This is a genomic window from Geodermatophilus obscurus (assembly GCF_900115395.1).
GTDB lineage: Bacteria > Actinomycetota > Actinomycetes > Mycobacteriales > Geodermatophilaceae > Geodermatophilus > Geodermatophilus obscurus_B.
Map to the genome: position 1 here is coordinate 1 of NZ_FOWE01000001.1, position 56,763 is coordinate 56,763.

Consider the following 56,763-nt stretch of genomic DNA (forward strand, 5'->3'; position numbering starts at 1 on the left):
TCCACGCTCACCGTCCAGTCCAGCTCACCGGCGGCATCCGCGCGGGCCTGCAGCGCGGTGAGGATCCGGTCCCAGGTGCCATCGAGGCTGAACCGGTGGTGTCGTTTCCACACCGTCTGCCACGGCCCGAACTCCACCGGCAGGTCCCGCCACGCGCAGCCGGTCCGGTAGCGGAACACGATGCCCTCGAGCACCTGCCGGTGATCTCGAAACGGCCGCCCGCGCATCCCGGCCGAGCTGGGCAGCAACGGCTCCAGCCGAGCCCAATCCTCGTCAGACAGCACCGCCGAGCGAGCCATCTCCAAACGATCCACCCGCATCAGGCGGCCGTTTGGGAGACACGCCCTAGGTCCGGGATCTCCGCGTCGTTCCCGCGTGAGGATCACCACGTCGCTCACCACACGTGGTGATCCGGGCTCACCACGTCCGCTCCTACGTTCCCTGGCATCAGCCGAAGGGGGCGCGAGCGACATGTCGAGCGGCCACGACCACGAGCCCGGGTTCTACGAGATCCGCGTCAGAGGACACCTGGAGTCCCGCTGGGCCGCCTGGTTCGACGGGATGACCCTGACCCGGGGCAGCGACGGCACCACGGACATCCGGGGTCCGGTGGTCGACCAGGCCGCGTTGCACGGACTGCTGCACACGGTGCGGGACACGGGACTGCCGCTGGTGTCGGTCAGCCGGGTCGAGCGCCCCCGAGCCGAACCCCCACCGAGCGATCCGCGATCCGCACGAGGAGAAGTCAGATGACGACGACCGACCACAGCCCGGTGACCGGAGGAGTGGCGACCGACCCGATGCGCAGGACGGCGGTGCTCGCGGGCGGGCTGTACCTGCTCACGTTCGCCTCCTCGATCCCCGCCCGGTTCTACTTCCTGGACCCCGTCCTGAGCGACCCCCGCTACGTCGTCGGCCCGGGCGCCGACACCCGCGTCCTCGTCGGCGGCCTGCTCGACGTGGTCAACGCCCTCGCCTGCATCGCCACCGCGGTCGTGCTGTTCCGGGTGGTGAAGCGGCAGAGCGAGACCCTCGCGCTCGGCTTCGTCACCTCCCGGCTGCTGGAGGCCGCCGTCATCTCCATCGGCGTCGTGAGCCTCTTCGCGGTCGTGACCCTGCGACAGGGCGCGGCCGGAGCCGCGGGCGCGGACGAGGCCTCGCTGATCGCCGTCGGGTCGTCGCTCGTCGCCGTCTACGAGTGGACGTTCGTCCTCGGCCCCAACGTCATGGCGGCCGTGAACGCACTCCTGCTGGGCACCCTGCTGTACCGGTCCGGCCTGGTGCCACGCGCCATCCCGCTCGTCGGGCTGGTCGCCGGCCCCCTGCTGCTGGCATCCGTGACCGGGGTGGTGTTCGGGACGCACGGCCTCAGCGACGGTGTGCACGTGGTCGCCGCGCTCCCGATCGCGGCGTGGGAGTTGTCGCTCGGCGTGTACCTGGTGGTCAGGGGCTTCACGCCCGCAGCCGTCGCCGCGCTGACCAGGACCGACCGGGACACCGCCCCGGCGCCGTCGCCGGCCTGAGAGCGCACGGCACCGGACCCGGCCGCCACCCCTCGGGGGGCGGCCGGGTCGCGCTGCGCCACCACCCCGCACGAGCGGCCCGCCGTGGCGGCCGGGGGACCCTGGTGCCGGCCGCGGGTGGCGTGGGCGGCGGGGCGGTGCTCAGCCGATGACCAGGGACTGCCAGGGGCCCAGCCACGGCCGGCGGCTGTACGCCAGGTCCAGCCGGCCCGGCCGGGCGTCGACGAGCTCGCCGAAGACCGTCGCGAAGACCGTGCCGTCCTGTTCGTGACGGACCACCAGGGCGCCCGGGTCGTCGCGCGGGGGCTCGCCGTGCACCAGTCGGCGCCAGCCGTCGGGGTAGCCGGCCGCGGCGAACCGCGGCAGGAACGTGTCGGCCTTGCGGTCCTCGGGACCTCCGGAGGTGACCATCCAGGTGCCCTCGGGGTGCCCGGTCCGCACCATCCGCTCGCCGTCGAAGTCCCAGGTGGTCAGCCCGTCCGGCGCGGCCAGGACGAGGAGGAAGCTCGCCATGCCGTCGGGGTCGACGGCGGAGGTCCAGTCCGGGCCGTGCTCGGCGGCCAGCAGAGGCAGCACCCCGCGGCTGGGTGCACCCGGCTCCGCCGTCCGCTTCTGCGGCCGGTTGAGCACCAGCGCGGTGACGCCGGTGCCGACGTGGGTGGCGCACCAGGTCCCGCCCGCGACGCGGTCCCGGCCGCCGACGAGGGCCGGGTGCTCGGGCCACCACCGGCCGGGGTCGTCGAACTCCCGGCCGGTGACCTCGTCCCGCAGGGCGAGGACCTGCGTGGGCGCACCCCGGGCCCACCGCACCACCACCGTGCACATGCGCCCGATCGTCCCAGCGCCGCGACCGGGACGGGCAGGTCCGGCCGGATCGTGCCACCTCGGGCCGCGCTCACCCCGCCCGTGCGGCGAGCCGCTCGGTGAACAGGACCAGGTCGTCGCCGTCGGTCCACCGGTCCGGGACCCGGGCGACCCGGTCGTAGCCGCACCGGTCGTAGAACGCACGGGTGCCGGCGTACCGGTCGGTCCCCGAGGTGCGGACGGCCAGCAGGCGTGCGCCCCGGCCGGACAGGTCGGCCTCCACGTGGCGCACCAGCGCCTGCCCGGTGCCGCGGCCCTGCAGCATGGGGTGCACCGCGATCATGGTGAGGTCCCACGCCCGGTCGGCGGCCTCCTCGGGCGCGTAGTAGACGACCGCCGTCAGCTCGGCCGGGTCGGCGGGCGCGGCTGGTGCACCGCCGTCGTCGACGAGGCAGGTCCGGCCGTCGACGTCGCCCGGCCCGGACGCCCGCGTGAGCGGCCCGAGGACGTCGTCGAGGAAGGGTGCCTCCTCGGCCGTGAACATGCCGGCCGCCACGACGAGGTCGCGCACCGCGGGGAGGTCGCCGTCGCGCAGGGGCCTGAGCACGGCGGCCAGCGTCGACCACCGCGGCCCGGTGCCGCAACGCAGTTGTCCGGCGGCCGCGCACGCGACGCCGGTGCTGCACCTGCCACTCCGGAGCGTGCGCGTGGTGTCGGCGGGTGCGTCCAGGTCCAGCAGGAGACCCCGGACGACGGCGACCGCCGGTGCGCTCCCCGCGGCGGTCGGGTCAGGTGGTTGTGACCCAGTTCACGGCCACGTTACGGTCGTCCGTGCCCGGGTCCCGGGACGCCGGTGAGAGCCGGCGGACCGTCCCGGGCCGCGCGCGGTCGGGGTCCGGCGGGAGGCGGCTCGGCCGCAGCAGCCCCGACCCGGTCGGGCAGGGGCCCCGACGTCCGGCACCGCCGACCCAGAGGAACACACGTGAGCAACGCGGAACGGCTCGGCCCGGAGTACCGCACCGCCACCCTGCGCAGGCTCGAGCAGGAGGAGCTCGACGTCCTGGTCATCGGCGGCGGGGTCGTCGGCGCGGGCAGCGCCCTGGACGCGGCCACCCGGGGGCTCCGGGTCGGGCTCGTCGAGGCGCGTGACTACGCCGCCGGGACCTCCAGCCGCTCGAGCAAGCTCTTCCACGGCGGACTGCGCTACCTCGAGCAGTTCGACTTCGGCCTGGTCTTCGAGGCGTTGCGGGAACGCCGCCTGGTGCTCGAGACGCTCTGCCCGCACCTGGCCCGGCCGGTGCCCTTCATCTACCCGCTGCAGCGACGCATCGACCGGCCCTACGTGGGGCTGGGCATCGGTGTCTACGACGTCATGGGCGCCGGTCGTGGCGTGCCGGGCCACCACCGCCACCTCGGGCGCCGGAGCACGGCGGCGTCCTTCCCCTCCGGGAAGCGGTCGGCCATCCGGGGCGCCGTCCGGTTCTACGAGGGACAGGTCGACGACGCACGCCACACGATGATGCTGGCCCGGACCGCGGCGACCCACGGCGCGCTGTGCGTCACCAGCACCCGGGTCACCGAGTTCGTCCGGGAGTCCGACCGGATCGCCGGGGTCCGGGTCCGCGACCTGGAGAGCGGGCGGGAGTCCACCATCCGGGCGCAGCACGTGGTCAACGCCGCCGGGGTCTGGACCGACGAGATCCAGGAGATGATCGGCGGGCGCGGCCAGTTCCAGGTCCGCGCGTCGAAGGGGGTCCACCTCGTCGTCCCGCGGAACCGGATCAACAGCGCCACCGGTGTCATCACCCGCACCGAGAAGAGCCTGCTCTTCGTCATCCCGTGGGGGAGTCACTGGATCATCGGCACGACCGACACCGACTGGGACCTCGACCTCGCGCACCCCGCCGCCAGCCGGGCCGACATCGACTACCTGCTCGACCACGCCAACTCCCTCCTGCAGGACCCCCTCACCCGGGAGGACGTGGTCGGCGTCTACGCGGGACTGCGGCCGCTGCTGTCCGGGGAGTCGGAGTCGACGAGCAAGCTGTCCCGCGAGCACGCCGTCGCCAGCCCCGTCCGCGGGCTCACCGTCATCGCCGGCGGGAAGTACACGACCTACCGGGTGATGGCCGAGGACGCCGTCGACTCCGCCGTCCACGACCTGGAGCGGACGGTCCCGCCGTCGGTCACCGACCGCACCCCCCTCGTCGGGGCGGACGGGTACCTCGCCGCGCACAACGGCCGCCGGCTCACCGCCGAGCGCACGGGCCTGCCGTTGTCGACGGTGGAGCACCTGCTGGGGCGGTACGGGACGCTGTGCCACGAGCTGTTCGACCTGATCGCCGCACGGCCGGAGCTCGCCGAGCCGCTGCAGGGCGCGCCGGAGTACCTGCGGGTCGAGGCCCTCTACGCGGTCAGCCACGAGGGCGCCCTGCACCTGGACGACGTCCTGACCCGGCGCACCCGGATCTCCATCGAGGTCCCCGACCGCGGTGAGGCGGCCGCCCAGGAGGTCGCCGACATCGTGGCGCCGGTGCTCGGCTGGGACACCGAGCACGTCGACCGGGAGGTCGAGCACTACCGGCTGCGGGTCCGGGCCGAACGCGAGTCGCAGGAGAAGATCGACGACCGCACCGCGGATGCCGCGCGCCTGGGTGCGCCCGACGTCCGGATGGGCGCGGCGAGCATGGCCTGAGGCGAGCACGGCCTGACGCGGCAGGGCCTGACGCGGCAGGGCCACGCCGCCCCGGGGGTCGTGCTCGGGTGCCGGCCCCCGGGGTGACCGTGCTCGCGCGGCGACCGGCTCAGGAAGCGACCGGCTCAGGAAGCGACCGGCTCCGACAGCTCCAGGACGACGACGCCGCTGTCGAAGGTGCGGGTGGCGACCCTGCCGTAGCGGCCGGTGACGCCGGGGGCGAACACCGTGGAGGTGCCGGCGCCGCGCAGCACCGGGTGCACCCACAGGTGCAGTTCGTCGAGCAGTCCGTGTCCCACGAGCTGCTGGGCCACCGGGCCGTAGCCGTACATCAGGACGTCCCCGCCGTCCTGCTCCTTCAGGGCGCGGACCGCCTCGGCGAGGTCACCCCGGAGCACGTGGGTGTTGTTCCACGCCGGCTCGGTCAGCGTCGTGGACGCCACGTGCTTGGCCATCGCGTTCATCCGGTCGCTGAACTCGTCACCGCTGCGCTCGGGCCACGCCGAGGCGAACCCCTCGTAGGTCAGGCGGCCCATCAGCAGCGCGTCGCTGGCCCGCAGCTTGTCGAGGGCGTACTCGGCCGCGGTGGCGTCGAAGTAGTCCAGCGACCACTCCTGCGGGTCGGAGGTGACGCCGTCGAGGGTGACGTAGGTGGAGTTGACGATGCGGCGCATGACCGTGTCCTTCCGGGGAGGGATCCCCGGCGGTCCCGGGGACTGACCCGACCCTGGGGCGCGGCTCCATCGCCTGGCTATCGGTCCGCTATCGGTCCCGCTGCCGGCCCGGCCACCGCGGCCAGGCGACGCCGCGCACGCGCCAGGAGGTGCGAGTCGCCGGTGACCTCCGCGGTCGCGATGGCGGCGCGGAACCGGTCACCGGCGGCCGCGTGCCGGCCGCGGGCCGCCTCGTGGCGCCCCAGCCCGTACAGGGCGTACCCGACGCCGATCCGGTCGCCGAGGGAGGTGGCGATCTCCAGGACGCGGGTCATGTCGCGCACCGCCCGCTCCCCGTCCCCGCCGAGCGCGGCCACGTCGGCGGCCCGGTACAGGACCTGCGCCTCCGTGCGCGGCATGGCGCCGGCCCGCGCCAGCCGGAGCGCCTCGGCGAGCGTGTCACGCGCGGTCGCCACGTCGCCGTCCAGGACGTCGAGGCGCGCCAGCTCGGCGCGGGCGTGCGCCTCGCCGCTGCGGTCCCCGGCGGCGTGCAGCAGCGCGACGGCCCGGGTCGCGGCTGCGCGGGCGTCGGACGGGCGTCCACACACGCGGTGGACGACGGCGAGGTGGCGCAGGCAGGCACCCGCGCCGTGCCCGTGGCCGATGCCGTCGAAGAGGTCGAGCGCCGCGTCGAGCAGGGTCCCGGCCTCGTCGAGCTCGCCCTGGTGCACCAGCAGCGCGCCGGAGGAGAGCCGGGTCAGCGCCCGTCCGGTCGGGTCGCCGTCGGCGTCGGCGGCGTCCCGGGCCGGGCCCACGGTGGCCCGCCAGTCGTCGACGTGCCCCCGCACCTCGAAGAGCCCGGCGGCGGCGAGGCCCAGGCGCCAGGCCAGCCGTGGGCTGCCGGCCGCGAGCGCGGTGGAGACGGCGGCGACGAGGGAGGCCCGCTCGTCGTCGACCCAGGGCAGCGGGTCGCGCGCCACCTCCTCGAGCACCCGCCGCGACGGCCCCCACCGCCCGGGCAGGGGATCGGGCAGCAGCCGGTCGCCGAAGACGGGGAGGTAGGCGGCCTCGGCGAGCGCCAGCCAGCCGTGCAGGAGCCGTTCCACCGACTCGCGGGAGTCGGCGGGTGCGTGCTGCTCCGCGGCGAAGACCCGGACCAGGTCGTGCAGCACCATCCGGGGGCCGGCGGCTCCGGCGCGGGTCGTCACCAGGTGGGTCTCCAGCAGCCCGGCCAGCGCGTCGTCGCCCCGGCGCTCGTCACCGAGCAGGGCACCGGCCGCCCACAGCGGCAGCCGCGGGAAGGCGGGCTGGGCCAGGAGCCGGAACAGCCGGCGCGCGTCGGGGGTCAGGCCGTGGTGGGTGAGCTCCAGGGTGCTGCGCAGGCGGAGCCCGCCGATGCTCAGCTCGTCCAGCCGGCTGCCCTCGTCCTGCAGCCGCTCGACCAGGTCGGCCAGGCGCCAGTGGGGCCGGGACGCCAGCCGGGCACCGGCGATCGTCAGCGCGAGCGGGAGCGCGTCGCAGGCGGTGACGAGGCGACGGGCGGCCTCGGGCTCCTGCGAGACCCGGTCCTCACCGACGTGGGCCGCCAGCAGGTCGAGGCCGTTGTCGTCGGGCAGCACGCCCAGGCCGACCCGTGCCGTCCCCGGCGCGCCCGCCAGCCGCGTCCGCGACGTCACCAGGACGGCGGAGCCGGGGGAGCCGGGCAGCAGGGCGGTGACGTCCGCGGGGTCGGTCACCCCGTCGAGCACGACCAGGACGCGCCTGCTCGCCAGGCGGCTGCGGTAGGCGGCGGCACGTTCGGCGCCGTCGTCGGGCACCAGCGCGTCGGCCATGCCCAGGGCGCGCAGGAAGCGACCCAGCACGCGCGCAGCCCGGCTGCCGGCTCCCTCGTCGGGTTCCTGGTGCAGGTCGGCGTACAGCTGGCCGTCGGGGTAGTCCGCCGCGAGCTCGTGGGCGGCGCGGAGGACCAGGGTCGACTTGCCCACGCCACCGGCGCCGTGGACCAGGACGACCCGGACGGAGAAGGACGCGCGGGGGTCGGGCGGACCCGAGAGGAGGTCCACGATGCGCGACAGCTCGGCCGCGCGACCGACGAAGGTGGACGGTGCGGCCGGGAGCTGACGGGGCAGGACCTGGGGCAGCGGCGCCGGCACGGAGCGGGCCCCCGCCGCCGTCCCTGCCACTGCCGCCGTCCCCTCCACCGCGGCCGTCCCCTCCAGCGCCCGGGCGTGCAGCTCCTGCAGTGCCGCTCCCGGCTCCAGGCCCAGCTCGTCGGCCAGGACCCGGTGTCCCGTGCGGTACACCTCCAGCGCCTCGCTCCGACGCCGGCCCGCGACCAGCGCCTGCATGAGCAGGCCGCGCAGCACCTCGTCCAGCGGGCGCTCGGCGACCAGCGGGGTCAGCTCGGCCGCGACCTCCTGGTGCCGGTCGAGGCGCAGGCGCACGGAGGCCCGGGCCGCGAGGGCCTCGGTCCGCTGCCGGTCGAGCGCCAGCGCGGCGCGTCCGACCAGCGGGCTCGGGACGCCGTCGAGCGCCGGGCCCCGCCACTGGCCGAGCGCGGCCGACCAGCTCGCCTCCGCCCCGTCGAGGTCCCCCTCCCGCTCGAGAGCGCGGGCGCGCGTCGCCGCCGTGGTGAACCGGCGCAGGTCGAGGGAGTCGTCGGGGAGGTCGAGCTGGTAGCCCTCCCGCGCGGTGGCGATGGCGGCGGGCAGCGCCAGTGCCGCGAGGCGGCGCCGCAGGCCGGAGACGCAGATCTGCAGCTGCGTGCGGGCGGTCGCCGGCGGGTCCTCGTCCCAGACCGCCTCGACCAGCCGTGCCGCCGGCACCGGGGACCCCGCCGACAGCGCCAGCACCGAGAGCACGACCGTCTCGCGGGGACTGCCCACCGGCACCGGGGCGCCGCCCGACGCCAGCCGGGGAGGGCCCAGGAGGAGCACCCCGTCCTCGACGGGGCCGGTGGCGGGGACGAGCACGTCGGTCAGTGTCCCAGCGGCCCCGCACGACGGGCTCCTGCCCTCGGCGCCGGTCGCGCGGTCACGCTCGCCCGCCGGGGACGGCAGGCGTCTCTTGTCACCCCAGGTGGGCACGGGCACGCTGTCGGCCGTCCCGACCGCAGCGGCGTCGGCCCGGGCGCCGTCCGGAACCCAGGAGTCCTGATGCTGTTCCACGTCAGCTTCCGCGTCGAACACACCCGCCTCGACCGCGACGAGTTCTGGGACGAGTGGGAGCGGGAAGCGCAGGCGGCGCTCGCCGCGATCGACGCCGGGGTGATCAAGAGCCTGTACAAGGTCGCCGGGCAGCGCCGGGTCATCGGCATCGTGGAGGTCGAGTCGCACGACCAGCTCGACCAGATCGTGATGGGGGCCCTGCCGATGAGCCACCACCTGACCCTCGAGGAGGTCCTCCCGGTCCGGGAGTACAGCGCCTTCGCCGAGGACGTGGGGCGGCGCTGGCAGTCCTAGCGCCGGCAGTCCTGGCGCCGGACCTCCCGGCTTCGGGCGTGCGCCCCGTGCGCCTCCGCGTCGGGCCGCACCGGCGGAGCGGCGACGGACGCCGCCACGGCTCCCCGCGAGGTGGCGATCGACCGGACCCGACCCCGGCCCGCGGGGTCCCGGGCGGCGTCCCGGCACACTGACGGCGCCGCGCCGACCGGTGCCGGCGACGACGACCCGAGGAGACCCCGTGCCGGCTGAGCGGATCCTGGACGCGGCCGCGCAGGTCGCCGACCTGCTGCTCGACGTCCAGACCCGGGTGAACGCACGGATCGACGCCGCGCTGGCCGAGCTGCTGCCCGCCGTCACCGAGCGGCTGGGCGTGCCCCCGGACGGCGCCGCCGACGTCACCGGGCTGGTCAACACCCGCATCACCGGGCTCAGCGTCGTCGTGACCCCCGCCGCGGTCGCCACGGCGGTACCGCTGCCGGCCACCTCGGTCGCCACGACCGCCGCCGCCCGCCGCGCCGTGGCCGGCATCGTCACCGGCGACGACGACCGGCTGGCCGTCATCGCCGGCCCCTGCTCGATCCACGACCCCGAGGCGGCGCTGGAGTACGCGGCCTTCCTCGCCCGCATGCGCGAGCGGCACGGCGCGGACCTCGAGATCCTCATGCGGACCTACACCGAGAAGCCACGGACCGAGGTCGACTGGAAGGGCTTCGCCTACGACCCGTTCCTGGACGGGTCGAGCCGGATCAGCGTCGGGCTGGTCGCCACCCGCGTGCTGATGGCCCGTATCACGGCCGCCGGCGTGCCGGTCGCCGCCGAGCCGCTCAACGCGCTGACCCCGCAGTACGTCAACGGCCTGGTCACCTACAACGGTGTCGGCGCGCGCAACGTCACCGACCAGACCGCCCGCGAGCGGGTGTCGGGCTTCTCCTCCGTCGTCGGCTTCAAGAACTCCCCGGAGGGCAGCGTCGACTCCGCGATCTCGGCGGTGCTCACCGCGCGGGCACCGCACGAGTTCCTCGGCGTCGACGCCCACGGGGTGTCGGCCCAGCTGTCGACGACCGGCAACGACACGGCGCACGTCATCCTCCGCGGCACCGCCGACGGCCCCAACTTCTCCGCCGCGCACGTCGCCGACGTCCGCCGGCGGCTGGCCGCGCGGGGGCTGCCCGAGGTCGTGGTCGTCGACGCCTCGCACGGCAACAGCGGCAAGGACCACCGGCGCCAGCCCGGCGTCGTCCGGGACCTGGCCGGGCAGGTCGCGGCCGGTGAGACGGCGATCCGCGGTGTGATGGTCGAGAGCAACCTCGCCGAGGGCAGGCAGGACCTCGACCAGGCGCACCCCGAGCGGCTCGCGTACGGCGTGAGCGTCACCGACTCCTGCGTCGACCCCGCGACGACCGAGGCGATGCTGGCCGAGCTGGCCGACGCCGTCCGGGCCCGGCGGGGAGCTGCCGGAGGGCGGTAGCGGGCGCCGGTGGCCACGACCGCTCTCCCCACGCGCGCCGGGCCGCTAGACCTCGACGGCGGCGCCGCAGACGCCGCAGACCTCGAGGTGCCGGCGCCGCCACCGCAGGACCGGCACGAAGAAGACGCTGAACTGGCGGAACTGCCGGATCCGGCGCCACTGCGTGGTGTTGCCGCAGCGCGGGCAGGTGCGGACCTCCCCGGGCCCCCGGTCCTGCTGCTTGGTCCCGAACCCGAAGAGGAAGAACACCCCGCCACCCTAGGCAGCCGGCCGGGACCCCGCCGATCCCACGGTGCAACCTGCGGGGCGCCGGGGCTGTCGCGCCGCTGCCGGGCCCGGCACGCTCGCGGCACCCCCGACCGAGAGGACACCACCGTGGCCACACCGCGCGAGGTCGCCGAGGCCTTCTCCCTCCACCGCTTCCGCGACACCTACGACGACCTGGCGCCCGGTGTGGTCTGGACGGCGGTCGGCACCGGCCGGACGGTCGGCCGGCAGGCCGTCGTCGCCACCTGCGAGTCGCTGCTGCACGGGCTGTCCGGCACCACGGTGACCGTCGAGCGCCTCGTCACGGTGGCCGACGGCGACGTCGCCGCCGTGGACGTCGTCACCCGGTACGCCGAGGCCGGCGGCGGCCACTCGGTGGTGTCGGCCTGCGACGTCTACGAGTTCCGGAACGGCGCCGTGGCCGCGATCCGGTCCTACGCGGTGGAGCTGGAGTCCGGCTGACCTCGCCGGGCCGGACGATCACGGCGGTGGCAGGCTCGCCCCATGGTCCGGGTGGGTCTGGTGCTGGGCGGGGGCGGCGTCGTCGGGCAGGCGTACCACTCCGGGGTCCTGGCGGTGCTGCAGCACGACTTCGGCTTCGACGCCCGCGGCGTCGACGTCGTCGTCGGGACGTCGGCCGGGTCGATCACCGGCACCCTGCTGCGGGCCGGCGTCTCCGCGGAGGACCTCGCGGCGTGGACGGTCAAGGCGCCGCTGTCCGGCGACGACGACGTGCTCCGGACGATGGCCGCCACCCCCGTCCCCGAGCTCGCGCCGTTCCGGCCACTGGAGGTGTTCCGCCGCCCGCTGCGGCTGCCGCACCCCGGCCTGGTCGCCCGTGCCCTGAGCCGCCCGTGGCGGTTCCGCCCGCTCGCCGCGGGGATGACGCTGCTCGCGCCGGGAGACCACGACGTCGTCGGGCAACTGTCGGCCCTCCGCGAGGTCGCGGGCCCGGGCTGGCCCGAGCGCGACCTGTGGATCACCGCCGTCCGCCGCCGCGACGGCCGCCGGGTGGTCTTCGGCCGGCCCGGGGCGCCGCCGGCGCCGCTGCACCTGGCGGTCGCGGCCTCCTGCTCGGTGCCCGGCTACTTCGCCCCCGTGCAGATCGGCCGGCACGGCTACGTCGACGGCGGCGTGCACTCGGCCACCAACGCCGCGGTCCTGCGGTCGGCGGGGGTGGGGCTGGCGGTCGTCGTCGCGCCGATGAGCGGCTGGCCGGGCTGGCGCCCCGACGTCACCGCCGCCGTGCGCCGGTACTCGCAGCGGATGCTCGAGCGGGAGGTGCGCGCCCTCGAGGCGGCCGGCATCCGGACCGCCGTGTTCACCCCGAGCCTGGCCGAGCAGGAGGTCATGGGCGCCGACATGATGTCGCGCGCGCGCCTCGACGAGGTGATCCAGCAGTCCTTCATCCGGGCCGGCGCCCACGCCGCCACCCCGGAGGTCGCCGCGCTGGTGCGGGAGGCGGCCCGGGCGGGCGGTCGCTGACCGGCCGGGTGGACCCGGCGCCCAGCGACTAGGTTCGTTCCCTGGACGAGCGGTCGGCGCAGGGGGTGCACGTGGGCAGGTCGGTGCTGGTGACCGGCGGGAACCGGGGGATCGGGCTGGCCATCGCCCGCTCCTTCGCCGAGCAGGGCGACGCCGTGGCGGTCACCCACCGCGGCAGCGGCGCCCCCGAGGGGCTGTTCGGCGTCGAGTGCGACGTCACCGACGCCGCCGCCGTCGACGCCGCCTTCACCGCCGTCGAGGAGCACCAGGGCCCGGTCGAGGTGCTGGTGAGCAACGCCGGGATCACCCGCGACGGGCTGCTCATGCGGATGAAGGAGGACGACTTCACCGACGTCCTCGACGCCAACCTCACCGCCGCCTACCGGGTGGCGAAGCGCGCGACGCCGAAGATGGTGCGCGCCCGGTCCGGCCGCATGGTGTTCGTCAGCTCCGTCGTCGGGCTGCTCGGCTCGGCCGGCCAGACCAACTACGCGGCGAGCAAGGCCGGCCTGGTCGGCCTGGCCCGCTCGATCGCCCGCGAGCTCGGCAGCCGCAACGTCACCGCGAACGTCGTCGCGCCCGGGTTCGTGCGCACCGACATGACCGCGGAGCTGCCGGAGAAGCGGCAGCAGGAGATCCTCGGGCAGGTGCCGCTGGGCCGGTACGCCGAGGCAGACGAGATCGCCGCCGTCGTCCGCTTCCTGGCGGGCGACGCGGCCGGATACGTCACCGGGGCGGTCGTCCCGGTCGACGGCGGACTGGGGATGGGGCACTGATGAGCGGCATTCTCGAGGGCAAGAAGGTCCTCGTCACCGGCGTGCTGACCGAGGCGTCGATCGCCTACGCCACCGCGCGGATCGCCCAGGAGCAGGGCGCCACCGTCGTGCTGTCCAACTTCGGGCGGGCGCTGTCGCTGTGCCAGCGGATCGCCAAGCGGCTGCCGCAGGAGGCGCCGGTCGTCGAGCTCGACGTGACGAACGCCGAACACCTGTCGACGCTGGCCGACCGGCTCCGGGACCAGGGGTTCGACGGTCTCGACGGCGTCGTGCACTCCATCGGGTTCGCGCCGCAGGAGGCGATGGGGGAGGGCTTCCCCGAGGTCGCCTGGGAGCACGCGGCGACGGCGTTCCAGGTGTCGTCGTGGTCCTACGCCTCCCTCGCCCAGGCCTGCCGGCCGCTGCTGGGGAACCCGTCCTCGGTCGTCGGCCTCACCTTCGACGCCTCCGTCGCCTGGCCGGTCTACGGCTGGATGGGCGCGGCCAAGGCGGCGCTGGAGTCGGTCAGCCGCTACGTGGCCCGCGAGCTCGGGCCCGAGGGCGTACGGTCCAACATCGTCGCGGCCGGCCCGCTGCGCAGCATGGCCATGAAGTCCATCCCCGGCAGCGCCCAGTTCGAGGAGGCGTGGGAGGGCCGCGCGCCGCTGGGCTGGTCGGTCACCGACACCGAGCCCGCCGGCAAGGCCGTCGTGGCGCTGCTGTCGGACTGGTTCCCCGCGACCACCGGCGAGATCGTGCACGTCGACGGGGGCTTCCATGCCGTCGGTGTGTAGAGCCGTCGGCGTGTGACCCCAGCCACCCGCCGATCCGCATCCGCGCCTCCCGGCGCACAGGAAGAGAGCACGTGCCCCGCGCCACCGTCGACCTGAACCCCGGCCAGCGACCCGACGAGGACCCCTCGCTCGCCGTCCGCAACAACGGGGGGACGCCGCCCGCGGCCGCCCCCTCCCCGGCCGGCCGCCGCGAGGCGCTGCTGGTCCTCTCTTTCGGCGGGCCCCGCGGCCACGACGACGTCATGCCGTTCCTCGAGAACGTGACCCGCGGCCGCGGCGTGCCCCGGGAGCGGCTGCTCGACGTCGCCGAGCACTACCACCACTTCGGCGGCGTCAGCCCGATCAACGAGCAGAACGAGGCGCTGGTCGCCGCGATCCGCGCCGACCTCGCCGCCTCCGGCGTCGACCTGCCCGTGTACTGGGGCAACCGCAACTGGGACCCCTACGTCGAGGACGTCTGGCAGCAGATGACCGACGACGGCATCGAGCACGCCTACGTCCTGGCCACTTCCGCCTACGCCTCCTACTCCGGCTGCCGGCAGTACCACGAGGACGTCGCCCGGGCCCGGATCGCGACCGGCGGCGGCCCCACCGCCGAGAAGCTGCCGCACTACTTCGACAGCCCCGGCTTCGTGCGGGCCAACGCCGACGCGCTCGCCGCCGCCCTCGCGCAGCTGCCCGAGGAGCACCGGGGCACCGCCCGCCTGGTCGCGACGGCGCACTCGATCCCCGACGCGATGGCCGCCGTCGCCGGGCCCGAGGGGCACGCCTACGAGGACGAGCTGACGGCCGCCGCGCGGGCCGTCGTCGACGCCGTCGCGCCGGGGCGGGAGTTCGACCTGGTGTGGCAGAGCCGCAGCGGGCCGCCGTCGGTGCCGTGGCTGGAGCCCGACGTCAACGACCACCTGCGCGCGCTGCACGAGAACGGCGAGACGGCGGTCGTGCTGTTCCCCGTCGGGTTCGTCAGCGACCACCTCGAGGTGATCTGGGACCTCGACAACGAGGCGAAGGAGACCGCCGAGGAGCTCGGGCTGGCGTTCGTGCGGGGCGGGACCGCGGGCACCCACCCGGCGTTCGTGGCGATGGTGCGCGAGCTGCTGCAGGAGCGCCGCGCCGGCGGGGAGCCGCGGCTGGGCACCAACTGCCCGGCCGCCTGTTGCCACGTCGCGCGCCCGGCGGCCCGCCCCGCCTGAGCCGCGACCCCGCCCTCGCGTCGGGTGGGGGCTCAGCGGCGGACGGGCTCCCGCCACACCGGGGCGACGTCGCGGGCGTGGCGGCGGCCGGACACGCGGGTCAGCACGCCGGTCACCGGCGGCGGCACGGTCGCGCGCAGCGCCGCCCGGTCGGCGTCGCGGATCCCGTCGGTGAGCCAGGCGGAGAAGCAGCCGGCGTCGCCGGGGGAGCGGTGCCGCAGCTTCGCGGTGACCGCCCGCCACTCGGCGGTGCCCTCGTGCTGCCGGAGCAGCGGCTCCAGAGCCTCCTCCTCGTGGTCGAGGTGGTGCCCGACCACGGCGCGGGCGGCCTCGGCGTCGGCCGCCGCGCCGGTGCGGGCGAGCGTCGCGAGGTCGGCCGCGGTCGCGGCGAGCGCCGCCGACATCGCCTCGTGCTCGCTCTCCATCTCGGCGAGCAGGTCCTGCCCGACGCCGGTGCCCGCGAGGAAGGGCCACACGTGGGCGTCCTCGCCCTCGTGGTGGTGGGTGAGCTCCCGCCGCAGGTCGGCGAACGCCCGCTCGAGCCGGGCGCCGCGGGCGCGGTCGCCGTCCTGCCAGGGGTCGAGCGCGGCGGCCAGGCGGGCGAGGTCCCGGCGCACGGCGTCGTGGATCAGGCCGTTCCTGGTCGGCGCGGTCATGCCCCCGCACGCTAACGCCGGCGCCGTCCCCGCAGGGCGCCCGCGGGCGTTGACGCGGCGGTGCCCGTAGGTGCACCGTCGGCGCACCGGGGGCCGGACGAGGACGGTGTGCCGTGGTCACTGCCAGGGTTCCCGACGTCGACCCCGGCAACGCCGCGCAACTGGGCGCCTGGGACGGCGCGCAGGGTGCGTACTGGGCCGCGCAGGCCGACCATTTCGACCGGGCGGTGGCCCGCTACGACGAGCCGTTCCTCGCCGCGGCCGACCTGCACCCGGGCGACCGGGTCCTCGACGTCGGCTGCGGCACCGGCCGGACGACGCGGGACGCCGCCCGGGTCACCGGGTCGGCCCTCGGCGTGGACCTCTCCTCGGCGATGCTCGAGGTCGCCCGGCAGCGCGCCGCCGCTGAGGGGCTGACCGGCGTCCGGTTCGAGCAGGCCGACGCCCAGGTGGCGGCCTTCCCGCCGGCCGGCTTCGACGTGGCGGTCAGCCGGACCGGCGCGATGTTCTTCGCCGACCCGGTGGCCGCGCTGGCCAACGTCGGCCGGGCGCTGGTGCCCGGTGGGCGGCTGGTCCTGCTGGTGTGGCAGGCGCTGGAGGCCAACGAGTGGATGACCGAGATCCTGGGTGCCCTGGCCGCCGGGCGGCCGCTGCCCGCGCCGCCCCCGGGTGCGCCGGGCCCGTTCTCCCTCGCCGATCCCGGGCGGATCCACGAGGTGCTCACCGCCTCGGGTCACCGTCAGGTGGAGATCGAGGGTCTGGTCGAGCCGGAGTGGTGGGGTGCCGACGTCGACGACGCCCTGAGGTTCGTCCTGGGCTTCGCGGGCTGGCTGCTCGACGGCCTCGACGACGCCGCCCGCGGCCGGGCGCTGGCCGACCTGCGCCGGCGGCTCGCCGACCACGTCACCCCCGACGGCGTCGAGTTCGGCTCGGCCGCCTGGCTGGTGACCGCCCGCCGGCCGTGACGCACGGCCGCTCCTCGGGTGTTCCTCGCGCTCCGCGGGTCCTGCAGCACCCCAGGAGCACGAGGAACACCCCGGATGCGGTTCACGCGGGCTGGACCCGACCGGCCGGCTAGCGGGGGACGGCGTTGCAGGCGGCGACGGTGGCCTCGCGGACGGCGTCGGCCAGCGGGCGCAGCGCGTCGTCGCGGGCGGCGGCCTGGCCCCCGGTGACCGCCCCGCCCGGGGCGTCGGCGGTCGCCAGGTCGAGCACCCGAGCCAGGCGCCGGGCGCGGGCCAGCACCGACACCGCCAGCGGGTCGGTGTCCGGCGGGAGCCCCGGCGCCTGCGCACCGGCCAGACCGGACAGCAGCGCCGGCACCTCGGGGTGCCAGCGGGCGAGGTCGAGGGCGGCGAGCGTGCGGGCGGCATCGGCCACCGCGAGGTCGAGCGCGCCGGACACCGCGCGCAGCGAGCCCTCCGCCGGCGGCGGCGCGGGCGGGACACCGCCGAGGTCGACCGCCGTCCAGGTCACCGCCTCGGGGCCCGCGCTCTCGGGGACCAGCGCAATCCGGGTGCCCACCGCCGCCTGCCCGGCCTCCAGCGCGAGCGCGGCCAGCCCCGGTGCCGGCGGCAGGCCCCGGACGTCGCCGGGGACCGGCAGCACCAGCCGGAGCCGGCGCTCGCCGAGCCCGCGCAGGGCGGTCAGCGCCCGGCCCAGCGGCACGGCGCCGTCCGCGCCGGGCATGCTGGCGACGAGGTGGGCGCGGTCGTCGGCGAGCGCGTCGAGCGCGGCGTCGGTGGAGGTGCGGCCGGCGAGCCAGGCGGTGGCCCAGGCGGCGACGCGGCCGGCGAGGAGGTCGTGCACCCACCGAGGCTATGTCGGTGCAGCGGCCGGCGCCGTCGCGGGGGACCACCGGAGGACGGGAGTCTGGGACACTCCGGGGCATGGCTGCGTGGGTGCTCTGGCTGGTCGCCGCGGGGCTGTTCACCGCCGGCGAGGTGGTCAGCCTCGACCTGGTCCTGCTGATGTTCGCCGGCGGCGCCCTGGGCGGCATGGCCGTCGCGCTCGCCGGCGGCGGGGTGCCGTTCCAGCTGATCGCCTTCCTCGCCGTGTCGGCGTTCCTCATCGCCGGCGTGCGGCCGGTCGCCAAGGCGCACCTGGAGCGGGGGACGCCGAAGCAGATCGACGGCGTCCAGGCCCTGGTGGGCAGCACCGCCGTCGTCACCCGCACCGTCGGTCGCTCCAGTGGCCGCATCCAGGTGGGCGCCGACGAGTGGACCGCCCGGGCGGAGTTCGACGACACCTTCGAGGTGGGCACGACCGTGCGCATCCTCCAGGTCGACGGTGCGACCGCGGTCGTGGGCGAGGCGTTCGTCGAACACTGATGCGGGCGCGTGACCTGCGCGGCTCCGCGAGCGGGGATCATGGGGCGGAACGACCCCACACCCCGGAGGCCGACCGTGAGCCCTGCGCTGATCGCCCTGATCGTCGTCGTCGCGCTGTTCCTGCTCGTCGCGGCGAAGGCCGTGACGATCGTCCCCCAGGCCCAGGCCAAGGTGGTCGAGCGGCTCGGTCGTTACAGCCGCACGCTCTCGCCGGGCCTGTCGTTCCTGGTTCCCTTCGTCGACCGGGTGCGCGCGACCATCGACCTGCGCGAGCAGGTCATCTCCTTCCCGCCGCAGCCGGTGATCACCTCGGACAACCTGCAGGTCGGCATCGACACCGTCGTCTACTTCCAGGTGACCGAGCCGCGGCTGGCCACGTACGGCATCGCCAACTACATCCAGGGCATGGAGCAGCTCACCACCACGACGCTGCGCAACGTCGTCGGCGGGCTCAACCTGGAGGGCGCCCTGACCGGCCGCGACGGCATCAACAGCCAGCTGCGCGAGGTCCTCGACGGCACCACCGGCCCGTGGGGGCTGCGCGTGGCCCGCGTCGAGATCAAGGCCATCGACCCGCCGCCGTCCATCCGCGACTCGATGGAGAAGCAGATGCGCGCCGACCGCGACAAGCGGGCGATCATCCTGCAGGCCGAGGGTGCCCGGCAGTCGGCGATCACCACGGCGGAGGGGCAGAAGGCCTCGGCGATCCTGTCGGCCGAGGGCCGCAAGCAGGCGGCGATCCTGGAGGCCGAGGCCGAGCGGCAGAGCCGGATCCTGCGCGCCGAGGGTGAGCGGGCGGCCCTGTTCCTGCAGGCGCAGGGCCAGGCGAAGTCGATCGAGACGGTGTTCCAGGCCATCCACGACGGCAAGCCCGACCAGGGGCTGCTGGCCTACCAGTACCTGCAGACGCTGCCGCAGATCGCCCAGGGCGACGCCAACAAGATGTGGATCGTCCCCAGCGAGTTCAGCAAGGCGCTGGAGGGGCTGTCCCGGCTCGGCGGCGGCGACGGCGAGAGCCGCTCGTTCCTCGACGTCCCCACGCCGGGCAACGGCTCCGCGCCGGTCGAGCCCATCGACACCAGCAGCTGGTTCGAGTCGCGCCTGCCCCCGGCCGCCGCGCAGCCGGAGGCGCGGATCGACCTGACGAGCATCGCCGACGACGGCCCGGCCGTGCCCTCCCCGCAGCTGCCCTCGCCCCAGCTGCCCCCGACGACCGACCTGGCCCGCGCCGCGGAGAACGGCGTCGTCCGGCAGGACGGCACGCCCCCGCCCGCCTGACGTCCGGGACGTGCTGGAACGGCCCCCTCGCAGGGGCCCGCCGCGAGCGGAGCGAGTGGTGGGGGGTGAGGGGGTCCTTCGTCAGTCCTTGAGCAGGCCCTCGCGGAGCTTGGCCAGCGTCTGGGACAGCAGCCGGGAGACGTGCATCTGGGAGATGCCGATGTCGGCGGCGATCTGCGACTGGGTCATGTTCCCGAAGAACCGCAGGATGAGGATGCGGCGCTCGCGGGCCGGGATGGTGGCCAGCAGCGGCTGCAGCGACTCGCGGTACTCCACGCCCTCCAGCGCGGCGTCCTCCTCGCCGAGGGTGGCCGCGAGCGTGGGGGAGTCGTCCTCGCCGGAGAGCCGCTCGTCGAGCGAGCTGCTGCGGTAGGCGTTGGCCACCGCGAGACCCTCCAGCACCTCCTCGCGCGGGATGCCCAGGTGCTCGGCCAGCTCCGACGGCGTCGGGGCGCGGCCGTTCTTCTGCGCCAGCTCGCCGACGGCGGAGTTGAGCGACAGGTGCAGCTCCTGCAGCCGGCGGGGCACCCGCACCGACCAGCCCTGGTCGCGGAAGTGCCGCTTGATCTCACCGGTGATGGTGGGGACGGCGAAGGAGAGGAACTCCACGCCGCGGTTGGGGTCGAACCGGTCGATCGCCGCGATCAGGCCGAGCGTGCCCACCTGCAGCAGGTCGTCGAAGGGCTCGCCGCGGTTGCTGAACCGGCGCGCGAAGTGCCGGACCAGGGGCAGGTGCTCCTCGACGAGGATCTCGCGCAGCCGTTCCCGGCGCGGGTCGGCCTTCTCCAGCGTGGCGAGCTCGGCGAACAGCGGCGCCGTCCGCTCGGCCCGGCGGCGGTTGTCCGACACGGGCGGGCTGTCGGGCTCGGCTGCCTCGACGGTGTCGGGCTCGACGGTGTCGGCCTCGACGGTGTCGGGCTCGACGGCCGGGTCCGGCGTGGTCTCCGGCGCGTCACCGACGGCGGCGCCCTCGGTGGCGGTGCCCCCGGTGACGGCGTCCTCGGCGGTGACGGCGTCGGTCGGGTCGGCGGTGGCGTCGTCCAGGGGGTCCTCCTCGACGGCCCGGCTGCTGGCGGCCGCCGACGTCACGGGGCGACCGTGAGGTCGCTGCCCGTGCCGCCGCCCGCGCGGCCGACGAGCTCGCCCAGCCGTTGTCCGGGCAGGTACTTGTCCATGGAGATCACGGCGACGGCCGAGTCGCTGCCGTCGCCGCCGGGCACGGTGGCCTGGGTGGCCGGCCGGCCGTCGACGTTGTCGGCCAGGGTCTGCAGGACCGCCCAGCCGAAGCCGTCGCGGGGGACCTGCGTCCCCTCGGCCGTGGGCACCCACGCGTCGATGTGCAGCCCCGCGCGGGTCGTCTCGAACACCACGGTCAGCGGGGCGTCGCCCAGGGCGATCGCGGTGAGGGTCGCGCAGGCCTCGTCGACCGCGAGGCGCAGGTCCTCGACCGAGTCGAGGTCGTAGTCCATGCGGATGGCCAGGTCGCCGGCCATCGCCCGCACCGCGGGCAGCTGTGTCGGCGTGGTGGGCACGCGCAGCTCCAGCCGTTCCGCGCGCCGCCCGTCCTGGGCGGGCGTGCCCCTCGAATCCGCCATCGGTGGTCCGCTCCTCGTCCGTTCCGCCGGCCTCCCCGCGTCCGCCGTCGTCGGCGTCCCGGGGTGCCCGGCTCCATCCTGCCCGCCGGGTCCTCCCGGGGTCCGCCCGGGGCCGGGTGCTCACCCGGTCGTGCGCCAGCGCGCCGTCGTACCCGCCTCCCGTGCCGGTGAAACCGGACGTCGCCGGGTCGGTGTGCGCGGTTGCCGGTGTATCGGCCCTGTTGTCTGCTTGTGCCGGATGAACGCAAGCCAGGACAGCCTGCCACCGGGGCCCCGTCCCGTCGTGGACGAGGGCCCGGCCGCGCTGGTCGCGGCCCTGGAGGACGCCCCCTCGGCGCTGTGGTTCGTCACCGGCCCGGAGCAGCGCACGGTATGGGCCAACGCCCGCGCCCGGGAGCTCGGGTCCACCCCCTCCGACCTGCCGGTGGTCGGCGGCCGGCCGGTCGCCGACCTGGTCGCCGGCGTGCTGCGCACGGGACGCCCGGCGACCCTCACCGGCGCCCTGAGCGGCGGCGGGCCGCCGGTCACCGTGGCGGTGCGCCCGCTGGCCGCCGGCCCCGACCCGGGCGCCGTGCTGGTCGTCGAGGGCGGTGAGGGCGTCGACGGCATGCGGGCCGGTGCGGACGGCGGCGCGCCGGGGCACGGGCCGGCCGTCGACGTCGTCGGCCAGGCGCAGCACTCCCTGCTGCCGCCGTCGCTGCCGCTGCTGCCCGACGTCCGCCTGTCGGGGAGCTACCACCCCGCCACCTCGGCCCGGTCGGCCGGCGGCGACTGGTACGACGCGGTGTCGCTGGGGCACGGCCGCCTCGCCCTGGTGATCGGCGACGCCGTCGGTCACGGCGTGCCCGCCGCGGCGGCGATGAGCCGGCTGCGGGGCGCCATGCGCTCCAGCGCGCTGCGCGACCCCGCCCCGGCGGCCGTCCTGGCCGCGCTCGACGACTTCGCCGCCCAGATGGACGACGTCCAGGGGGCGTCGGTCTTCTACGCCGTCCTCGACGCCGCCACCGGAGCGCTGACCTACGCCGCGGCCGGTCACCCGGCGCCACTGCTGGTGCACGCCGACGGCACCACCGACTTCCTCCCGGTGACCGCGCGGCCGCCGCTGGGCACGCTCGCCGGCACCCCGACCCCGGTGGCCCGCGCCACACTGGAGCCCGGCGCCACCCTGGTCCTCTACTCCGACGGCGCCGTGGCCGCCTCGGGCCCGCCGCCGTCGGAGGCGCTCGTCCGGCTCAGCGACGTCGCGCGCACCGCCCTCGCCGACCCGGAGGCGCTCGACGTCGGGGCCGTGGCGGGCCTGGCGGCCGAGATCGCCGGCGGGGTGCTCACCGCCGCCGGCCGCCCCGACGACGTCGCCGTGCTGGTGGCGCACCGCCGGTCCCTGTCGGTGGAGCCGCTACAGCTGGACCTGGTGGCGGTGCCCTCGGCGCTGCCCGCCGTCCGCCGCCGCCTCGGCGCCTGGCTGTCCGCCCTCGGCATGGGCGAGCAGGACCGCGTCGGCGTGATGGTGGCCGTGGGGGAGGCCTGCGCCAACGCCGCCGAGCACGCCTACCGCGACACCGAGCCCGGGCCGGTGCGGGTGACGGCCGCGGTCGACGTCGACGGGGTGCTCACCGTGACCGTGCACGACGAGGGCACCTGGCGACCCCCCGACCGCGACCCCGGGGACCGCGGCCGGGGCCTGCTGATCATGCGGCAGCTCGTCGACGGGATGGTGGTGCGCGGCGAGCACGGCACCACGGTCACGCTGCGCACGCGGCTGCGGCAGACGCCCGACGAGGAGCCCGAGCACCCGGTGGGCGGCAGCGGCGCCACGGTCGTCGTCGACCGGGAGGGCGGCAGCCCCGTGGTGCGCGCGGCCGGCGACGTCGACACGGCCAGCGCCGAGCAGCTGCGGATCCGGCTGCTGGAGGCGAGTCACGGCGGCACCGTCCGCGTCGAGCTCGACCTCACCGCGGTGACGCTGTTCAGCAGCGCGGCGGTGCGGGTGGTCCTGGCCGTCGCGGCGATCGCCGAGGCGGAGGGCTGGCGGCTCGTCGTGCACGCGCCGGCCGGCGGCGTGACCCGGCACATCCTCGAGGTCAGCGGGATGCAGCGGCTGGTCGAGCTGCGCTGAGCGGGCGGTCCGTTTACGGGACCGTCGCGGTGCCCATCCACGGGGCGTGAGACTGCGGCGCAGCAACGTGCACGGCCCGGGCTGGACCCGGCGCCGCGTCGGGCGGGGCTTCTCCTACCGCGACGAGTCCGGCGCGCTGATCCGCGATCCCGACCGGCTCGACCGCATCCGGGGCATCGCCATCCCGCCGGCCTGGAAGGACGTCTGGATCTGCCCCTGGCCCAACGGGCACATCCAGGCCACCGGGCTGGACGCCGCGGGTCGGCGGCAGTACCGCTACCACGAGGCCTGGCGGGCGCGGCGCGACGCCGAGAAGCACGAGCGGGTCCTCGCGATCGCCTCCGAGCTGCCCGACGTCCGGGACCGGGTCGCCGCGGCGCTGCGCACCCGCGGGCCCAACCGGGAGCGGGTGCTGGCCTGCGCGCTGCGGCTGCTGGACCTGGGCACCTTCCGCATCGGCAGCGAGGAGTACGCCGAGGAGAACGGCACCTACGGCCTGGCCACGCTGCGCCGGGAGCACGTGAGCGTGCGGGGCGAGCGGACGTTCTTCCGGTACACCGCCAAGGGCGGCATCGAGCGGGAGGTGGAGATCACCGACCGGCCGACGGCGACCGTGGTCCGGCAGCTGCTCGAGCGCCCCGACGACGCCGGCGACGAGCTGCTGGCCTACCGGTTGGACGACGGCAGCTGGCACGACGTGACCAGCGACGAGATCAACGCCTACCTCAAGGAGGTCAGCGGGGCGGAGATCACGGCCAAGGACTTCCGGACGTGGAACGCCACGGTGATGATGGCCGCCGCGCTCGCCGAGCAGCCGCCGCCGCCGAGCCGCACCGCCCGCAACCGGACGATCCGGGACGCCTACGTGCGGGTGTCCGAGCAGCTGGGCAACACACCTGCGGTGTGCAAGGCGAGCTACGTCGACCCGCGGGTGGTCGACCGCTACGAGCACGGCGAGACGGTCGCCGACGCGCTCGCCGACGCCGCCCGGGCCGACGACGACCGCGAGGCCCAGAAGGTGCTCGAGCGAGCAGTCTGCCGCCTGCTGTCCGCGTAGCCGGCCCGCCGGAACGGACCCTCCGGAACGGACGAGGCCCCGCCGGAGCGGGGCCTCGTCGTCAGGTGTGCGGGATCAGCGGGCGGTGCTGTCCACGATGGTGAACAGGTCGATCAGGCCGGTGACCTCGAGCGGGCGGGTGACCGCCCGGGTGGTGGCGACCAGGCGCAGCTCGACGTCGCGGGCGCGGGCCGACTTCTGGGTCTCGACGAGGACGGCCAGCCCGGCCGAACCCAGGAACTGGACACCGGACAGGTCGATGACCAGTTCACGGGGCTGCTGCTCGAGCTGGGTGTCCAGCGAGGAACGCAGCACCGGGGCGGTGAAGGTGTCGACCTCGCCGACGACCGTCACCGTGACCGCGCCGTCCTCACCGGTGGAGGTCGAGAGCGTGATCACGTCGTCGAAGGGTGCCTCCGTGCCCTCGTTCGACACGTCGTGCCCTCCGGCGGGCAGGTCGGATGCGGTCACGGACTGGGCTCCTCTCAGCGGTCGCGCCCTCTGGCGCGGCCACCGGTCAATCTACCGCCGCGAGCACCGGGGGTGTCATCGCCCCGGGTGGACGGGCGGTCGTCGGGGGGTGTGCCGGAGGCGGTCGGCCGCCGGCGCACGCGGCTGCCTGCTCAACCGCATTTACAACGTAGACAACCCGGTGGCCGCACGCCAACCAACCCGGCAGGTGTTCCCCTGTCAGGGGACCTGTCGGGCTGGGCGGTGCGGGCCTGCGCCGGCGCAGGCGCCGCCTCAGGGGTCGATGAGGTGGACGGCGGCCTCCTCGGGACCCTCGCCGCCGGCGCGGCGGTCGGCGGTCGCCTCGATGTCGTCGGCCGTCCTGTTGGTCCCCGAGTCGCTGTCGAACGACGTCGAGGTGTCCTGCTCCAGCTGCATGGACGCCGCCTGCGGGTCCTCCGCCGCCCGGACGCCGGGCTGCACGTCGGGCACCTCGCGCTCGAGCCGGCCGCTGAGCGACTCGCCCTCGGACTGCTCGTACGCGGTGGTGCCGAAGTCGACCACCGCGCCGGGGTCCTCACGCGGCAGCGGGGCGAACTCCGGGTCCTCCGACGACATCATCGTGGGGGAGTCGTCCTGCGCGACCTCCGGGATGCCCTCGTCCTCGGGGAAGACGTCGCGGGCGGTCTGGGCCTCGGGGCGGAGGAGGCCGGCGACGTCGGAGGTGCCGGTCAGGCCCCGCTCGTCGTCGGGGAACTCGGCGTCGTTGAGGGCCGAGTGGCCGGCCCCGGGGTCGTTCGGCTCGGTCATGGGTGCCTCCGCTCTGGGGTGCGTGCGCCGCGGCACGCGCGTCCGTCCGTGCGGACGGGGCAACCGGTCGGGCGACCGGTGTCGTGATCGCGACCTACCCGCCGCGTCCGGGCCCATGCGTGACCCGGCGCGCAGCGCCGGACCGGCATGCCGTCCCCGGCCGCGGGGTAGCGAGAGCGGCATGGCGATCGCAGACGAGGTCCAGCGGATCGGGGCGCCGGTCCGGCGCTGGGTGCGCACCCAGGAGCGCGAATACACCCGGGGAGAGCCCCGCCCGCTCGCCGGTGACCTCGGGGCGATGGGCGTGTACCTCGGGCTGGTGTCGACCGCCGCGGCGGCCGTGCGGGCATCGGGGCGGGAGTTGCCCGACCGGATCCCCCCGGGGGACGCGGTCCTGCTGGCCATCGCCACCTTCCGGCTCGCCCGCCGGATCGCCAAGGACCCCGTCACCGCGCCGCTGCGCGCTCCGTTCACGGCCTTCCAGGGACCCTCGGGGCACGCGGAGGTCGCCGAGGAGGTCCGTGAGCACGGCGGCGTGAAGCACGCCGTCGGCGAGCTGCTGACCTGTCCGTTCTGCCTGGCCCAGTGGGTGGCCACCGGGCTCGTCTTCGGCTACGTCGCGGCGCCGCGCGCGACCCGGCTGGCGGCGTTCACCATGACGCTGGTCGCCGGCAGCGACGTCCTGCAGTTCGTCTACGACGCCATCCAGAACGGTGCCCTGGCCCCCTCGCCGCCGGAGGCCGCGGGAGCCGACGCCGGCCCGGGTGACGACGCCGGCCGGCACGCCGAACAGGACTGAGAACAGGGAGCCCGCTTCCCCCGGGCGGAGGAGACCAGCGGCGATCGTGCTGCCGGGGCCGCCGGCCCGCACCTATCCTGCGGGCCCGGCCGGTCGGCGGACCGGAGCCCGGGGAAGGGGAGTGGACATGCGCTCGATCTGGCGCGGCGCGGTCTCGTTCGGCCTGGTCAGCATCGGGGTCAAGCTCTACTCGGCCACGGAGGACAAGGACGTCCGCTTCCACCAGGTGCACGCCGCCGACGGCGGCCGGGTCAAGTACAAGCGGGTCTGCTCGATCGACGGCGAGGAGATCGAGTACGGCGACATCGCCAAGGGCTACGAGCTGCCCGACGGCCAGCTGGTGATCCTCACCGACGACGACCTCGCCGAGATGCCGCTGTCCACCCGGCGCGAGATCGAGGTGATGCAGTTCGTCGACCAGGCCGAGATCGACCCGGTGCACTTCGAGAAGACCTACTACCTCGAGCCCGACGGCCCGGCCACCCGCCCCTACGTCCTGCTGCGCGACGCCCTGGAGAACACCGGCCGCGTGGCGATCACCAAGATCGCGCTGCGGCAGCGGGAGTCGCTGGCCGCGCTGCGCGTCCGCGACGGCGTCCTGGTGCTGCACACCATGCGCTGGCCCGACGAGATCCGCCGTCCCGACTTCGGCTTCCTCGACGAGGACGTGTCGGTGCGCCCGCAGGAGCTGCAGATGGCCGAGGCGCTCATCACCTCGATGGCCGGGGAGTTCGACCCGGGTGAGTTCACCGACGACTACCGCGAGGCCGTGACCGCGCTGCTGGAGGCCAAGCAGACCGGCGGCGACGTGCAGCCGGTGCCCGAGACCGCCGACCCTGGCGCGGCGGTGGTCGACCTGATGAGCGCGCTGCGGCGCAGCGTCGAGCGGGCCCGCGGCGGAGCGGCCGAGGAGGACGAGGCCCCGGCATCGGCCCGCCGGGCGCCGGCGAAGAAGACCGCTCCGGCGCGGAAAAAGGCCCCCGCGGAGAAGGCCGAGCCCGCCGCCGCTGAGGAGGCGCCGGCCCGCACGCGCGCGCGCAAGGTCACCGCCGCCAAGAAGGAGCCGGCCAAGCGCACGTCGCGGCGCAGCGCCTGACCCGTGCGCCCGTCCCCGCTGCCCGGGCCGCCGGTCCCGGCGCCGATGCTCGCCGTCGCCGGGGAGCTGCCCCCCGCCGGGGACGACGCCGCGTGGGGCTACGAGTTCAAGTGGGACGGCGTCCGCGCGCTGGCCGCCGTGCGCGACGGCCGGGCCGAGCTGTGGGCCCGCAGCGGCACGCCGATCACCGCCCGTTATCCCGAACTGAACCCGGCGCCGGACGGGCTGGTGGGCACCGACGTCGTCGTCGACGGCGAGGTGGTGGCCCTCGACCGGGTCGGCCGGCCCGACTTCGGCCTGCTGCAGAACCGCATGCACCGCACCGGCGGCGCCGAGGTGGCCCGCCTGGCCGCCGCCGCCCCGGTGACCTACCTCGTCTTCGACGTGCTGACCGTCGCCGGGGAGAGCCTGCTCGACCTGCCCTACGACGAGCGCCGCGAGCGGCTCGACGGCCTGGGCGCACAGGGCCGGCGCTGGGTCACCACCCCGTGGTTCCGCGGCGGCGGCGCCGACGTGCACGCCGCCAGCCGCGACAACGGTCTCGAGGGCGTGGTGGCCAAGCGGCTGGACTCGGCCTACCGGCCGGGCGTGCGCGCCCCGGAGTGGCGCAAGGTCAAGCACCTGCGGATGCAGAGCGTCGTCGTCGGCGGGTGGCGGCCGGGCAAGGGGCGGCGGGCCGGGGGAGTGGGCTCGCTGCTGGTCGGCGTCCACGACGACGACGGCCGGCTGGTCTACGCCGGGCACGTGGGCACCGGGTTCACCGACGCGGCGCTGCGCGAGCTCGGGGAGCTGCTCACGGCCCGCCCCAGGACGCCGTTCGCCGGCGACGTCCCCCGCGACGTCGCCCGGGATGCGCGGTGGGCCGAGCCGGACCTCGTGGGCGAGGTGGCCTTCGCGGCGTGGACCGCGGACGGCCGGATGCGCCACCCTGCGTGGCGGGGGCTGCGCGACGACCTCGACGTCGACGACGTCGTCGTGGAGTGGTCCCCGTGAGGGGGACGCCGTGAAGCAGCGGGTGCGCGTCGAGGGCCGGCAGCTGTCGGTGTCCAACCTCGACAAGGTGCTCTTCCCCGAGGTCTCGTTCACCAAGGCCGCGGTCATCGACTACTACGTGCGGATCGCGCCGGTGCTCCTGCCGCACCTGTCGGGGCGGCCGGTCACCTTCACCCGCTGGCCCGACGGCGTCGAGGGGCAGGCGTTCTACGAGAAGAACACCGCCCGCCACGCGCCGGACTGGGTGCGGAGGGTGACCGTGCCCAGCCCGGGCAGCTCCCGGGACCGCGAGGTGCTGGAGATGGTGCTGCTGGAGACCGTCGCCGACCTCGCGTGGGCGGCCAACCTCGCCGCGCTGGAGCTGCACGTCCCGCAGTGGCAGGTGGGCAGCAAGCTGCAGCCGACGCTGCCCGACCTGCTCGTGCTCGACCTCGACCCGGGGCCGCAGGCCGGCATCGCCGAGTGCTGCGACCTGGCCGAGCGGCTGCGGGTGGCGCTGGTCGCCGACGGGCTGGACCCGGTGGTCAAGACGTCGGGCTCCAAGGGCATGCAGGTGTACGCGCCGATCCGGGTCACCGACCGCGACCACCCGTCCCGCTACGCCAAGGCGCTGGCCCAGGAGCTGTCCGCCGAGACCCCCGACCGTGTCGTGTGGCGGATGGAGAAGGTACTGCGCCCGGGCAAGGTGCTCGTCGACTGGAGCCAGAACAACCCCGCGAAGACCACCGTGGCGCCGTACTCGATGCGCGCCCGTCCCGACGCCCCGGTGTCCACCCCGGTCGGCTGGGACGAGGTGGACGCCGTCCGCGGCGGCGCCGACCCCGGCGAGCTGCGGTTCCGCACCGAGGAGGTGCTCGCGCGGGTGGAGGAGTACGGGGACCTCTTCGACGTCGCGGAGCGGACCCGGGCCCGTCTGCCCGCCGTGTGACCGGGGCGGCCGCCCTGCCACCATGGCGCACCGTGTCCGCCGCCCCGCTCGCCCACGACCCCGCCACCACCGACGTGGGGCGGCTGGTGGTGCGCTGCCCCGACCGGCCGGGCATCGTCGCGGTGCTCTCGCGGCTGCTGGCCGACGTCGGCGCGAACATCACCGAGTCCCAGCAGCACTCCTCCGACCCGACCGGCGGCACCTTCACGTTGCGGCTGGAGTTCGTGCTGCCCGGCCTGTCGCAGCGCCGCCCGCAGCTGGAGGGCGCGCTCGAGCTGCTCGCGGCCCAGTGGCAGCTGACCTGGCGGCTGGCCGAGGCCGCGCGCCGGCCGCGGCTGGCCGTCTTCGTGTCGAGGACCGACCACGTGCTGCAGGAGCTGCTCTACCGCGTGCGCGCCGGTGACCTGCGCGCCGACATCGCCGCCGTCGTCTCCAACCACCCCGACCTCGAGCCGGTCGCCGTCGCGGCGGGGGTGCCCTTCCACCACGTGCCCGTGACGCCGGCGACCAAGGCGGCGGCGGAGGCCCGGGCGCTGGAGCTCGTCGGCGACGTCGACCTGGTGGTGCTGGCCCGCTACATGCAGATCGTGTCGGCCGACTTCTGCAGCCGTTTCCCCGAGCGGCTGATCAACATCCACCACAGCTTCCTGCCGGCGTTCGTGGGCGCCAACCCGTACCAGGCGGCGCACGACCGCGGCGTCAAGCTGATCGGGGCGACGGCGCACTACGTGACCCCCGAGCTCGACGCCGGGCCGATCATCGAGCAGGAGGTGGCGCGGGTCGACCACCGCGCCACGGTCGAGGACATGCGCCGGGTCGGCCGCTACGTGGAGCGGCAGGTGCTCGCCCAGGCGGTCACCTGGCACGTCGAGGACCGCGTCATCGTGGAGGGTGACCGGACCATCGTCTTCGCCTGAGGGAGGACGCTTCCGCTGGGCGGGACCCGAGTGGGGGACGCCGTACCGCGCACCTACCGTCGGTCGACCGTGCTGACCACCTCGCCGCGGAGGTCCCCATGAGCACCACGCCCACGCGCCCGACGACGTCCGGGACGGCGGCCGGCGCCGTCGGCTGGGTGGCCCCGCTGTGCTGGGTCGCGGTCCTGCTCGACGGCTTCGACCTCGTGGTCGTCGGCACCGTCCTCCCCACGCTCAGGGAGCCGGGGGAGTACGCGCTGTCCGGCACCGGCGCCACCGCCGTCGTGACCATCGGCCTCGTCGGGATGATGGTCGGGGCACTGACGATCGGCACGCTCACCGACGTCGTCGGCCGCCGCAAGGCCCTCATCGGCGCGGTGGCGGCCTTCTCGCTGCTCACCCTGCTGTGCGCGTTCGCGCCGAACGCGACCGTGTTCGGGGTGCTGCGCTTCCTGGCGGGGGTGGGCCTGGGCGGCTGCCTGCCCACCGCGATCGCCATGGTCAACGAGTTCACCGGCGCCGGCCGCAGCGGCCGCGCCACCACGACGATGATGACCGGCTACCACGTGGGCGCCGTCGCGACCGCCGCCCTGGCGATCGTGGTGATCCCGTCGCTGGGCTGGCGGTGGATGTTCGTCATCGGTGCGGCCCCGGCGCTGGTCCTGGTGCCGCTGATGGTGGCCCGGCTGCCGGAGTCGGCGTCCTGGCTGCTGGCCGCCGGTCGCCGGGCCGAGGCCGAGGACGTGGCCCGCCGGTACGGGCTGGAGCCGGAGGACACCGCGGCTCCGGCCCCGGCCGGTGCGAGCGCGGGGGCGGCGGCGACGGTCCGGTCGCTGTTCACCGGGGGGTACGCGCGCAACACCCTGGCCATCGGGGTCACGTCGTTCATGGGCCTGCTGCTGGTCTACGGCCTGAACAACTGGCTGCCCACGATCATGCGCGAGGCCGGCTACGACCTCGGCGACTCGCTGGCCTTCCTGCTGGTCCTCAACGTCGGGGCGATCGTCGGGCTGCTGGTCGCCGGGACCGTGGCCGACCGCATCGGCGCCCGCACCGCGGGGATGATCTGGTTCGCCTCCGGCGCGGTCTTCCTCGCCCTGCTGTCGGTCGAGCTGCCCACCGCCGGCCTGTACCTCATGTGCTTCCTGACCGGCTGCTTCGTCTTCTCCGCGCAGGTGCTCGTCTACGCGTTCACGAGCGCCAACAACCCGCCGCACGCGCGGGCCACCGCGCTGGGCTGGTCGGCGGGGGCGGGGCGGATCGGCGCCATCGTCGGCCCGGTGATCACCGGCGCCCTGGTGACGGCGGGGATCGCCTACCCGTGGGGCTTCTACCTGTTCGCCGTCGTCGGGGTGCTCGGCGCGCTGGCCTTCGCCGTGGTGCGCGCGCGGCGGCCGGTGGCCGCCGGCCGGTGACCGGTTACTCGCCGGAGCGGCGGTCCTGCTCGGCGAGGAAGCGCTCGAACTCCGCGCCGATCTCGTCGCCGGTGGGCACCTCGCCGACGCTGCCGAGCAGGTCGTTGCTCTCGCGGGCGGCGGTGAACTGGTCGTACTGCTGCTCCAGCGCCGCCACGACCGCGGTGTTGTCGGCCGACCGCGCGATCTGCTCGTCGACCTCGGTGCGGTGCTCCTGGGCGGCCTCGCGCAGCGTCTCGACGGGCAGCACCAGGCCGGTCAGCCGGCCGACGTGCTCGAGCAGCGTCAGCGTCGCCGCCGGGTAGGTGGCCTGGGCCAGGTAGTGCGGCACGTGCGCGGCCACGCCCAGGGCGTCGACGCCGGCCTCGCCGAGCCGCAGCTCCAGCAGGGCCGGGGCACTCCCGGGGATGCGCAGGTCGCCCCAGTAGACGGGGTAGGACTCGATGAGGGCCCGGCGCGTGGCGTGCGCGGTGACCGTCACCGGCCGGGTGTGCGGCACCGGCATCGGGATGGCCTGCACCGCCACGACCGAGGTGACGCCGAGGCGCTCGACGAGGCCGGCGACGGCGGCGACGAACGCCTCCCACCGGTAGTCGGGCTCGGGCCCGGTCAGCAGCAGGAACGGCTCGCCGGCGTCGTCCTCCAGCGCCGACAGCACGATCTCCGGCGCGTCGAAGGACTCGTACCGGTCACCGGCGAACGACATCCGCGGCCGCCGGGCCCGGTAGTCGACCAGCAGGTCGGCGTCCAGGCGCGCGATGGTGCGGTGCGGCAGCGCGCCCAGCAGGTGGGCGCCGGCCAGGGCGACCGAGGAGGCGGCGTCGAAGTCGCCGCCCAGGGCGTGCACCAGCACCAGGCCGCGCCGGTCGCCGGGGCTGCGCACCTGCGCCTCGGCGGCGAGGAACGGCTCGGCCTCGGGGAGCAGCTCGACGAGCTCCTCCGGTCGCTGCGGCACGGGGTACCTCCTGCGGGACGACGTCGCCAGGGACAGCGACGGCGGGCCCGCGCGCATTCCCGCGTGGTCAGCCCCCGGCGGTCCCCGGCGCCTGCTCCCGGGTGAGGACGGCGCCGTCGTCGTCGCCGGAGACCCGCGTCTGCGTGCCGTCGTCGGCGACCTCGGGATGGCGGCCGTCGAACGCGTCGCGCGTGTACCGGTAGACCACGGCGATGAGCGCGGCCACCGGCACCCCGAGGAAGGCGCCGACGATGCCGAAGAGGCTGCTGCCCGCGGTGACGGCGAGGATGACCACCGCGGCGTGCAGGTTGAACCCGCGGCCCTGGATGATCGGCTGCAGCACGTTGCCCTCGATCTGCTGCACGAGCAGGACGACCCCGAAGATCGCCAGGGCGACGTAGGGCCCCTCGTCGACCAGGGCGATGAGCACGGCGAACGCGCCGGCGACGAAGGCGCCGATGATCGGGATGAACGCGCCGAAGAAGGTCAGCACCGCGAGCGGGATGACCAGCGGCACGTCGAAGATCCACAGGCCGATGCCGATGAAGAGGGCGTCGATGAAGCCGACGAACGCCTGCTGCTTGATGAACTCCGACAGCGTGGACCAGGTCTTCTGCGACAGCGCGGCCACGTGCGGCGCCGCCTTCGGGCCGGTCTGCGCGGTCAGCCACGGCACCCAGCGCGGCCCGTCCTTGATGAAGAAGAACGCCAGCAGCAGCGCCAGGACCAGGTTGAGGAGCCCGTTGCCGACGGCGGAGGCGCCGGTCGCGGCGTAGCCGGCGATGTTCGAGGCGTTGGACTGGACCGAGTCGATCGCCTGGTCGACGTACTGGCCGATCTGCTCCTGGTCGATGTTGAACGGCGGCCCCTGGAGCCACTGCTGGATCTGCTCCAGCCCGCTCGTGGCCTGGTCGGCGAGGTCGGTCACCTGGTCGGCCACCTGGGGTGCGATGGCCGCGATCAGCCCGCCGATGAGACCGAGGAACGCCAGCAGCACGACCGCCGCGGCCAGCGCGGGGGGCCAGCGGTGCTTCCGCAGGAACCGGGTGGGCGGCCAGAGCACGGTGGCGAACAGCAGGCCGAGCACGATCGGCAGGAGGATCACCCACAGCCTGCCCAGCACCCAGAAGACGACGACGAGGGCCGCGCTGATGAGCAGCAGCTGCGCCGAGGCGACGGCCAGGGTGCTGAAGGCCGACATCGCGCGCCGGCCCCGCTCCCAGCCCGGCGTCGGGGCGACCGTCGCCTCGTGGTCGGCCGCCCGCGGGTCGCCGCGTCCGCCCTCGCCGGAGAGGTCCGGCGCCGGACCGGTGACGGAGCCCGTGCCGGAGCCCGTGCCGGAGCCCGTGCCGGAGCCCGTGCCGGACCTCGTGGTCCGCGGACGCTCCGTCGCCGCGGCGGCGCCCGCGGACGGCGGCGCGTCCGGACGTCCGGGAAGGCGGAACCTCATGGTTCCCATCGCACCACGGATCACTGGCGACCACCGGTCGGGCGGACGGCGGGACGCCGGGTCGGCGGCCTCCTGACCGGGTAGGGGGCGCGTGCCGGGGACCCCGCCCCGGCCCGTCCCGAGAGGTCCACCATGTCCGAGGTCCCGCAGCCGGTCACCGACAACAGCGTCAAGGTCCGGCAGCTGTCGCACTACCAGTTCAGCTGGATCGCCGGGGAGCCCGGCCAGCCCGGCACCTACACCCTGCAGCTGGTCCTCGACCAGGGCGCGTGGGAGGAGATCCTCACCCTCGACCCCGACGACGCCGACAACCTGCAGGACCTGCTCACCGCCACCGAGACCGTGCACTACGACATCGACCGGCGGGTGCTGATGTTCGGGGTCAAGAAAACCGGCAGCTGACCGTCCGGCCGTCCAGTGGCACGGCCCCGGCGCCCGGCGGACGGAGGCGCCGCTAGCGTCGGGGCCGTGCCCAGGACCGCGAGAGCCGACCGCGTCGACCGTGCCGCCCTGCTCGACTTCCTCCGCCCGCGCCACCGGGCGGTGCTCCTCACCCGGCGCCGCGAGGGCGTGCAGCTGTCCCCGGTGACCTTCGGGGTGGACGGTGAGGGGCGGGTCGTCGTCTCCACCTATCCCCAGCGGGCGAAGGCCCGCAACGCCCGCCGCGACCCGGCGGTCTCGCTGTGCGTCCTGTCGGAGGACTTCGACGACCCCTGGGTGCAGGTGGACGGGTGTGCGGAGGTGCTCGACCTGCCCGAGGCGCTCGAGCCGCTGGTGGAGTACTTCCGGTCGATCAGCGGGGAGCACCCCGACTGGGCGGAGTACCGCGCGGCGATGGTCCGCCAGGGTAAGGCGCTGCTGCGGATCACGATCGAGGCGTGGGGCCCGGTGGCCACCGGCGGCTTCCCGCCGGAGCTCGCCGGGGACTGAGCGGCGCGCCCGGCAAGCCCAGGAGCTTGCCGGGGACGGCCGGGGCGACGACGCTGCCCGCGTGCCCCTGGCCCTCGCCTGTGCCCCGCTGACCGCGGCCGCCGGCGGGTCGGACCCGGGAACCGCCGGCGGGCCACCGGCCGCCCTCGGGCCCGGCGCCCGCCCCCTCGGCGAGGGCTGGTCGGCCGGCGCCGGGGACGCGGCCACCGCCGTCGACACCGTCGCGCGGCTGGTGCGCGCCGGCGGCTGGCGGATCGGCGTGGGCGCCGGGCCCGGGGACGACGACGGGCCGGTCGCGCTGGCCGCGCGCCGGGCGCTGGGGGCGGCCGCCCGCCGTCCCGCCCGCCTGGCCGTGCGCGGCGCCGACGCGGAGGCCGCGGCCGACGCGCAGGCCGTGCTCACCGCCCTCGCGGTGCTGCTCGCCCGCCGCAGCGCCGCGGCGTGGGCGGCCGTCGACCTGGTCGCCGCGGGCGGCACGCGGTCCGCGGCCGCCGCGGTGCTCGGCGTCTCCCGGCAGGCGGTGGGGCAGCGGCTGGCCGCCGGCGGCTGGGACCTGGAGTGCGAGCTGCGGCCCACGGCCGCGCGACTGCTCGCCCGGGCGGCGGGCCGGGACCCGGCCGGGCGACACCCCGCGCCGCCCGGCGGTCCGGTCGGCGAGGATGATCCGTCCGGAACGTCCCCGCCAGGAGGTCCTGCGTGAACGAGCCCGTGCACCCGCAGCGCAACGTCGAGCTCCTCGGCGTCTACGTCAACGACCACCTGGCCGCGGCCACCGGTGGCATCGAGCTGGTCGGCCGCATGCTGGGGGTCCACCGGGGCTCGCGGTGGGAACCGCCGCTCGAACAGCTGCTCACCGAGCTGCGCGACGAGCGGGCGGCCCTGCTGCGGGTCACCCGGGCGGTCGGCATCCCGGTGCGGCAGTACAAGCAGCTCGGCGTCTGGCTGGCGGAGAAGGTCAGCCGTGCCAAGCTCAACGGCCGCCTGCTGTCGCGCTCGCCGCTGTCGGACCTGGTCGAGTTCGAGTTCCTCGCCTCGGCCGTCCGGGGCAAGCGCAGCGGGTTCGAGACCCTGCGGATCGTCGCCGAGGTCGACCAGCGCCTCGACCGCGCCGAGCTCGACCGCCTCATCGACCAGGCGCACCGGCAGTACGAGTGGCTCACCGAGGCCCGGCGCGAGGTGGCCGCCGAGGTGTTCGGCGGCCGCCCGGCCGCGGCCGGGGAGGCCGTCGCCGACTGACCCCGGACGGCGCCCGCCCGCCGTCCCGGCCGGTGCGACACCCGTCGTCGGCCGGCCCGGCGGGCGGTGTGTGCCGTGACACGCTGGGCACCCCACGGGGGGCGCTGGACGGGGAAGGGGGCTCCATGGCCACGCAGCACCACGTGCCCGGCCCGGGGCAGGAGCGGGCGCGCACTGGGAGCACCCGGCTGGCGCCGGCCGACGAGGAGGCCGTCATCGCGGCCGCGCTCGACGGCACGGAGCCGGGCGCCGACCCGGCCCGGCCGGGTGACGGGCCGACCCCGGGCCTCGCCGTCGACGTGCCCGGCGCCGCCTCGGAGCCGGAGCCGGCCGGGGCGCCGACGGCGGCCGCACCGGCGTCGGGCGTGCTGCCGCGCTGGCTGGTGATGCTCGTCGGCGCCGCGGCCGCGACCATCGCCGTCGCCGGGGTGCGGGAGATCGCGTGGCTGATCGCGCCGGTGATGCTCGCGCTGGTCGTCGTCGTCGCGCTCATGCCGGTGCAGCGCTGGCTGCTGCGCCACGGGGTGCCCCGCTGGGCCGCGGCCACCGTCCTGCTGCTGCTGGTGTGGAGCGTGCTGCTGGGCCTGGGCTCGCTGCTGGTCGTGGCCATCGCGCAGTTCGCCGTCCTGCTGCCCGACTACGCGCCGGAGTTCGCGGTCCTCCTCGACGACACGGTGCGGCGGCTCGACGAGGCCGGACTGTCCTCGACGCAGATCCAGGAGCTGGTCGACCGGTTCGACTACGGCCAGCTGGTGGGCCTGGCCACCGGCCTGCTCACCCGGGTCACCGACACCGCCACCACGCTCGTGCTGCTGCTGTCGGCGATGGTCTTCCTCGCCATCGAGTCCGGCGGGTTCGGCCGGCGGCTCGCGCTGGTGGCCGAGGAGCGGCCGCACCTGCCCATCGCCCTGGGGCTGTTCGCCCGCGGCACCCGCTCCTACCTGCTGGTCAGCACGGTGTTCGGCGCGATCGTCGCGGTGGGCGACACGATCGCGCTGGCCGTCCTCGAGGTCCCGCTGCCGGTGCTGTGGGGGCTGCTGTCGTTCATCACCAACTACGTCCCGAACATCGGGTTCGTCCTCGGCGTCATCCCGCCGGCCCTGCTCGCCCTGCTCGACGGCGGCTGGACGGAGTTCTGGGTCGTCCTGGGCGTCTACGCGCTGCTCAACTTCGTGGTGCAGACGCTGATCCAGCCCCGCTTCGTCGGCGACTCGGTCGGCCTGTCGATGACGGTCACCTTCCTCGCGCTGCTCTTCTGGGGCTGGGTCCTCGGCGCGCTGGGCGCCCTGCTGGCCATCCCGCTCACACTGCTGGTCAAGGCGCTGCTGGTCGACGTCGACCCGCGCGGGCACTGGCTCGACGCCCTGCTGAGGGAGGAGCCCCGGGCCGCGCGGACCAGCCGCGCCCGCCAGCGCGCCCAGGCCCGGCGGGCGGCGCTGGCCTCGGTCCGGACGCTGCACCCGCACTGGCCGTCCCGCCGCGGACACCCGGACTGACCTGCGCGGACGCCCTCCCGCAGGGAATGTCGGACCCCAGGAGGACGTTGATCAGTAGTCGGGCGAGGTGCCCGGCAGCACCCCCTGAGGAGGACCCCGTGAAGGGCGATCGTGTCGAGATCGTGATCGATGCCGGCGGCACCACCCGCACCTACGAGATCGAGGCCACCCGAGCCGGGCGGCGGGTCGACGTCACCCACGGCCGCGGCCTGGTGGAGGTCACCGAGACCACCCGCGGCGGCACGCCGGTGCGCACCGCGCGGTTCATGTCCGGGCGGGTGCTCGCGCTCGTCGAGCACCCCGCGTCCCGGTTCGTCCTCGACGACGACGAGCCGGTGACGCCGCTGCGGCGCAGCGCCTAGTCGAAGGACCCCGGTGCCCCCCTCGCCTCGCTCCGCTCGGCGCGGGGCCCTGCACCGGGGCCGCAGTGGCTGAGCTGGTCGTGATGGTCGGGTTGCAGGGCGCGGGCAAGTCCACGTGGGTCCGCGAGCACCTCGCGGACACCCACGCGGTCGTGAGCAAGGACCACTGGCCGCGGGCCCGCCGGCGCGAGGCCCGGCAGCAGCGCGTGGTCGCCGAGCACCTGGCGGCCGGGCGCAGCGTCGTCGTCGACAACACCAACCCCTCGCCGGGGGAGCGGGCCGCCCTGCTGGCCGCGGGCCGCGCCGCCGGCGTCCCGGTGCGCGCCGTCTGGGTGGACACCCCGCTGGGCACCTGCCTGGCCTGCAACGACGCCCGCGAGGAGCGGGCGCGGGTGCCGCTCGTCGGCGTGTTCGCCACCCGGGCCCGCCTGGTGCCGCCCTCGACGGCGGAGGGCTTCGACCGGGTCGACGTCGTCCGCGCCGGGGGACCGCGGCCGGCCGGCTGAGGAGCGGCCCCGGGCGAGGCCGCGTGCGGGCCGGGGGAGCGGTGCGGTAGGACTTGCAGGCCCGTCCGCCCGACCTGCTCTCCGACCCGCCGCCCCAGGAGGTCCACCCCCGTGCTGGCCAGCATCGGTTACGCCGTCGCCTACACCGCCGTCGGCCTCGTGCTGCTGGCCGTCGGCTACCTCGTCCTCGACCTGCTCACGCCCGGCCACCTGGGCCGGCACATCTACGAGGACCGCTCGGTGAGCGCGGGGATCGTGCTGGCGGCCGGGTTCCTGGCCCAGGGGGCGATCATCTTCACGACCATCTGGACCAACGCCGACGCCGGCTTCGGCGACGCGCTGCTCTACACCGTCGTGTTCGGCCTGCTGGGGGTCCTCCTGCAGGCGCTGGCCTTCCTCGGCCTCGACCTGATCACCCCGGGCAGGCTCGGCCACCTCGTCACCGAGGTCGCCTTCCACCCCGCCAGCCTGGTCAGCGCCGCCGCGCAGCTGTCGGTCGCCGCGATCATCATCGCCTCGATCTGGCCCTGATCCCGGGTCGGCGGGCCTCCGGCCGGGGTCCCGTGCGCCCGACGTAACCTGTCCGGCGCAGCGCGGGCTCCCCCCGGGGACACACCGGCGGGCAGCCCCCACCCGGACGGCCGGCACCGACGCCGCCGCCACCAGCGAGAGGATCTGCAATGAGCGAGGCAACCCCCCGCGTCGCCGTCGTCACCGGCGCCGCCCGCGGCATCGGTGCCGCGACGGCCAAGCGGCTGGCCGCCGACGGCTTCGCCGTGGCCGTGCTCGACCTCGACGAGGCGACCACCAAGGACACCGTGCAGGAGATCGAGGCCGCCGGTGGCCGGGCGCTGGGCGTCGGGGCCGACGTCAGCGACGCCGAGCAGGTGCAGGCCGCCGTCGACCGGATCGCCGCCGAGCTCGGCGCTCCCGTCGTGCTGGTGAACAACGCCGGCGTCACCCGCGACAACATGCTGTTCAAGATGACCGAGGTCGACTGGGACATGGTCATGAACGTGCACCTGCGCGGCTCGTTCCTCATGACCCGCGCCTGCCAGAAGTACATGGTCGACGGCAAGTGGGGCCGCGTCGTCAACCTCTCGAGCGTCTCGGCGCTGGGCAACCGCGGGCAGGCCAACTACGCCACCGCCAAGGCCGGCCTGCAGGGCTTCACCAAGACCCTCGCCATCGAGCTGGGCAAGTTCGGCGTCACCGCCAACGCCATCGCCCCCGGCTTCATCCAGACCGAGATGACCAAGGCCACCGCCGAGCGCATGGGCGTCCCCTTCGAGGACTTCGTCAAGGCCGCCGCCTCGCAGATCCCGGTCGCGCGGGTCGGGCAGCCCGAGGACATCGCCCACCTGGTGTCGTTCTTCGTCAGCGAGGGCGCCGGCTTCGTCTCCGGCCAGGTCGTCTACGCCGCGGGCGGCCCGCGCGCCTAGCGGCTGCTGCAGGGACCTGCCGCGTGCCGGTGAGTCCTTCCCCACGCCGGCCGGCGGGCACAGCGCCCCGCCGGCCGGCGTTGCACCTGCCGTGACCGCACCACTGCGCCTCGTCGTCCTCGGTGACTCGATCGCGTACGGCTCCGGCGCTGCCCGCGCCGAGGACGCCCTCGGCCCGCGCCTGGCCCGGGAGCTGCGCGGCGCCGGCATCGACACCGAGCTGACCGTGCTCGCCGTCCCCGGCGCCGTCTCCGGTGACCTCGCCGCGCAGGTCCGCCGCGCCGCTCCGCTGTCCGCCGACCTCGCCGTCGTCGTGGTCGGCGCCAACGACCTCGCCCGCTTCGTCCCGGTCGAGTCCGCCACCGGCGCGCTCGGCGCCGCCGTGACCGACCTGCGCGCCGGCGGCACCGACGTCGTCGTGGTCCCGGCGCCGGACATGTCCAGCATCCCGTTCGTCCCGCCGGTCCTGCGCCCCGCGGTCCGGGCCGCGTGCACGCTGCTGCAGCAGCGCCAGGCCGCCGTCGCGCGGGCGCACGGCGCCGTCGTCGCGCCGGTGGCCGCCGAGGTGAGCCGCGCCTTCGGCGCCGACCCGGCGCTGTTCTCCGCCGACCGGTTCCACCCGTCGTCGGCCGGCTACGCCCGCATCGCCGCCGCACTGGCCCCGACGGTGCTGGCCGCGGCCCGCGACCGCCGGGACCGGTCCGCCGCGTGAGGCGTCACATCTCCCGGTAGCGCTTCGCCGCCGCGAGGGCCTCGGTGAGCCGGCCGGCGTCGAGGTCGACGACGTAGCCGGGGGTGTCGCGCTGGAAGCGCCAGCCCTCGGACAGCGGTCCCGCGTCGACGACGTCGAAGCCGAGCCCGTCGATGAACGGGGCCACCGTCTCCTTGGCCGACGCGTCGTCACCGGCGATCGCCAGCGCCCGCCGGTCCGGCGTCCCGGCGGGGTCCGGCGGGCGGTGATGTCCGCGGCGAGGACGTGGTTGAACGCCTTGACCACGCGCGAGGTGGGCAGGTGCGCCTGGAGCAGCTCCGACGTCGTGGTCGACTCGTCGTCGAGCTCGGGGATCCGCCCGTCCCGCTCCGGGTAGTAGTTGTCCGCGTCGATGACGATCTTGCCGGCCAGCGGCCCGACGGGCACGTCGGCGACGGCCTTCAGGGGCACCGCCACCGCGACCAGGTCGCCGGCGGCGGCGGCGTCGGCGGGGGTCGCCGCCCGCACCGAGCCGAGCCGCGACGGGCGGGCCGTGATCGCTTCCACCAGGTCGGTGAGCGTCTCCGGGCCGCGGGAGTTGGACAGCACGACGTCGTGACCGGCGTCCGTGGCCGCCTGCGCGAGCGCCGTGCCGATGTTGCCGGCACCGATGATGCCGGGAGTGGTCATGTCCGGCGCCAACGCGCAGCCCGCCCGCTCATTCCCCAGGTGGGGTATGGGAAGCGATCCGCACGTCCGGGGCGCCGGGACGTGCGGATCGCTTCCTATGCCTCGTCGAGGGCGTCGGCGAGCAGCTGCGCGAGGTGCCGGCCGGGCCGGTCGGCCAGCGAGTCCAGCTGCGTGCGACAGGAGAACCCGTCGGCCAGGACGACGGCGTCCGGCCCCGCCTCCCGGACCGCGGGCAGCAGCTGCTGCTCGGCGATCGCCACCGACACCTCGTGGTGGCCGCGCTCCACACCCCAGTTGCCGGCCAGCCCGCAGCAGCCGCCGAGCCGGGTCACCGTGGCACCGGCCCGCCGCAGCAGCCGCTCGTCGGCCGCCCACCCCATCACCGCGTGGTGGTGGCAGTGCGGCTGGGCGACCACCTCCACCCCGGCCAGGGACGGCGGCGACCACCCCTCCGTGGCGGTGAGCAGCTCGGCCAGCGTGCGGGTGCCCGCGGCCACGCGGACGGCGGCCGGGTCGTCGAGCAGCTCGAGGGCGTCGCTGCGGAGCGCCGCGGTGCACGAGGGCTCCACGCCGACGAGCGGGATGCCGGCGTCGACCAGCGGCGCGAGCCGGGCGACCGTGGAGCCGAGGACGCGGCGGGCGGTGTCGAGCTGTCCGGTGGTGGTCCAGGTCAGGCCGCAGCAGGTGTCGGCGGCGGGCACCTGCACCGTGTAGCCGGCTGCCTCGAGCACCCGCACCGCCGCGTGCGCCACCTCCGGGGCGAAGTGGTCGGTGAAGGAGTCCACCCACAGCGCCACCGGCGCGCCGCCACCGGGCCGCGGCGTCCACTCCTGCCGGAAGGTGCGCCGGGCGAACGCCGGCAGGTCGCGCCGCTGGTCGACGCCTGCGGTCCAGCGGGCCAGCCGCCCGCCCAGCCGTGACGACGTCAGCGCGTTGACCAGCCGCGGCGCCCGGGCGGCGACGTCGGCCCACATCGGCAGCCGGCCCAGCACGTAGTGCGAGCGCGGGCGCAGCCGCCGCCGGTAGCTCTGGTGCAGCACCTCGGACTTGTAGCTGGCCATGTCCACACCGGTCGGGCAGTCCCGCGAGCAGCCCTTGCACGACAGGCACAGGTCCAGCGCCGCGTGCACCTCCGGGGAGCGCCAGTCGCGCACCGGCCCACCGGGGGCGAGCATCTCCTGCAGCACCCGGGCGCGGCCGCGGGTGGTGTCCTTCTCCTCCCGGGTGGCCGGCCACGACGGGCACATGACCGCCACCCCCGAGGGCTCGGCCCGGCACTTGCCCACGCCGGTGCAGCGGTGGACGGCGTTGGACAGGTCGCCGCCGTCGTGCCGGTAGGCCAGCGCCAGGCCCTCCCGGCGGCGGGACGCGGTGGCCACGCGGACGTCGTCGTCGAGGCGGGCCGGGCGCACCAGTACCCCGGGGTTGAGCACGTCGGCGGGGTCGAACAGGCCCTTGACCTGGGCGAAGAGGTCGAGCGCGGCGGGGGAGTACATGCTGCCGAGCAGCTCGCTGCGGGCCCGGCCGTCGCCGTGCTCACCCGACACCGAGCCCCCGTAGCGCGCCACCAGCCGCGCGGCGTCCTCCACGAACGACCGGTAGGCGGCGCGGCCGCGGTCGGGCTCGCGCCCGAACGGGAAGTCGATGCGCACGTGCACGCAGCCGTCGCCGAAGTGCCCGTAGGGGACCCCCTGCAGGCCGTGCTGCACCAGCAGCGCCTCGAACTCGCGCAGGTAGGCGCCCAGCGACGTCACCGGGACGGCGGCGTCCTCCCAGCCGGCGTGCGCGGGCCGGCCGTCGGAGGTGCGCGCGGCCAGCCCGGCGCCGTCCTCCCGGATCCGCCAGATGGCCGCCGCGTGCGCCACGTCGGTGACCACGAGGGTGTCCAGCGCGCCGGCGTCGGCGACCACGGCCGCGCCCTTGGCCTGCACCTCGGCGACGGTGTCGCCGGTCAGCTCCACGATCAGCCAGCCCGCCCCCTCCGGGAGGTCCGGGACGACGGCGGCCGGCACGTCGCGCAACCGCTGCACGATCCGCTCGTCGAGCCCCTCGACGGCGGTCGGCCCGTGCCGCAGCAGCCCCGGGGTCGCGTCGGCGGCGTCGGCCATCGAGGGGTAGCCGAGCACCACCAGGCCGCGGAAGGGCGCGTCGGCGACCAGCCGCACGGTGGCCCCGAGCACCACGGCGAGCGTGCCCTCGCTGCCGACCAGCGCGCGGGCGAGGTCGAAGCCGTGCTCGGGCAGCAGGTGCTCGAGCGAGTAGCCCGACACCTGGCGGCCGAAGCGGCCGAGCTCGGTGCGGATGGTCGCCAGCTCGCGGGCCACCAGGGCGCGCAGGTCGTCGAGCGCGGGCGGCGGCGCGCCGTCGCCCAGCCGCAGCCGCTCCCCGGTGCCGGTGACGACGTCGAGCCCGACGACGTTGTCCGACGTGCGCCCGTAGCCCAGCGCGCGGGACCCGCAGGCGTTGTTGCCGATCATGCCGCCGACCGTGCAGCGGTTGCTGGTGCTCGGGTCGGGGCCGAAGCGCAGCCCGTGCGGCCGGGCGGCGGTCTGCAGCGCGGCCTGCACGACGCCGGGGTCGACGACCGCCGTCCGGGCCTCGGCGTCGATCGCGTGCACCCGGGTCAGGTGCCGGCTGGTGTCGACGACGACTCCGGTGCCGACCGCGTTGCCGGCGATCGAGGTGCCCGCCCCCCGCATGGTCAGCGGGACGCCGAGCTCCCGGCACACCTCCAGGGCGGCGACCATCTCGTCGGCGGCGCGCGGCCGCACGACGGCGCGCGGGAGCACCCGGTACAGCGACCCGTCCGAGGAGTACAGCGCCCGGGCCAGGCCGGAGTCGTCGACGTCGGCGATCCCGGCCCGGCGCAGGGCGGCGGCGATCTCGGCGGTGTCCTGCGTGCTCCGGGTGTCGACGGTGCTCACGCCGTCAGTGTCCCCGGTGCCGCCGGACCGCGGGGCGGCACCGGGGGAGTGGCTCAGCTCTCGCCGGGCGGCTCGTCCTGCCCGGACTCCTCCGCCTCGTCGGCCTCCTCCTTGGTGTGGTGCACCGCGCCGTCGGCGTGCTCCGGCGGGCCGTAGACGGTGTAGAGGACCAGCGGGTTGGGCCCGGTGTTGAGGAAGTTGTGCTCGGTCCCGGCCGGGACCACGACCAGGTCGCCCTGCGCCACCTTCTTCGTCGCCCCGCCGACCTTCGCCTCCCCGACCCCGCTGACGAAGGTCAGGATCTGGTCGATGTCCTCGTGGACCTCCTCGCCGATCTCCCCGTCCGGCGGGATGGTCATGACGACGAGCTGCGTGTTCTGCCCGGTCCACAGGACCCGGCGGAAGTCCGGGCTCTCCTCGGCGACGGTCGCGATCGTGAAGTGGATGACGGACGCCATCGACGCGCACCTCCTGAGTCCTCGCGGCACCCGTGCGGTGCCCTCTGGCCGTCCTCTGCCCGCGCCCCGCGCAGACCATGCGCGCCGGGCGCCGGCCCTGCTACCGTCACGACACGTCGGTTCGGTATTCCAACTGACAGTCGCCGATCCCGGGGGTCCCCGATGTCCCGCTCCGTCCGGTCCCGTGCCGCCGCTCCCGTCCCGGCGACCGCCGAGCAGACGCGGACGCTGGCCGTCGTCGCCACGAGCACCCTGGTCGTGCTCGCCGCCTTCGTCACCCCGCTGGCCACCACGGTCGCCACCGCGCGGGAGCTGGGCACCGGTGCCGGCGGGCAGGCCTGGCTGCTGTCGGCGATGAGCGTCGGCCTGGCCGCAGCGCTGCTGGTCACCGGGGCGGCCGCCGACGACGTGGGCCGTCGCCGCGTGTTCACCGCCGGGCTGGTCCTGCTGGCCGCCGGCGCGGCCGTCACGGCGGCCGCGGGCGGCACCGGCGTCTTCGTCGCCGGGCGCCTGGTCGAGGGCGTGGGCGGTGCGGCGGTGCTCGCCTGCTCGCTCGGCCTCGTCGCCCAGGTCTTCCCGCTGGGCCCGGCGCGGGCGCGGGCGGCGGCGGTGTGGGGCGCGGCGATCGGCGCGGGCACCGGCGTGGGCGGGCTGGCCGCGGTCGTCCTCGACGGCGACACCGGCTGGCGGGCCACGCACGCGGCCACCGCCGTCGTCGCGGTCGGGCTCGCCGTCACCGCGCGCCTGCTGCTGCCGGGCACCCGGGGCACGGGCGCGCCGCGGGTCGACGTCGCCGGGCCGGTGCTGCTGGTCTCCGCCGTGACCTGCCTGCTCGTGGGCCTGGTCGCCCCCCGCTCGGGCGCCGGCACCGCGACGACGGTGGCCCTGCTCGGCGCCGGTGCGCTGCTGGCCGTCGCGTTCGTCGTCGCCGAGGCCCGGGTGGCCGCCCCGATGGTCGACCTCGCGCTGTTCCGCGTGCGCGGGTTCGACGCCGCGCTGGTCGGCGCCCTGGCCACCGGGGCCGCCACGGTCGGGCTGATGTCCTTCCTCGCCACCGTCCTGCAGCGCGCCCTGGGCGAGACGCTGCTCGCCACCACGGTGCTCGTGCTGGTCTGGTCCGCGGTGGCGACGGCGACGTCGGTCGGGCTGCGCCGGCTCTCCGGCGTGGACGGGCGGCTGCTCCTGGCCGCCGGCCTGGGGGTCTCCGCGGGCGGCCTCGCCGCGCTGGCGGCCCTCGACGCGGACGGCTCCGGCCTGCGGCTGCTGCCGGGGCTGGTCGTCCTCGGGGTCGGCTACGGCGTCGTCAACGCCGCGCTCGGCCGGGAGGCGGTCGCGCACGTGCCGCCGGAGCGGGCCGGGATGGGCAGCGGCGCCAACAACACCGCCCGCTACCTCGGTGCCGCCGTCGGCGTCACCCTCGTCGTCCTGCTGGTCACCGCCGGCGCGCCGGCGGGCACCGCGGCCGGCCTGGTGGCCGGGTGGGACGCCGCCGCCCTCGCCGCCGCCGGGGTCAGCGCGGCGGGCGCGGTGGCGGTGCTGGCACTGCGACCGGCGCGCCGCTGACCGACGCGCTCGCCACCTCCGCCTCCGCCAGCGCGTCCGCCGGCGGGGCCGGGGCGGCGCGCAGCCGGAGCATCCCCACGGTGACGAGGAGCGCGCCCGCCCCGGCCGCGGTGGCCGCGACCGTGAGCACCGACAGGGCGCCGGTGGCGGCCAGCACGCCGACGACCGTCGTCTCGACCAGCACCGTCCCCCACACCGCGACCGCGGCGACCCGGTCGGCCGCGGCGATGCCGTTGTAGAGGAGCAGCTGGGCCAGCGCCAGCAGGGTCCCGGTCGCGGCGAACACCCAGGTCCACCCGCCCAGGTGCTCCCCGTAGGCGGCGCCGCCGACCAGGGGCAGCGCGGCCGCGCCCAGCACCGCGGTGCCGAGGACCAGCAGCCCGCCGACCCCCGCGACGACCGCCAGCGCGGAGGGCAGCGCCCGGCGCCGTCCGGCCGGGTCGGCGAGCCGCGGCAGGACCACCACCCCGACGCCCTGCGGCAGCCAGTACGCGACCTTCGCGAACACCGCCCCGACGGCGTACTCGCCGGCCAGCGCGGCCGGCAGGTGGTGACGGGCGAGCAGCAGGTCGAGGTTGACCAGCAGCACCAGGCCGAGCAGCGCACCCGACGCCCGTAGCGCCGACCGCGCCGGGCCGCGCAGGCCACGGGACACCCCCGGGCGCCCGCAGCCGGCCCACGACACCAGCGCCCCCAGCGCGCACCCGGCGGCCATGCCGGCCAGCGCCGCGGCCGGGGTCCCGCCGACCAGCAGGCCGGTCACCGCACCGCCGGCCTTGAGGACGCCGAACGCCGCGACCACCACCGCGAGGCGGCCGTAGCGCCCGGTGCCCTGCAGGATCCCGTCGTAGGCGCCCACCAGCGTGTGCGGCACGAGGACGGCCACCATCCACACGGCGGGCGTGAGGTCGGGCAGCCGCAGCAGCGCGGCCACCGGCACCAGCACCGCCAGGCCGGCCAGCCCGGCGACGGCCGCGGTGACCAGCGCCGTGGCGTGCAGCTGCCGCGCGGCCTCGCCGACGGTGCCCGTGCGGCGACCGCCGAGGTCGAGGGCGGCGGCGGTCTGCAGGCCCGTGGCCGGCACGACCCCCACGAGCAGGACGCCGAGCAGCGCGGCGAGCTCGCCGTAGGACGCCGGCGTGAGGACCCGCGCGGCTAGGACCGTGACCACGTAGGACAGCGCGCTCACGACCAGGAGCGCCCCGGACAGGACGGCGGCCGGGACCGCGCGCACGGCGGGTGCGGCTCCCTCCTCCGGGTGCCGCGGGCGGGAGGCCGTCACGCCGCCGACCTACCCTGCGGGGACCCCGGTGCGGGGACCGGCAGGGAGGGGGACGCGTGACGGGGCCGCTGCAGCGCTCCCTCGACGCGGCGACGGCGCCCGACCGCTCCCCGTGGCCGGCCCGCGTGCTGGCACTGGCCGCCGCCGTCGTGGTGACCGGACCGGCCCTCGGTCCGGGGCACGTGAACCTCCTCGACATGGTCTCCGTCCCCCGCCAGGACCTCGACCTCGACGCGCTCGGGCTCGGCAGCTCGCTGCCGCGGGCGGTCCCCCTCGACGGCGCGACGGCACTGGCCACCGCGGTCGTGCCCGGGGACCTGGTGCAGAAGGCGGTCCTGCTGCTCACCGTCGCGGCCGCGGTGCTCGGCGCCGCCCGGCTGGTGCCGCCGGACGCCGGCGGGCGCCGGGGGCTCGCCGGCGCGGTCGCCGGGCTGACCTACGGCTGGAGCCCCTACCTGGCCGAGCGGCTGCTCCTCGGCCACTGGGGAGTGCTGCTGGGCTGGGCGGCCCTGCCCTGGATCGTGCGCGCCGGCCTGCGGGTGCGCGCCGGGGAGCCGCGGTCCTGGGCCCGGCTGGTGCTCGCCGCCGCACCGGCCGCGCTCACCCCGACCGGCAGCCTGCTCGCCGCCGGCGCGGTCCTCGCCGGCACCGGCCTGCGCCGCGCGCCCCGGGCGCTGGCCGCCGTGGCGCTGCTGTCGGCGCCGTGGGGGGTCGCCGGGCTGCTCAGCCCCGCCGCAGCCACCTCCGACCCCGACGGCGTGGCCGCCTTCGCCGCGCGCGGCGAGAACTGGTCCGGCGCCGTCGGAGCGCTGCTGGGCACCGGCGGCGTCTGGAATGCCGGCGCCGTGCCCGACAGCCGTACCTCCGCGCTCGTCCCGCTGGTCACCGCCCTGCTGCTCGGGCTGGCCGTCGCGGGCTGGGCCGCCCGCCCGGTGCGCGCCGGCGCCGGCGCCCGGCTGCTCGTGCTCGGCGCCGCCGGGCTGCTGCTCGCCGCGGCGGGGGCGCTGCCGGGCACGTCGGCGCTGCTGGAGGCCGCCGTCTCGGGCGTCCCCGGCGCCGGCCTGCTGCGCGACGGGCAGAAGTGGATCGCCTGGCTGGCCCTGCCGCTGGCCGTCGGCGCCGGGCTCGGGGCCCGGCGCGCCGTCGCCGCCGTCGGCACCGTGCTGCCGCGTCCGGCGGCGCTCGCCGTCGGCGGCCTGGCGCTGGTGCTCCCGCTGGTGGCCGTCCCGGACCTCGCCTGGGGCGTCGGCGGCCGGCTGCAGCCGGCACCCTGGCCGGCCGACTGGCAGACCGTCCGCGACGTCCTCGCCGACGACGACGCCGACGACGACGCCCCGGGCGACGTGCTCGTGCTGCCCGCCGGCACCTACCGCGCCTTCGCCTGGAACGACGGGCGGACGCAGCTGGACCCGGCCGCGCGCTGGCTGACCCGGCCGGTGGTCTCCGACGACACGCTGGTCGTCGGTGGCGTCGCGGTCCGCGGCGAGGACGCCCGCGCGGCGGAGGCGCTCGCCGCCGCCGGCGACCCGGCCCGGCTGGCCCGGCTGGGGGTGGGCTGGGTGCTGGTCGAGCGCGGCACCCCCGGTCCCGGGGTGCCCCCGGCGGTGGCTGCGCTGCCGGTCGTCGTCGACGGCCCCGACCTGCGGCTGCACCGTGTGCCGGGCGCCGTCGAGGGGCCCCGTCCCGGCGCCGGCCGGGCCGCGGCGGTCGTGCTCGCTCACGGGGCCGCGCTGGGGGCGGTGGCGGGGGCCGCGTTGTGGATCACCGTGTCCGCGTCTACGGTTGCGCTCCGTCGCCGTCCCTCGGGGAAAGAAGTCGCCGCGTGAAGACCCTCCTGGCCATCCTGCTGTCCCTCGGTGCCGGTGCCGGTGCCGGTGTCGCCGTCGTCGCGGGCGTCTCCGCCGTGGTGGACACCGACAGCTCCGCCGTCGAGCAGAGCGACCAGTCGTCGGTCGACGTCCTGGAGTACGGCGACCGCGGCTGACCCGCCGGTGCCGGCGTCCGCGCGAGCGGACGCCAGCACCCCGCCCCAGGCCCGCACGCTCGAGTCCCAGTCCAGGCCGGCGGCGTGCCGGGCCGCGGCCACACCCATCGCCGTCCGCGTCACGCCGTCCGCCAGCAGGCGCTCCACCGCCGCCGTGAACCCGTCGAGGTCGTCGACGAGGAGCCCCGTGCGGCCGTCGAGCACCGACTCGTTGAGACCCCCGGCCGACCGGTAGCCCACGGTCGGCGTCCGGTGCGCGCCGGCCTCGGTGACGACGATGCCCCAGCCCTCCTTGACCGACGGGCACAGGTGCACCCAGGCCGCGGCGAGCTGCCCGTGCTTGGCGTCCTCGTCGAGGAAGCCGTGGAACTCCACCCGGTCGGCGACGCCCAGCCGCTCGGCCTCGGCGCGCAGCCGCTCGTCCCACCAGCCCTCGCCGACCACCGCCAGGGTGAGGTCGGGCCAGCGCTCCTCCAGCCGCGCGAGCACCTCGAGCGCGTGCTCGACCCGCTTGTGCGGCACCAGCCGGCCCAGCACCACCAGGCGTGGGGCGGCCGAGCGGCGGACCGCCACCCGCGGCGCCGGCTCGATCCCGTTGGGGACGACCGTCACCCGCGACGGCGCCACCCCCAGGCCGGCCAGCTCGGTGCGGGTGGCGCCCGACACCGTGACGTAACGGCAGTGCCGGTAGACCCACGGCGCCAGCCGCGACTCCAGCCACCAGCCGACCGCGCCGCCGAGCCGGCCGAAGACGATCGGCCACTGCTCGCGGTGCACGTGGTGGACGAGGACCACCACCGGCGCGCGCGTCACCAGCGGACTGCAGAAGGGCAGGCCGTTCTGCACGTCGACGACCAGGCGCGGGCGGCGTCGCAGCACGTGCAGCAGCGCTCGGGGGTAGACACCCAGCCGGCCGCCGCGGCGGACCACCCGGACCCCCTGGACGACCTCCTCCGCGGGTGCGTCGCCGTGGGCGGCGCAGAAGACCTCGACCTCGAGACCGGCGGCCGCCAGGCCCTCCGCGACGCGGTGCACGTACCGTTCCGACCCGCCCCCCTCCGGGTGGCTGAGGTCACGCCAGTTGACGAACAGGACGTCGACCGGGGCTCGTCGACGGCGGGAGACCTGAGTCACCCGCGGCACGATACAGACGGGTACCAACCATTTCGTAATCACCATTCGGGTGAGGAGGAGGCGCGCGTGGGAATGGATCGCTCGGCGACACTGCGGCGTTCGGTCAGGCTGTTCCGCGCGTTCCTGCGCGAGCAGAGCGACCCGGACCTGTTCTACGGCGTGCTGGCGGAGGACTCGGTCCGGCAGCTGGCCCGGCACGCCGACCTCGCCGGCGCCACGGTCCTCGACGTGGGCGGCGGCCCGGGGTACTTCTCCCAGGCGTTCCGGGCCGCCGGCGCCCGGTACGTGGGGCTCGAGCCCGACGCGGGGGAGATGGCCGCACGCGGGGAGCCGGAGCCCGGGACGCTGCGCGGCAGCGGCGAGGCGCTCCCGGTCCGCACCGGCGCGGTCGACGTCTGCTACTCGTCGAACGTGCTCGAGCACGTCCGCCGGCCCTGGCTCATGGCCGACGAGATGGTGCGGGTGACCAGGCCGGGAGGAACGGTCTACCTCTCCTACACGCCGTGGCTGTCGCCGTGGGGCGGGCACGAGACCGCGCCCTGGCACTACCTCGGCGGTGCCTACGCCCGCCGGCGCCACCGCCGCCGGACCGGGTCGGAGCCGAAGAACCGCTTCGGTGAGTCGCTGTTCGCCGTCTCGGTCGGCGCGACCCTGGGGTGGGCGCGGCGCTGCCAGGACGCCGAGGTGGTCTCCGTCCACCCCCGCTACCACCCCTGGTGGGCGGCTTGGGTCGTGCGCGTCCCGGGACTGCGCGAGGTGGTCTCGTGGAACCTCGTCGTCGTGCTGCGGAAGCACGGGGACGCCGCCGGAGCTCCGGGAAGTGGTCACGTCCTGCAAGCGACCGGTGACGGGAAGTCATCGTCGCCGCGGCGATAACAAGCGTTACCGATCACTTCCGGGTGATCGGTACGGCGCCATACCGCCCGGGTTTGGTGCCCCGGCTACCCGACAGTAATGTGACGCGGGCCGCGACGCCGCAGGTGCCGTCGCACGGTCGAGGAGGTCTGCCCACATGCGTCGTGCACGGGTCCTGGGACACGGGCTGCTGGCCCTCGGTGCCGTCCTCCTCGGTGCCGCGCTCGCCGTCCGGCTGTTCCTCGTGCCGAGCCTGGTGGTCCTCCCGCTGGACCAGAACACCGTGGCGACCGCCTCCGCGACCGACGTCACCTACCTCGACTTCAGCACCTTCGAGGAGATCGAGGGTGCCGAGGCCGACGTCCGGGTCGAGGTGGAGGGCACCCCCGGTGCCGCCGAGGCCTCCGACGACGTCGCGGTGTGGTCCTCGGGCACCCGGCTCACCGACGCCGGCACCGAGGGCCTGATCACCGCCAGCCAGTACACGGCCTGCCTCGACCGCCGCGAGGCGGTCGCGCTCGACTGCGACGCGGAGACCGTCGACGAGGACCCGGCCGACGTGCAGGGCGTGACCGTCACCTTCCCGTTCGGCACCGAGCAGCAGGACTACGACGTCTGGAACGTCACCACGCGGCAGACCTTCCCGGCCCGGTTCGTCGCCGAGGACGAGATCGAGGGCGTGGCGGTCTACCGCTTCGAGCAGGAGATCCCCGACACCGTGGTCCGCTCGACCTCCGTTCCCGCCGCGCTCGCCGGCGCCACCGGTGAGGGCACCGTCGAGGCCGACATCGTCTACAGCAACGTGCGGACCCTGTGGGTCGAGCCCACCAGCGGGGTCGTGGTCTCCTCGGAGGAGTCCCCGTTCACCCGGCTGGTGGGCCCTGACGGCACCGAGGGCGCGACCATCCTGCGCGCCGACATCGCCGCCGACCCGGAGACGGTCGCCGCGGGTGCGGAGCGCGCCGTGGAGAACCGCGACCGGATCGCCCTCATCAGCCGGACCGTCCCGCTGGCCGTCGCGGCCCTGGGGCTGGTGCTGGTCGTCGCCGGGCTCGTGCTCCTGACCCGCGCCACGCGCGGTGCGCACCGGACGCCGCAGGCCGCCCAGGCGGCCCGGGAGCCGGTGTCCTCCGCCCAGTGACCTCCCTCCGGGAGGGCGCCCCGTCGCCGGGGCGGCCCTCCCCGGGGTCGTGGCCGCGCCCCCGCTGACCGCCGAGTCCACCGGACCTGCTCCGGTGGACCCGGCGGCGTCGCGAGCGGGGTCGAGCGTCCCGGGGGGCCCGGCCGCCGCGCCGCCGGTCACCCCGCAGCGCCCCGACCGGTCGACGGCGCTGCTGGAGCGGGTCCGCCTGGTGGCCGTCTGCCTGGCCTTCCTGGGCCTGTCGTTGTCCCAGGCGCCCGGACGGGTCCTCAACGACACCAAGCTCGACCTGACCGCGGACCCGTGGGGCTTCCTCGGCCGGGCCCTGCGGCTCTGGGAGCCCGAGGGCTTCGCCGGCCAGGTGCAGAACCAGGCCTACGGCTACCTCTTCCCGATGGGGCCCTTCTTCGGGCTCGGCCGGTCCGCGGGCCTGCCCGACTGGGTCGTCCAGCGGCTGTGGCTGGCGCTGCTCATGAGCACCGCCTTCCTCGGGATCGTCGTCCTCGCCCGGCGGCTGGGCATCGGGACCCCCGCGACCGGCCTCGTGGCCGGGGTGGCCTACGCCCTGGCGCCGCGGATGGTCACCGCCATCGGCGCCACCTCGGTGGAGGTCGTGCCGATGGCGGTGGCCCCCTGGGTGCTGGTGCCCCTCGTCGGGGCGGCCGCCCTGCGCTCCCCGCGGCGCGCCGCGGCGTGGTCGGGCCTGGCCGTCCTGTGCGCCGGCGGCGTGAACGCGGTGGCCGCCGCCGCGGTGCTGCCGCTGCCGGTGCTGTGGCTGCTGACCCGGCCTGCCGGTCCGCTGCGGCGGCGGCTCGCCGCGTGGTGGGCGCTGGCGGTGGGGCTGGCCACGGCCTGGTGGGCCGGCCCCCTGCTGCTGCTCGGCCGCTACAGCCCGCCGTTCATCGACTACATCGAGACCGCCGACGTCACCACCGCCCCCACCGACGTCCTGTCGGTGCTGCGCGGCACCTCGCACTGGTTCGCCGCGCTGGGCTCCCCGAGCGGCCCCCTCTGGCCGGCGGGGTGGTCGCTGCTCACCGACACCCTGCCCGTCGCCGGCACGGTCGTGCTCGCCACCGCCGGCCTGGTGGCGCTCACCCGGCGGGGCCTGCCCGAGCGCACCTGGCTCGTGTACGGCGTCGTCGCCGGGGTCTCCCTGGTCACCCTCGGCCACCTGGCGACGGTCGACGGCCTGCTCGCCGGGACGCTCAACGAGGCGCTCGACGGCCCGCTCGCGCCGCTGCGCAACGTGCACAAGTTCGATCCGGTGCTGCGCCTCCCGCTCGTGCTGGCCCTGGCGCACCTGGCGGCCCGGCTGGCGCGCCGCGCGTCGGGCGCGGAACCGGAGCACCCGGACCCGGTCCCGGCGGCGCGGCGGACGGTGTGGCCGGACTCCTGGACGCCGGTGTGGCCGACGGAGTGGCCGCGGCCGGCGGCCGTCGTCGCCCGGGCGCTGCTGGCGGTCCTCGCGCTGGCGCTCGTCGCCGGCGTCTCCCCGGCGCTCGCGGGCCGGCTGCCCACCGCCACCGGGTTCGAGGAGATCCCCGGCTACTGGCAGGAGGCCGCCGACCACCTCGCCGCCGAGCAGCCCAGCGGCCGGGCGCTGCTGGTGCCCGCGTCGTCGTTCGGCACCTATGTGTGGGGCAGCCCCCAGGACGAGCCGATGCAGCCGCTGGCCGACTCGCCGTGGGACGTCCGCAACGCCATCCCGCTCACCAGCGAGGGGCACATCCGCTACCTCGACGCCCTCGGTCAGCGGCTGGAGCGCGGCGAGGGCTCGGAGGGGCTCACCCGTGCCCTCGCCCGCGCCGGCTTCTCGCACGTGGTCCTGCGCAACGACCTCGACGCCGGGTCGGCGGGCGCCGCCCGCTCCATCGTCGTCCGGCAGGCGCTGCGCACCTCGCCCGGCACCACCCTCGAGGCGTCCTTCGGCCCGGACCTCCCGGGGCTCCCGCTCACCTCCGGGCTGGTGCTCGACGCCGGGCTCGGCGAGCCCGCGCCGGCCGTCGAGGTCTACGCCGTCGACGGCGCCGCACCGCGTGCCTGGACCGCCCCGCTCGCCGACGCGGTGACCGTGGCCGGCGGCCCCGACGCCGTCGTGGACCTGGAGGAGCGGGGCCTGGTCACCGGCCGCCCCACGGTGCTCGCCGGTGAGGCCCCCGAGGGCAGCGGGCCGACGGTGGTCAGCGACGCGCTGGCCCTCCGGGAGCGCGCGTTCGGCCGGCTGTCCGACGCCGCGTCCAGCGCTCTCACCCCCGCCGAACCGCTGCGGATCGACGCGCCCGCCCGGGACTACCCGGTGGCGCAGCCGCGGGCGGCCCAGAGCGTCGTCCGCTACGACGGCGGGACGCCCAGCGCCTCGAGCTCGGCCTCCGACGCCGACAGCCTCGGCGGCGCGCAGGTCGGTGCCGCGCCCTTCGCCGCGGTCGACGGCGACCGTTCGACCGCGTGGCGCCCGGCGGTGCGCTTCGCGAGCGCCGAGGCGGCCTGGTGGCGGCTGGACACCGACCAGCCCTTCACCGCCGCCGGCGTGACCGTGGTGCTCGACGCGGCGACCGCCGAGGACCCCCCGGCCGAGATCCGGCTGACCACCGACACCGGCTCCATCCGCCGTCCGTTGCAGGCCACCACCGAGCCCCAGGCCCTGCCGCTGCCGGCCGGCGTCACCGACACCCTCGTCATCGGCCTCGACCGCACCGACGCCGGCACCGGGCCGGCGCTGGCCGAGGTGACGCTGCCCGGGATCACCGTGACCCGCACGGTCGTCACGCCGGAGCCCGACGGGCCGGTCGACGCCTGGTCGTTCGCCACCTACGGGCCGCACGGCACGTCGTCGGGCTGCGTGGTCGACGCGACCGGCGACCCGCGGTGCGCGTCCGACCTCGTCGCGGGGGCGGAGGAGCCGGCGACGCTCGACCGCGCGTTCACCGTGGCAGAGCCGGGGGGCCACGACCTCGCCGCCACCGCCGTCCCCCGGCCGGGTCCGGCGCTGGACGCGCTGCTGGCCGACGCCGGCGGGGCGGGGGTCGCGGTCACCGCCAGCAGCGCCGCCGTCCCCGACCCGCGGGGCAGCGCGCTCGCGGCCGTCGACGGCGACCCGGCCACCGCCTGGCTGGCAGACCCCGCGGACCGCGACCCGACTCTGGTGCTCACCTGGGACGAGCCGCGCGTCGTCGAGGAGCTGCAGCTGACCGTGACGCCGGGGCTGGCCGCGGCGGTCCCCACCGCGGTCACCCTCACCGGCGGGGGCCTGGAGCGCACGCTCGGCCTCGCCGAGGACGGCTCGGTCGCCTTCACGCCCATCACCACCGACCGCCTGGAGGTCACCTTCGAGCGGCCGCTGGACCTCGACTCGTGGGACCCCTACGGCCGGCGGCTGCGCGACCTCGGCGTCGGGGTCAGCGAGCTGACCGTCGGCGGCCCGCCGGCCGCCCTCGATCCCGGTGCGGTCGTCACGGTGCCCTGCGGGGAGGGGCCGGTGGTCGCCGTCGACGGGGTGGAGCGGCGGACGTCGGCGGAGACGACCGTCGGCGCGCTCCGCGACCTCGCGCCGCTCGAGCTGACCCCGTGCGACGGGGGCGCCGCCGTCGAGCTGCCGGCCGGCCGGCACCGCCTGGTCGTCGCGGGCACCGACACCCTCGCCGCCGCGACCGCGACGCTGACCCGGTCCGGGAGCGCCGCCGGGGAGGCGGGGGAGCGGCAGGCCGCCGACGTCACGCGCTGGGACGTCGAGCACCGCCGCGTCGACGTGCCCGCCCGGGACGAGGCGACCCTGCTCGTCGTCCCCGAGAACACCAACCCCGGCTGGACGGCGACCCTCGACGGCGAGGTGCTGGCGACCGTGGCCGTCGACGGCTGGCAGCAGGGCTGGGTCCTGCCGCCGGGCCCGGCCGGCACCGTGGCCCTCGACTTCGGGCCCGGCTCGCTGTACCGCACCGCCCTGCTGGCCGGCGGGGCCGCGGTGCTGCTGCTGGCCGTCCTCGCGGCGGCGCCGGCGCGCCGTCCGGTGCCCGCCGGCCGCGCCGGGCGCCCGCTGCCGGAGTGGGCGGTCGCCCTCGGCCTGGTCGGCGGGACGGCGCTCGTCGGCGGCGTGGTCGGCCTCGGCCTGCTGGCGCTGACGGTGCTCGCCGCCTCGGTGGCCGGC

General features: G+C 76.3%; 54 protein-coding genes and 1 pseudogene (1 of these 55 only partly in view). 35 read left to right on the forward strand and 20 right to left on the reverse strand.

The annotated features are described in order from the left end of the window. A partial coding sequence (locus tag BM165_RS00005) for an IS5/IS1182 family transposase (protein WP_075012029.1) occupies positions 1-299 on the reverse strand: 299 nt, incomplete at its 3' end. A gap of 450 nt (positions 300-749) precedes the next feature. Here BM165_RS00005 and BM165_RS00015 point away from each other — a divergent pair. Then, the gene (locus tag BM165_RS00015) at positions 750-1,523 is read left to right on the forward strand and encodes a DUF4386 domain-containing protein (RefSeq protein ID WP_075011503.1); all 774 of its coding nucleotides are present in this window, start codon (positions 750-752) and stop codon (positions 1,521-1,523) included. Positions 1,524-1,664: 141 nt separating this feature from the next. On the opposite strand, the gene BM165_RS00020 is transcribed toward BM165_RS00015, so the two are convergent. Together BM165_RS00020 and BM165_RS00025 are read right to left on the reverse strand one after the other, a co-directional pair. Next, entirely contained in the window at positions 1,665-2,348 is a 684-nt protein-coding gene (locus tag BM165_RS00020) for an NRDE family protein (RefSeq protein ID WP_244273934.1), read from the reverse strand. Between the two features lie 70 nt (positions 2,349-2,418). After that, positions 2,419-2,934, reverse strand: a complete 516-nt coding sequence (locus BM165_RS00025; RefSeq protein ID WP_083426887.1) for a GNAT family N-acetyltransferase — start codon at positions 2,932-2,934, stop codon at positions 2,419-2,421. Between the two features lie 375 nt (positions 2,935-3,309). Here BM165_RS00025 and BM165_RS00030 point away from each other — a divergent pair, with 375 nt between their 5' ends. Then, entirely contained in the window at positions 3,310-5,022 is a 1,713-nt protein-coding gene (locus tag BM165_RS00030) for a glycerol-3-phosphate dehydrogenase/oxidase (RefSeq protein WP_075011505.1), read from the forward strand. A 125-nt stretch (positions 5,023-5,147) separates the two neighbouring features. Here the strand turns inward: BM165_RS00030 and BM165_RS00035 are convergent, their stop codons facing one another. Next, positions 5,148-5,696 (reverse strand): dihydrofolate reductase family protein, encoded by a 549-nt coding sequence (locus tag BM165_RS00035; protein ID WP_075011506.1) that lies wholly within the window; start codon positions 5,694-5,696, stop codon positions 5,148-5,150. A gap of 77 nt (positions 5,697-5,773) precedes the next feature. Then, on the reverse strand, positions 5,774-8,647 hold the full coding sequence (locus BM165_RS00040; RefSeq protein ID WP_075011507.1) for an AfsR/SARP family transcriptional regulator: 2,874 nt from the start codon (positions 8,645-8,647) through the stop codon (positions 5,774-5,776). A 183-nt stretch (positions 8,648-8,830) separates the two neighbouring features. On the opposite strand from BM165_RS00040, the gene BM165_RS00050 reads away from it, so the two are divergent. Next, positions 8,831-9,136, forward strand: a complete 306-nt coding sequence (locus BM165_RS00050; protein ID WP_075011509.1) for a muconolactone Delta-isomerase family protein — start codon at positions 8,831-8,833, stop codon at positions 9,134-9,136. Positions 9,137-9,356: 220 nt separating this feature from the next. After that, on the forward strand, positions 9,357-10,586 hold the full coding sequence (locus tag BM165_RS00055) for a 3-deoxy-7-phosphoheptulonate synthase (protein ID WP_244273935.1): 1,230 nt from the start codon (positions 9,357-9,359) through the stop codon (positions 10,584-10,586). 45 nt (positions 10,587-10,631) lie between these two features. Here BM165_RS00055 and BM165_RS00060 read toward each other — a convergent pair whose 3' ends face one another. Next, positions 10,632-10,835, reverse strand: coding sequence for a zinc-ribbon domain-containing protein (locus BM165_RS00060; protein ID WP_075011510.1), 204 nt, complete (start codon positions 10,833-10,835; stop codon positions 10,632-10,634). Positions 10,836-10,961: 126 nt separating this feature from the next. Between BM165_RS00060 and BM165_RS00065 the strand changes: the two genes are divergently transcribed. From BM165_RS00065 to BM165_RS00085, 5 genes are all read left to right on the forward strand, one after another. Then, the gene (locus BM165_RS00065) at positions 10,962-11,315 is read left to right on the forward strand and encodes a nuclear transport factor 2 family protein (protein WP_075011511.1); all 354 of its coding nucleotides are present in this window, start codon (positions 10,962-10,964) and stop codon (positions 11,313-11,315) included. A 42-nt stretch (positions 11,316-11,357) separates the two neighbouring features. Next, positions 11,358-12,338 (forward strand): patatin-like phospholipase family protein, encoded by a 981-nt coding sequence (locus tag BM165_RS00070; protein ID WP_075011512.1) that lies wholly within the window; start codon positions 11,358-11,360, stop codon positions 12,336-12,338. 71 nt (positions 12,339-12,409) lie between these two features. Then, positions 12,410-13,114, forward strand: coding sequence for a 3-oxoacyl-ACP reductase FabG (gene fabG, locus BM165_RS00075; protein WP_075012032.1), 705 nt, complete (start codon positions 12,410-12,412; stop codon positions 13,112-13,114). Then, complete coding sequence (gene fabI, locus BM165_RS00080; protein ID WP_075011513.1) at positions 13,114-13,887, forward strand: enoyl-ACP reductase FabI; 774 nt, start codon at positions 13,114-13,116, stop codon at positions 13,885-13,887. The genes fabG (BM165_RS00075) and fabI overlap by 1 nt, the downstream gene beginning before the upstream one ends. A gap of 71 nt (positions 13,888-13,958) precedes the next feature. Beyond that, a complete protein-coding gene (locus tag BM165_RS00085; RefSeq protein ID WP_083426890.1) occupies positions 13,959-15,080 on the forward strand; it encodes a ferrochelatase in 1,122 nt (373 codons plus the stop codon). A 32-nt stretch (positions 15,081-15,112) separates the two neighbouring features. Here BM165_RS00085 and BM165_RS00090 read toward each other — a convergent pair whose 3' ends face one another. Beyond that, positions 15,113-15,736 (reverse strand): hemerythrin domain-containing protein, encoded by a 624-nt coding sequence (locus BM165_RS00090; protein WP_075011514.1) that lies wholly within the window; start codon positions 15,734-15,736, stop codon positions 15,113-15,115. A 113-nt stretch (positions 15,737-15,849) separates the two neighbouring features. Between BM165_RS00090 and BM165_RS00095 the strand changes: the two genes are divergently transcribed. Continuing rightward, positions 15,850-16,701: a class I SAM-dependent methyltransferase gene (locus BM165_RS00095; RefSeq protein ID WP_075011515.1), complete on the forward strand. Its 852-nt coding sequence runs from the start codon at positions 15,850-15,852 to the stop codon at positions 16,699-16,701. A 109-nt stretch (positions 16,702-16,810) separates the two neighbouring features. On the opposite strand, the gene BM165_RS00100 is transcribed toward BM165_RS00095, so the two are convergent. After that, positions 16,811-17,545, reverse strand: a complete 735-nt coding sequence (locus BM165_RS00100) for a hypothetical protein (RefSeq protein WP_075011516.1) — start codon at positions 17,543-17,545, stop codon at positions 16,811-16,813. Between the two features lie 80 nt (positions 17,546-17,625). Here BM165_RS00100 and BM165_RS00105 point away from each other — a divergent pair, with 80 nt between their 5' ends. Continuing rightward, positions 17,626-18,066 (forward strand): NfeD family protein, encoded by a 441-nt coding sequence (locus BM165_RS00105; RefSeq protein ID WP_075011517.1) that lies wholly within the window; start codon positions 17,626-17,628, stop codon positions 18,064-18,066. 75 nt (positions 18,067-18,141) lie between these two features. Next, complete coding sequence (locus tag BM165_RS00110) at positions 18,142-19,344, forward strand: SPFH domain-containing protein (protein ID WP_075011518.1); 1,203 nt, start codon at positions 18,142-18,144, stop codon at positions 19,342-19,344. Between the two features lie 81 nt (positions 19,345-19,425). On the opposite strand, the gene BM165_RS00115 is transcribed toward BM165_RS00110, so the two are convergent. Both BM165_RS00115 and BM165_RS00120 read right to left on the reverse strand, forming a co-directional pair. Next, complete coding sequence (locus BM165_RS00115; protein WP_075011519.1) at positions 19,426-20,433, reverse strand: RNA polymerase sigma factor SigF; 1,008 nt, start codon at positions 20,431-20,433, stop codon at positions 19,426-19,428. After that, on the reverse strand, positions 20,430-20,939 hold the full coding sequence (locus tag BM165_RS00120; RefSeq protein WP_075011520.1) for an ATP-binding protein: 510 nt from the start codon (positions 20,937-20,939) through the stop codon (positions 20,430-20,432). The genes BM165_RS00115 and BM165_RS00120 overlap by 4 nt, the downstream gene beginning before the upstream one ends. 283 nt (positions 20,940-21,222) lie before the next feature. Here BM165_RS00120 and BM165_RS00125 point away from each other — a divergent pair, with 283 nt between their 5' ends. Both BM165_RS00125 and BM165_RS00130 read left to right on the forward strand, forming a co-directional pair. Beyond that, positions 21,223-23,055 (forward strand): SpoIIE family protein phosphatase, encoded by a 1,833-nt coding sequence (locus BM165_RS00125; RefSeq protein WP_244273936.1) that lies wholly within the window; start codon positions 21,223-21,225, stop codon positions 23,053-23,055. A 46-nt stretch (positions 23,056-23,101) separates the two neighbouring features. Further along, entirely contained in the window at positions 23,102-24,112 is a 1,011-nt protein-coding gene (locus BM165_RS00130) for a DNA topoisomerase IB (RefSeq protein WP_075011522.1), read from the forward strand. A 75-nt stretch (positions 24,113-24,187) separates the two neighbouring features. Here BM165_RS00130 and BM165_RS00135 read toward each other — a convergent pair whose 3' ends face one another. Next, positions 24,188-24,583 (reverse strand): STAS domain-containing protein, encoded by a 396-nt coding sequence (locus tag BM165_RS00135; RefSeq protein WP_083426892.1) that lies wholly within the window; start codon positions 24,581-24,583, stop codon positions 24,188-24,190. Positions 24,584-24,856: 273 nt separating this feature from the next. Then, on the reverse strand, positions 24,857-25,372 hold the full coding sequence (locus BM165_RS00140) for a hypothetical protein (protein WP_075011523.1): 516 nt from the start codon (positions 25,370-25,372) through the stop codon (positions 24,857-24,859). 181 nt (positions 25,373-25,553) lie between these two features. Here BM165_RS00140 and BM165_RS00145 point away from each other — a divergent pair, with 181 nt between their 5' ends. The 6 genes from BM165_RS00145 to BM165_RS00170 all read left to right on the forward strand — a co-directional run bounded on the left by BM165_RS00145 (position 25,554) and on the right by BM165_RS00170 (position 31,520). Continuing rightward, positions 25,554-26,171: a DUF1360 domain-containing protein gene (locus tag BM165_RS00145; RefSeq protein WP_083426893.1), complete on the forward strand. Its 618-nt coding sequence runs from the start codon at positions 25,554-25,556 to the stop codon at positions 26,169-26,171. A 127-nt stretch (positions 26,172-26,298) separates the two neighbouring features. Beyond that, positions 26,299-27,267 carry a non-homologous end joining protein Ku gene (locus BM165_RS00150; RefSeq protein WP_075012035.1) on the forward strand — a complete coding sequence of 323 codons (969 nt, stop codon included), beginning with the start codon at positions 26,299-26,301 and terminating at the stop codon, positions 27,265-27,267. Positions 27,268-27,270: 3 nt separating this feature from the next. Further along, on the forward strand, positions 27,271-28,260 hold the full coding sequence (gene ligD / locus BM165_RS00155; RefSeq protein ID WP_083426894.1) for a non-homologous end-joining DNA ligase: 990 nt from the start codon (positions 27,271-27,273) through the stop codon (positions 28,258-28,260). 10 nt (positions 28,261-28,270) lie between these two features. Then, positions 28,271-29,188 carry a non-homologous end-joining DNA ligase gene (gene ligD, locus BM165_RS00160; RefSeq protein ID WP_244273937.1) on the forward strand — a complete coding sequence of 306 codons (918 nt, stop codon included), beginning with the start codon at positions 28,271-28,273 and terminating at the stop codon, positions 29,186-29,188. A gap of 32 nt (positions 29,189-29,220) precedes the next feature. Beyond that, positions 29,221-30,105: a formyltetrahydrofolate deformylase gene (purU, locus tag BM165_RS00165; RefSeq protein ID WP_075012038.1), complete on the forward strand. Its 885-nt coding sequence runs from the start codon at positions 29,221-29,223 to the stop codon at positions 30,103-30,105. Positions 30,106-30,203: 98 nt separating this feature from the next. Then, positions 30,204-31,520, forward strand: coding sequence for an MFS transporter (locus BM165_RS00170; protein ID WP_075011525.1), 1,317 nt, complete (start codon positions 30,204-30,206; stop codon positions 31,518-31,520). 4 nt (positions 31,521-31,524) lie between these two features. Here BM165_RS00170 and BM165_RS00175 read toward each other — a convergent pair whose 3' ends face one another. Together BM165_RS00175 and BM165_RS00180 are read right to left on the reverse strand one after the other, a co-directional pair. Then, on the reverse strand, positions 31,525-32,475 hold the full coding sequence (locus BM165_RS00175; RefSeq protein WP_208976585.1) for a proteasome assembly chaperone family protein: 951 nt from the start codon (positions 32,473-32,475) through the stop codon (positions 31,525-31,527). 67 nt (positions 32,476-32,542) lie between these two features. Continuing rightward, positions 32,543-33,925, reverse strand: coding sequence for an AI-2E family transporter (locus BM165_RS00180; RefSeq protein ID WP_244273938.1), 1,383 nt, complete (start codon positions 33,923-33,925; stop codon positions 32,543-32,545). A gap of 132 nt (positions 33,926-34,057) precedes the next feature. On the opposite strand from BM165_RS00180, the gene BM165_RS00185 reads away from it, so the two are divergent. From BM165_RS00185 to BM165_RS00230, 10 genes are all read left to right on the forward strand, one after another. Further along, positions 34,058-34,327, forward strand: a complete 270-nt coding sequence (locus tag BM165_RS00185) for a hypothetical protein (protein WP_075011526.1) — start codon at positions 34,058-34,060, stop codon at positions 34,325-34,327. A gap of 66 nt (positions 34,328-34,393) precedes the next feature. After that, complete coding sequence (locus BM165_RS00190) at positions 34,394-34,855, forward strand: PPOX class F420-dependent oxidoreductase (protein ID WP_075011527.1); 462 nt, start codon at positions 34,394-34,396, stop codon at positions 34,853-34,855. A gap of 61 nt (positions 34,856-34,916) precedes the next feature. Continuing rightward, a complete protein-coding gene (locus tag BM165_RS00195; protein WP_075011528.1) occupies positions 34,917-35,555 on the forward strand; it encodes a hypothetical protein in 639 nt (212 codons plus the stop codon). Further along, positions 35,552-36,091, forward strand: coding sequence for a hypothetical protein (locus BM165_RS00200; protein WP_075011529.1), 540 nt, complete (start codon positions 35,552-35,554; stop codon positions 36,089-36,091). Before BM165_RS00195 ends, BM165_RS00200 begins: the two co-directional genes overlap by 4 nt. A 125-nt stretch (positions 36,092-36,216) precedes the next feature. Next, the gene (locus BM165_RS00205) at positions 36,217-37,587 is read left to right on the forward strand and encodes an AI-2E family transporter (protein WP_208976586.1); all 1,371 of its coding nucleotides are present in this window, start codon (positions 36,217-36,219) and stop codon (positions 37,585-37,587) included. Between the two features lie 98 nt (positions 37,588-37,685). Then, positions 37,686-37,949, forward strand: coding sequence for a hypothetical protein (locus tag BM165_RS00210; protein WP_075011530.1), 264 nt, complete (start codon positions 37,686-37,688; stop codon positions 37,947-37,949). Between the two features lie 65 nt (positions 37,950-38,014). Further along, on the forward strand, positions 38,015-38,455 hold the full coding sequence (locus BM165_RS00215; protein WP_244273939.1) for an ATP-binding protein: 441 nt from the start codon (positions 38,015-38,017) through the stop codon (positions 38,453-38,455). A gap of 111 nt (positions 38,456-38,566) precedes the next feature. After that, complete coding sequence (locus BM165_RS00220; RefSeq protein ID WP_075011531.1) at positions 38,567-38,986, forward strand: DUF350 domain-containing protein; 420 nt, start codon at positions 38,567-38,569, stop codon at positions 38,984-38,986. Between the two features lie 149 nt (positions 38,987-39,135). Continuing rightward, positions 39,136-39,897 (forward strand): 3-oxoacyl-ACP reductase FabG, encoded by a 762-nt coding sequence (gene fabG / locus BM165_RS00225; protein WP_075011532.1) that lies wholly within the window; start codon positions 39,136-39,138, stop codon positions 39,895-39,897. Between the two features lie 91 nt (positions 39,898-39,988). Next, positions 39,989-40,609, forward strand: a complete 621-nt coding sequence (locus tag BM165_RS00230) for an SGNH/GDSL hydrolase family protein (protein ID WP_075011533.1) — start codon at positions 39,989-39,991, stop codon at positions 40,607-40,609. A gap of 4 nt (positions 40,610-40,613) precedes the next feature. Here the strand turns inward: BM165_RS00230 and BM165_RS25365 are convergent, their stop codons facing one another. From BM165_RS25365 to BM165_RS00245, 4 genes and pseudogenes are all read right to left on the reverse strand, one after another. After that, on the reverse strand, positions 40,614-40,775 hold the full coding sequence (locus BM165_RS25365; protein WP_244273940.1) for a hypothetical protein: 162 nt from the start codon (positions 40,773-40,775) through the stop codon (positions 40,614-40,616). Between the two features lie 272 nt (positions 40,776-41,047). After that, a pseudogene (locus BM165_RS25370) lies at positions 41,048-41,278 on the reverse strand (NAD(P)-binding domain-containing protein); the annotation flags it as partial. A gap of 95 nt (positions 41,279-41,373) precedes the next feature. After that, positions 41,374-44,202 (reverse strand): FAD-binding and (Fe-S)-binding domain-containing protein, encoded by a 2,829-nt coding sequence (locus BM165_RS00240; protein ID WP_075011534.1) that lies wholly within the window; start codon positions 44,200-44,202, stop codon positions 41,374-41,376. A gap of 53 nt (positions 44,203-44,255) precedes the next feature. Beyond that, entirely contained in the window at positions 44,256-44,660 is a 405-nt protein-coding gene (locus BM165_RS00245; RefSeq protein ID WP_075011535.1) for a cupin domain-containing protein, read from the reverse strand. A gap of 162 nt (positions 44,661-44,822) precedes the next feature. On the opposite strand from BM165_RS00245, the gene BM165_RS00250 reads away from it, so the two are divergent. Then, positions 44,823-46,223 carry an MFS transporter gene (locus BM165_RS00250; protein ID WP_075011536.1) on the forward strand — a complete coding sequence of 467 codons (1,401 nt, stop codon included), beginning with the start codon at positions 44,823-44,825 and terminating at the stop codon, positions 46,221-46,223. Here BM165_RS00250 and BM165_RS00255 read toward each other — a convergent pair. Continuing rightward, entirely contained in the window at positions 46,171-47,505 is a 1,335-nt protein-coding gene (locus tag BM165_RS00255) for a lipopolysaccharide biosynthesis protein (protein WP_143107957.1), read from the reverse strand. The genes BM165_RS00250 and BM165_RS00255 overlap by 53 nt on opposite strands. A gap of 56 nt (positions 47,506-47,561) precedes the next feature. Here BM165_RS00255 and BM165_RS00260 point away from each other — a divergent pair, with 56 nt between their 5' ends. Continuing rightward, complete coding sequence (locus tag BM165_RS00260; protein ID WP_208976587.1) at positions 47,562-49,331, forward strand: MmpA family trehalose lipid delivery protein; 1,770 nt, start codon at positions 47,562-47,564, stop codon at positions 49,329-49,331. Here the strand turns inward: BM165_RS00260 and BM165_RS00265 are convergent. Further along, complete coding sequence (locus BM165_RS00265; RefSeq protein ID WP_208976588.1) at positions 49,223-50,623, reverse strand: glycosyltransferase family 4 protein; 1,401 nt, start codon at positions 50,621-50,623, stop codon at positions 49,223-49,225. The two genes, BM165_RS00260 and BM165_RS00265, sit on opposite strands and share 109 nt — an antisense overlap. 72 nt (positions 50,624-50,695) lie before the next feature. Here BM165_RS00265 and BM165_RS00270 point away from each other — a divergent pair, with 72 nt between their 5' ends. The 3 genes from BM165_RS00270 to BM165_RS00280 form a co-directional block, all read left to right on the forward strand. Then, positions 50,696-51,499, forward strand: coding sequence for a class I SAM-dependent methyltransferase (locus BM165_RS00270; RefSeq protein WP_075011539.1), 804 nt, complete (start codon positions 50,696-50,698; stop codon positions 51,497-51,499). Positions 51,500-51,635: 136 nt separating this feature from the next. Continuing rightward, positions 51,636-52,619, forward strand: a complete 984-nt coding sequence (locus BM165_RS00275; protein WP_075011540.1) for a cell envelope lipid trafficking protein PgfA — start codon at positions 51,636-51,638, stop codon at positions 52,617-52,619. A gap of 49 nt (positions 52,620-52,668) precedes the next feature. Next, positions 52,669-56,763, forward strand: the 5' portion of a protein-coding gene (locus BM165_RS00280) for an alpha-(1->3)-arabinofuranosyltransferase domain-containing protein (RefSeq protein WP_083426900.1). It continues 234 nt past the right edge of the window; the window shows 4,095 of its 4,329 coding nt (coding positions 1-4,095); its start codon is at positions 52,669-52,671; its stop codon lies beyond the right edge, outside the window.

Coding starts and splice junctions, on each gene's coding strand:
- BM165_RS00015 (WP_075011503.1), top strand. CDS start 750: ATGACGACGACCGACCACAGCCCGGTGACCGGAGGAGTGGCGACCGAC.
- BM165_RS00020 (WP_244273934.1), bottom strand. CDS start 2,348: ATGTGCACGGTGGTGGTGCGGTGGGCCCGGGGTGCGCCCACGCAGGTC.
- BM165_RS00035 (WP_075011506.1), bottom strand. CDS start 5,696: ATGCGCCGCATCGTCAACTCCACCTACGTCACCCTCGACGGCGTCACC.
- BM165_RS00050 (WP_075011509.1), top strand. CDS start 8,831: ATGCTGTTCCACGTCAGCTTCCGCGTCGAACACACCCGCCTCGACCGC.
- BM165_RS00070 (WP_075011512.1), top strand. CDS start 11,358: ATGGTCCGGGTGGGTCTGGTGCTGGGCGGGGGCGGCGTCGTCGGGCAG.
- fabI (WP_075011513.1), top strand. CDS start 13,114: ATGAGCGGCATTCTCGAGGGCAAGAAGGTCCTCGTCACCGGCGTGCTG.
- BM165_RS00090 (WP_075011514.1), bottom strand. CDS start 15,736: ATGACCGCGCCGACCAGGAACGGCCTGATCCACGACGCCGTGCGCCGG.
- BM165_RS00105 (WP_075011517.1), top strand. CDS start 17,626: ATGGCTGCGTGGGTGCTCTGGCTGGTCGCCGCGGGGCTGTTCACCGCC.
- BM165_RS00120 (WP_075011520.1), bottom strand. CDS start 20,939: ATGGCGGATTCGAGGGGCACGCCCGCCCAGGACGGGCGGCGCGCGGAA.
- BM165_RS00140 (WP_075011523.1), bottom strand. CDS start 25,372: ATGACCGAGCCGAACGACCCCGGGGCCGGCCACTCGGCCCTCAACGAC.
- BM165_RS00145 (WP_083426893.1), top strand. CDS start 25,554: ATGGCGATCGCAGACGAGGTCCAGCGGATCGGGGCGCCGGTCCGGCGC.
- BM165_RS00150 (WP_075012035.1), top strand. CDS start 26,299: ATGCGCTCGATCTGGCGCGGCGCGGTCTCGTTCGGCCTGGTCAGCATC.
- BM165_RS00170 (WP_075011525.1), top strand. CDS start 30,204: ATGAGCACCACGCCCACGCGCCCGACGACGTCCGGGACGGCGGCCGGC.
- BM165_RS00180 (WP_244273938.1), bottom strand. CDS start 33,925: ATGAGGTTCCGCCTTCCCGGACGTCCGGACGCGCCGCCGTCCGCGGGC.
- BM165_RS00185 (WP_075011526.1), top strand. CDS start 34,058: ATGTCCGAGGTCCCGCAGCCGGTCACCGACAACAGCGTCAAGGTCCGG.
- BM165_RS00205 (WP_208976586.1), top strand. CDS start 36,217: ATGGCCACGCAGCACCACGTGCCCGGCCCGGGGCAGGAGCGGGCGCGC.
- fabG (WP_075011532.1), top strand. CDS start 39,136: ATGAGCGAGGCAACCCCCCGCGTCGCCGTCGTCACCGGCGCCGCCCGC.
- BM165_RS00245 (WP_075011535.1), bottom strand. CDS start 44,660: ATGGCGTCCGTCATCCACTTCACGATCGCGACCGTCGCCGAGGAGAGC.
- BM165_RS00250 (WP_075011536.1), top strand. CDS start 44,823: ATGTCCCGCTCCGTCCGGTCCCGTGCCGCCGCTCCCGTCCCGGCGACC.
- BM165_RS00270 (WP_075011539.1), top strand. CDS start 50,696: ATGGATCGCTCGGCGACACTGCGGCGTTCGGTCAGGCTGTTCCGCGCG.
- BM165_RS00275 (WP_075011540.1), top strand. CDS start 51,636: ATGCGTCGTGCACGGGTCCTGGGACACGGGCTGCTGGCCCTCGGTGCC.